This window comes from Caulobacter sp. FG7 (assembly GCF_057808875.1).
The window spans coordinates 1-53,156 of the sequence record NZ_JBMDIW010000036.1 but is presented as its reverse complement, the minus strand read 5'-3'; the positions used below and the strand labels follow the sequence as shown (position 1 = coordinate 53,156).

General features: G+C 69.4%; 28 protein-coding genes and 3 tRNA genes. 11 read left to right on the top strand and 20 right to left on the bottom strand.

The features are described from left to right. Positions 1-293: amidohydrolase family protein (locus tag ACODR1_RS22305; protein ID WP_488882394.1), on the top strand; the 293-nt coding region annotated here is incomplete at its 5' end. On the opposite strand, the gene ACODR1_RS22300 is transcribed toward ACODR1_RS22305, so the two are convergent. From ACODR1_RS22300 to ACODR1_RS22280, 5 genes are read right to left on the bottom strand one after another with little or no spacing between them, the layout of a single operon-like run. Next, on the bottom strand, positions 290-1,906 hold the full coding sequence (locus ACODR1_RS22300) for a M20/M25/M40 family metallo-hydrolase (RefSeq protein ID WP_488882393.1): 1,617 nt from the start codon (positions 1,904-1,906) through the stop codon (positions 290-292). The genes ACODR1_RS22305 and ACODR1_RS22300 overlap by 4 nt on opposite strands. A 1-nt stretch (position 1,907) precedes the next feature. Further along, positions 1,908-3,233: a CapA family protein gene (locus ACODR1_RS22295; RefSeq protein WP_488882392.1), complete on the bottom strand. Its 1,326-nt coding sequence runs from the start codon at positions 3,231-3,233 to the stop codon at positions 1,908-1,910. Then, complete coding sequence (locus ACODR1_RS22290) at positions 3,221-4,930, bottom strand: M61 metallopeptidase family protein (protein WP_488882391.1); 1,710 nt, start codon at positions 4,928-4,930, stop codon at positions 3,221-3,223. The genes ACODR1_RS22295 and ACODR1_RS22290 overlap by 13 nt, the downstream gene beginning before the upstream one ends. Next, a complete protein-coding gene (locus ACODR1_RS22285; protein WP_488882390.1) occupies positions 4,927-5,871 on the bottom strand; it encodes an ornithine cyclodeaminase family protein in 945 nt (314 codons plus the stop codon). The genes ACODR1_RS22290 and ACODR1_RS22285 overlap by 4 nt, the downstream gene beginning before the upstream one ends. A 2-nt stretch (positions 5,872-5,873) precedes the next feature. After that, positions 5,874-8,147: a TonB-dependent receptor gene (locus ACODR1_RS22280; protein WP_488882389.1), complete on the bottom strand. Its 2,274-nt coding sequence runs from the start codon at positions 8,145-8,147 to the stop codon at positions 5,874-5,876. A 49-nt stretch (positions 8,148-8,196) separates the two neighbouring features. Between ACODR1_RS22280 and ACODR1_RS22275 the strand changes: the two genes are divergently transcribed. Both ACODR1_RS22275 and ACODR1_RS22270 read left to right on the top strand, forming a co-directional pair. Next, positions 8,197-8,400 (top strand): hypothetical protein, encoded by a 204-nt coding sequence (locus tag ACODR1_RS22275; protein ID WP_488882388.1) that lies wholly within the window; start codon positions 8,197-8,199, stop codon positions 8,398-8,400. Between the two features lie 30 nt (positions 8,401-8,430). After that, a complete protein-coding gene (locus ACODR1_RS22270) occupies positions 8,431-9,126 on the top strand; it encodes a helix-turn-helix transcriptional regulator (protein ID WP_488882387.1) in 696 nt (231 codons plus the stop codon). A gap of 68 nt (positions 9,127-9,194) precedes the next feature. Here the strand turns inward: ACODR1_RS22270 and ACODR1_RS22265 are convergent, their stop codons facing one another. After that, entirely contained in the window at positions 9,195-10,352 is a 1,158-nt protein-coding gene (locus ACODR1_RS22265) for an alkaline phosphatase (RefSeq protein WP_488882386.1), read from the bottom strand. A 289-nt stretch (positions 10,353-10,641) separates the two neighbouring features. On the opposite strand from ACODR1_RS22265, the gene ACODR1_RS22260 reads away from it, so the two are divergent. Further along, positions 10,642-12,360 carry a ShlB/FhaC/HecB family hemolysin secretion/activation protein gene (locus ACODR1_RS22260; protein WP_488882385.1) on the top strand — a complete coding sequence of 573 codons (1,719 nt, stop codon included), beginning with the start codon at positions 10,642-10,644 and terminating at the stop codon, positions 12,358-12,360. A gap of 27 nt (positions 12,361-12,387) precedes the next feature. Continuing rightward, positions 12,388-19,551, top strand: coding sequence for a YDG domain-containing protein (locus ACODR1_RS22255; RefSeq protein ID WP_488882384.1), 7,164 nt, complete (start codon positions 12,388-12,390; stop codon positions 19,549-19,551). Between the two features lie 66 nt (positions 19,552-19,617). Here the strand turns inward: ACODR1_RS22255 and ACODR1_RS22250 are convergent, their stop codons facing one another. The 8 genes from ACODR1_RS22250 to ACODR1_RS22215 all read right to left on the bottom strand — a co-directional run bounded on the left by ACODR1_RS22250 (position 19,618) and on the right by ACODR1_RS22215 (position 43,237). Continuing rightward, positions 19,618-20,967, bottom strand: a complete 1,350-nt coding sequence (locus ACODR1_RS22250) for a purple acid phosphatase family protein (RefSeq protein ID WP_488882383.1) — start codon at positions 20,965-20,967, stop codon at positions 19,618-19,620. A gap of 11 nt (positions 20,968-20,978) precedes the next feature. Then, positions 20,979-24,128 carry a TonB-dependent receptor gene (locus ACODR1_RS22245; RefSeq protein WP_488882382.1) on the bottom strand — a complete coding sequence of 1,050 codons (3,150 nt, stop codon included), beginning with the start codon at positions 24,126-24,128 and terminating at the stop codon, positions 20,979-20,981. 95 nt (positions 24,129-24,223) lie between these two features. Then, a complete protein-coding gene (locus ACODR1_RS22240) occupies positions 24,224-25,183 on the bottom strand; it encodes a FecR family protein (protein WP_488882381.1) in 960 nt (319 codons plus the stop codon). After that, positions 25,173-25,682, bottom strand: a complete 510-nt coding sequence (locus ACODR1_RS22235; protein ID WP_488882380.1) for an RNA polymerase sigma factor — start codon at positions 25,680-25,682, stop codon at positions 25,173-25,175. Before ACODR1_RS22235 ends, ACODR1_RS22240 begins: the two co-directional genes overlap by 11 nt. 219 nt (positions 25,683-25,901) lie before the next feature. Next, positions 25,902-33,086 (bottom strand): autotransporter-associated beta strand repeat-containing protein, encoded by a 7,185-nt coding sequence (locus tag ACODR1_RS22230; RefSeq protein WP_488882379.1) that lies wholly within the window; start codon positions 33,084-33,086, stop codon positions 25,902-25,904. Between the two features lie 224 nt (positions 33,087-33,310). Further along, positions 33,311-34,231: an AraC family transcriptional regulator gene (locus ACODR1_RS22225; RefSeq protein ID WP_488882378.1), complete on the bottom strand. Its 921-nt coding sequence runs from the start codon at positions 34,229-34,231 to the stop codon at positions 33,311-33,313. Between the two features lie 325 nt (positions 34,232-34,556). Then, the gene (locus ACODR1_RS22220; protein ID WP_488882377.1) at positions 34,557-41,567 is read right to left on the bottom strand and encodes an MBG domain-containing protein; all 7,011 of its coding nucleotides are present in this window, start codon (positions 41,565-41,567) and stop codon (positions 34,557-34,559) included. Positions 41,568-41,581: 14 nt separating this feature from the next. Beyond that, positions 41,582-43,237 carry a ShlB/FhaC/HecB family hemolysin secretion/activation protein gene (locus ACODR1_RS22215; protein WP_488882376.1) on the bottom strand — a complete coding sequence of 552 codons (1,656 nt, stop codon included), beginning with the start codon at positions 43,235-43,237 and terminating at the stop codon, positions 41,582-41,584. A gap of 431 nt (positions 43,238-43,668) precedes the next feature. Between ACODR1_RS22215 and ACODR1_RS22210 the strand changes: the two genes are divergently transcribed. The 6 genes from ACODR1_RS22210 (at position 43,669) to ACODR1_RS22185 (ending at position 50,745) form a co-directional block, all read left to right on the top strand. Continuing rightward, on the top strand, positions 43,669-44,373 hold the full coding sequence (locus tag ACODR1_RS22210; protein WP_488882375.1) for a biliverdin-producing heme oxygenase: 705 nt from the start codon (positions 43,669-43,671) through the stop codon (positions 44,371-44,373). Then, positions 44,357-44,782: a YbaN family protein gene (locus tag ACODR1_RS22205; RefSeq protein ID WP_488882374.1), complete on the top strand. Its 426-nt coding sequence runs from the start codon at positions 44,357-44,359 to the stop codon at positions 44,780-44,782. The genes ACODR1_RS22210 and ACODR1_RS22205 overlap by 17 nt, the downstream gene beginning before the upstream one ends. Before the next feature lie 113 nt (positions 44,783-44,895). Beyond that, positions 44,896-45,540 carry an energy transducer TonB family protein gene (locus ACODR1_RS22200; RefSeq protein WP_488882373.1) on the top strand — a complete coding sequence of 215 codons (645 nt, stop codon included), beginning with the start codon at positions 44,896-44,898 and terminating at the stop codon, positions 45,538-45,540. Between the two features lie 108 nt (positions 45,541-45,648). Next, positions 45,649-46,152, top strand: a complete 504-nt coding sequence (locus ACODR1_RS22195) for an RNA polymerase sigma factor (RefSeq protein WP_488882372.1) — start codon at positions 45,649-45,651, stop codon at positions 46,150-46,152. A gap of 80 nt (positions 46,153-46,232) precedes the next feature. Continuing rightward, entirely contained in the window at positions 46,233-47,171 is a 939-nt protein-coding gene (locus ACODR1_RS22190) for a FecR family protein (RefSeq protein WP_488882371.1), read from the top strand. Positions 47,172-47,274: 103 nt separating this feature from the next. Continuing rightward, positions 47,275-50,745, top strand: coding sequence for a TonB-dependent receptor domain-containing protein (locus ACODR1_RS22185; RefSeq protein WP_488882370.1), 3,471 nt, complete (start codon positions 47,275-47,277; stop codon positions 50,743-50,745). Between the two features lie 317 nt (positions 50,746-51,062). Here ACODR1_RS22185 and ACODR1_RS22180 read toward each other — a convergent pair. From ACODR1_RS22180 to ACODR1_RS22155, 6 genes are all read right to left on the bottom strand, one after another. After that, positions 51,063-51,139, bottom strand: a tRNA-Arg gene (locus ACODR1_RS22180). 26 nt (positions 51,140-51,165) lie between these two features. Beyond that, the gene (locus ACODR1_RS22175) at positions 51,166-51,471 is read right to left on the bottom strand and encodes an ETC complex I subunit (RefSeq protein ID WP_058346925.1); all 306 of its coding nucleotides are present in this window, start codon (positions 51,469-51,471) and stop codon (positions 51,166-51,168) included. 25 nt (positions 51,472-51,496) lie between these two features. Further along, positions 51,497-51,573 (bottom strand) — tRNA-Pro (locus ACODR1_RS22170). Positions 51,574-51,650: 77 nt separating this feature from the next. After that, entirely contained in the window at positions 51,651-52,133 is a 483-nt protein-coding gene (locus tag ACODR1_RS22165) for a DUF192 domain-containing protein (RefSeq protein ID WP_488882369.1), read from the bottom strand. 73 nt (positions 52,134-52,206) lie between these two features. Continuing rightward, a complete protein-coding gene (cspD, locus tag ACODR1_RS22160) occupies positions 52,207-52,797 on the bottom strand; it encodes a stationary phase survival cold shock domain protein CspD (protein ID WP_488882368.1) in 591 nt (196 codons plus the stop codon). Between the two features lie 172 nt (positions 52,798-52,969). Further along, positions 52,970-53,044, bottom strand: a tRNA-Glu gene (locus tag ACODR1_RS22155). Positions 53,045-53,156: the final 112 nt, after the last annotated feature.

Here is a 53,156-nt window from a genome sequence, read left to right as displayed (position 1 = left end):
ACAAGCGCTTCGTCCTGCAGGGCCAGGCCATCACCGTCCAGGACGGCGTCTGCGTCGGCCCCGGCGGCACCCTGGCCGGCTCGGATCTCGACATGATCGGCGCCGTCCGCAACGCCGTCGACATGCTGGGCCTGTCGCTGGACGACGCCGTCATGATGGCCTCGAGCGCCCCCGCCGCATTCCTGGGCCTCGCAAACCAGCGCGGAACCATCGCCCCCGGCATGGCCGCAGACCTCGTCCTCCTCGACGACCAGCGCAACGTCGTCAGGACCTGGATCGACGGGCAGGGTTAGAATGGCGCGGGACGCGGCGCCCGCGTGTCGCTGTTGGCGCTGTTGATCAGGAAGATCGCCAGCACGGTCGCGGCCTGGGCCAGATCGGCCGGCGACAGCCGCTCCAGCGTATCGAGGCTCGCGTGGTGCGCCCGGCTGTCATAGTCGAGCGGATCCTGCAGGAACGAGATCCCGGGTAGGCCGATCTCGGTGAAGGTCGACTGGTCGGCGGGCCAGTGCGGCCCGTCATAGACGGCCAGCACGCCCAGGTCCTTCAGCGGCGCGATCCAGGCGCGGTAGAGCTCGGCCAGGGCCGGATTGCCGCCGGTGAACACCCCCCGGATACGACCCGAGCCGCCGTCGAGATTGAAGGCGACGCTGAAGTCTTCGTACTCGTTCCCCTTGCGCAGCGGTCCGACCTTGGCCCGTCGCCCCTGGACCGCCAGGGCCACCTGTTCGGGCGTGGTGGAGCGCGGGATCCAGCCCAGACGCTGCTTCGCATGGGCTTCGGAGCCGTAGAGCCCCTGCTCCTCGCCGCCGTAGAGGACGACGCGAATGGTGCGGCGAGGCTTGGCCCCGACCGCACGCAGGATGCGGATCGCCTCCAGGGTCGCGGCCACGCCCGCGCCATTGTCGGCGGCGCCCGCGCCCGCCGCCCAACTATCGAGATGCGCGCCCGCCAGCACCACCTGGGCCCTCAGGGCCGGATCCTGTCCCGGGCGCTCGGCCACGACGTTGTAGCCGGGCTCGGCGGGATCGCCCTCCTCGGTGGCGATCTCCAACTCCAGGCGCGGCGCCGCGCCGGCCTGCGCAAGACGCCAGCAGCGCGCATAGGCCGCGCCGTCGACATAGAGCGCGGGAAAGGACGGCCGCTCGGCGATCAGCCATGGACGACCGCCGAGTTCGGAGCCGTCGACGACCATGGCGCCAGGCTCGGCGCCGCCGCCGTCGATCAGCACGGCCCGCACGCCCTGCGCCGCCAGGAAGGCGTTGCGGCGAGCCTTGAACAGCCCTTCCCGCCCCTGGCGCACGCGGCGCTCGGCGACGGTGCGGTAGTAGGCGCTGACGGCCTGCGCGGCGTCGCCCTTCAGGACCTGCTCGTCGCTGTAGCGGACGATGGCAGGCGCTTCGGCGGTGTCGGACTTGGGCGGCGTCAGCAGCACGATCCGGCCGGCGAGCCTTCCCTTCGCGCGTTCGAGGTCTTCGTCGCTGTCCAGGCGCACGGCGATCGCCTGGCCGGCGACCGCGCCCTTGGTCGCCACCGACCAGGGGCTGGCCACGGCGGCGAACTGGACGGCGTCGGGCGCGGTCATCCGCGCCCAAGCCAGGGTCTGTCGCCAGGAAAGGCCGAACGGGCCGATCGGTTCGAGCCGTGGATCGCTGAGCCCTAGTCCCCGCATCCGCGCCAGGGCCCAATCATAGGCGCGCCGCATGTTGGGCGATCCCATCAGTCGGGCGCCGACCTCGTCGACCAGGCTCGTGGCGAAGGACATGGCCAGGCCGCGCCTGAGGCCCTCGTCGCGGATCGCCTGGTAGAGGGCGAGATCGGGACCGGGTGCCTCGCGGGCCTGGGCCTTCGGCGCCAGAGCCAGCGCGCCCAGACCGGCCAGGGCCTGCCGTCTCGCCAGCCTCACCTCAGCGCTCCGCCGGCAGGCGGATCACGCCGACGTCGCCCTCGATCTCGATACGGGTACCGAACTGCACGGAGGCGGCCTGGATGCGCTTGAGGATCCGCTGGGCGTCCTCGTGCGACGGCGACTTCGGCGTGCCCTGCAGGCGCTCGTCCTCCAGGTTCTGGATGAAGGGATGGATGCGGATCACGGCCACGCGGCCGTTGCGATACTCGCTGACCGCCACCGCGCCGTCGTACCACTCGGCCGGCAGGGTGAAGCCCCGGAACTGGCGGTTCCTGTCGCCGACCTGGAACATCAGGCTGCCCATGCCGTAGAATATCGGCCGCCCCTTGTAGAGCTCGACGCCCAGCAGGGCGTGCGGGCCGTGGCGCACCACCGCGTCGGCGCCGGCGTCGATCAGCTCGTGGAACAGCGGCTGCATGTAGTCGGCCGGCCGGATGTCCTCCGGATCGGACGAGGCCGTCTCGTGGGCGTGGATCGAGAACAGCACCAGATCCGCCTTGCCCCGTGCTTCCTTGACGCTGGCCAGGGCGGCGGCCCTATCGCCGACGTCGAGGTCGTAGCTGAGACCCAGGCGCCCGTCGACGCGGAAGGTGGTGCGGCCGATGGTCAGCTCGTCACCGCTCTTGGCGGCGGTGAACACCTCGGGATTCTTGGTCGCATCGGGCGTCGCCGAGCGGGCGGCGATCTCGCGCAGGGTCCGCATCTGTTCGGGCGTGACGCGCTGCAGCTCGCGTGAGCGCAGTGGGGCCAGGCCCGGACGGGCCCGGAAGCCGCGGGTCAGATTGGCGTCGGCGGCCAGGGAGATGTCGGTATAGCTGCCGGCGAATGACACCAGCGCCACCGTGCCGCGCGCGGTCTTGGCGTAGGCGGGCTTGCGGGCCACCGTCAGACTATCGCCCGTGCCGGCATGGACGACGCCGGCCGCGTCGAGCGCGTTCTGGGTCAGCACCATGCCCTCGACACCGAAATCGGTGGCGTGGTTGTTGGCCATCGACATGAGCTTGAAGCCCATGGCCTTCAGGTCGAAGGCCACAGCCGCATCGTTGACCGGCGTGCCGCCGCCGTTCTGGGCCGCCGGCCAGCCGGGGAACTTGTCGAAATCGAAGATCGCCCCTTCCTGGTTGCCGAAGGCCGCGTCGGCGCCGGAGAGCAAGCGCTGGATCCGCAGCGTGCCGGGATCGCCAAGGCCGGTGATCGGATGCTCGGGCCCGATCAGGTCGCCGGTCACCGCCAGCGAGAAGCCGTCCTTGACGGTGGCGGGCGCCTGAGCGGCGGCCGATCCGGCGACGGAAGCGGCCAGGAGCGCGGTGATCAGTAGACGCATTTCATCCCCTCGGTCCCAGGCTTGCGGGCCCATTGATAGACCTGGGCCTGCTCGCCGCGCGGCAGGTAGGTCAGCGGGAAGGTCTTGCCGTCGCGCGTGACCTTCAAGGTCAGGGTCGCGGCCGGATCGCCCTGCACGCCGTCCAGCGCCACGGCATAGGTGACGACGTCGCCGTCCCTGAGCCCGGCCTTGGCGGCTTCCGAACCGGGGATCAGCCCCCGGATGGTCTTGGTCGTGCCGACCAGCGACTTGGGCTCGAAGCCCAGCTCGAACCGGCGCACCTTGGCCGTCGTGCGGGTGAAGCAGGGCCCGAAGTCATCGGCCTGCGGCAGCATCAGCCCGCCAGCCAGCATGACCTCGTGCAGCTTGCGGCCGTCCTCGCCCAGCTCGCCGGTCACCAGCGCGATCCAGGCGGCGTCATCGGCCTTTTCGCCGGCGGCGAAGCGACGGTTCATTTCCAGCACCAGGTCGTCGACCGAGCGCTTGCCGCCGCTGGCGCGACGGATCTTGCCGTCCAGCACCGCAAAATAGAGCCCGCCGCGGTCATAGGGCAGCACGCGGACGCGGCTGTCCTCCCAGAAGCGCGGCATGATCTCGTGGTCGGGCGTGCCGTTCAGTGGATTGGCGTAGTAGCGCCGGGCGGTGTCGTTGAGGTCTTCCAGGAACTCGTCGGCCGACAGCAGCCCGGCCCGGAAGGGCAGCAGGCCCTGATAGTGGACGGCGATCCCCTCGCCGTACCACTGGCCGGCGTCGGAGTCGGTCCAGGTGTGGACCATCTCGTGCGACAGCGTGCCCTTGAGGCTGTCACCCCTGGTGTCGGCGCCGTAGGTGGTCAGGAACGAGCGGGTCAGGGCCGTGCCGCCGCCGGCGTTGATCGGATTGTATCGCAGGAAGACGCGATACGGCGGGACGGCCTTGTCGTGGAAGAAGCCGCTCATCCAGCCGTGCAGACGGTTGGTCCAGGCCATCAAGGGCGCCGGATCGAACGGCGGCGCTCCCATCCAGGCGGCCGAGAAACCCGTCTCGGACACCGCCGCCGGTTCGCGCTTCATCGGCCCGGCCATGAACACCGTCGAGGCCAGTTGGCCGGCGGGACCGTCCGGCAAGGCGACGTCGCCCTCGCCGAAGCTGGAGGTCGCCGTCGAGCCCTTGGGCAGGGCGCCAAGGTCCCAGCCGATGCGGATGCGGCGCGCGATCTGGTCTTCCGGCAGCAGGATGAAGGTGTTGCCGACGCCCGAGACGCCGCCGCCTTCGGTGCGCAGCGCATAGGGCGGACCCGAGCCGCGCGTGGGCGGGGTGTTGTCGACGGGGGCCAGATAGCGGACCACGACGGGACCGCGCGTGGCGCGTCCGGCCAGCCAGCGCCGCGACCAGACCATGCCCGTGGCGGGATCGTCCTTGATCGTCAGGGGGATGTCACCGTCGGCGTCGGTCACCGTGAGGCCGGTCAGGGTGTCGGCGACCGTAGCCGTATTGGCGATCACCAGCGGCAGGGTCAGCAGCGGCCCGCCCGCCTGGACCGAAAGATCGGAGAACCTCAACTCCACCGCCAGGCTGCCCGCGCCCCTGGCCTCGTCCATACGGCCGGGCGTCAGCCGCACGTCCAGGGACCGCGCGGGCTGGGCCAGGCTCGCGCCGACGGGCGCCAGGATGAAGACGGCGGCCAGCCCGGCCAGCAGACGGGTTCTCAGGGTCATTTCACCTGCTCGTAGAGATAGGCCGCCGCCGCCAGGTCCTGCACGGCGTGGCCGATCGACTTGTATACGGTAACGTCCGATGGCGACCGTCGCCCTGCCGCCGGATCGGCGAAGACCTCGCCGATCTCCGCCTGGATGCAGTCCTCGGAGACGAGGCCGGCGGCGATGGCGCGCAGGAACTCCCCTGCCCCGTTTCGCGCCGACTCTCGGCTCTCGACGAAATAGCGCCCGACCGACACTACGGCCGCTTCGGCCTCGGCGGCCGAGGCGACGCTGGCGCCGACCAGGTTCACATGGGTTCCCGGCGTCAGCCATTCGGCCATCAGCACCGGCTCGACCGCGCCGGTGACGGTGCAGACGATCTGGGCGTCGGCCACGGCCTCGCGGGCGTCCTCGACAGCGACCACGGACAGGCCAGTGCTCTCCGCCATCTGAGCGCAGAAGGCTTGGGCGCGCTCGAGCGATCGCCCCCAAACTCGCACTTCCCGAAGCGTCCGCACCCGCGCCAGGGCCTCGATATGGGCGCTGGCCTGGTGGCCGTGGCCCATCAGGGTCAGGCGCTCGGCGTCGGGAACCGCCAAGGCGTCGGTGGCCGCCGCCGTGCCCGCCGCGGTTCGGATCTGGGTGATGGCGCCGGCGTCGGCGACGCAGACGGCTTGGCCGCTCTGCGCGTCGAACAGCACCACCACGCCCTGGTGGGCGCTGCGGCCTGGACGGTCGGGCTCGGCGAACACGCTGATGAGCTTAGCGCCGAAATAGCCGCCGTTGAGCAGCGCGCCCGGCATCTGGCCGAACAGCCGCCCCGCGCCGATCGGGATGATCGAGCGGGGCAGTTGCCGGGTCTGGCCCGTCGACAGGGCCACCATCGCCTCGCGCACCGCCGTCCGGCAGCCATCGAGATCGAGGCGCTGCAGAACGGCGGCTTCGTCGAAGAACCGCATGCCTAGAAGCTGCGGCTCAGCGAGACGCCCGCGGTGCGCGGCTGCAGGAAGATGGCCTGCGGCGAGCTGGTTCCGCCACGGGTGGTCGCCTCCACGACGCCGCGCTCGTCACCCAGGTTCTTGATGTAGGCGGTGAAGCGCCAGTCGGCGTTGTAGATCCCCCCGCGCACGTCGAACGTGGTGTAGGACGGCAGTTGGATGCGCGAACCGTAGGCGGTGTTGCCCGTCGCCGTCGGCAGGATGTTGGCGAAGTCGCCGTAGCGCTCGCCGACATAGGCCACACTGGCGCCGACCGTGGCCGAGAAGCCGTGGCCGATCGACCAGTCGTAGTCGCTCGACAGGCTGGCCGAGACCTTGGCCGAGCCCGGCAGACGATCGCCCTTGTCGCCATAGATCGGCGAAGCGCCGGCCGGCGCCCTCAGGTCGTCCGACAGCTTGGCGTCCAGCAGGGTCAGGGCCCCGTCGAACGACAAGCCGCCGATCGGCGCCCAGCGGCCCGACAGTTCCAGGCCCTGGCTGCGGGCGGTGGAGCCGTTGGTGTAGTAGGTGAACTGCGTGGCCACGTCGGTGGTCAGGAGCTGGATGTCGTCCCAGTCGACCCGGAACAGCGCAGCCTCGTAGGTGAAGCGCGCCGCCCGGATCACGCCCTTCAGGCCGGCCTCGTAGCTGACCACGCTGTCGGACTGGAACGACAGCGGAACGCCCGTGACGCCCGCGCCGTTGGGACCGCCCGGGCGATAGCCGGTGGCGATGCGCAGATAGGCCATGGCGTCGGGCGAGATCTTGTAGCTCGGCGTCAGCAGCCAGGTGACCGCGTCGTCCGACGACTTGGCCCGGGGCTCCGACGAGCTCGGACCGAAGAAGCGGACGGCCTGCGGGGCGATGGTCGTGGTCGAGGCGCTGCTCTGGTCGTTCGACGAGTAGCGTACGCCGGCCTGCACGTCGAAGGCTGGCGTGAAGTGGTAGGTGACGTCGGCGAACGCCGCCTTTTCCTCGAACTTGGCCGGCCCCACCGAGGCGTAGGCGGTCGTGTCCGACCCCGTCGTCGGGCGCACGACCAGCGTCTGGTCGACCGAGATCTTCTCGCGGGTGTAGAAGCCGCCGACCAGCCATTCCAGCGGGCCGTCCGACTTCGAAGCCAGGCGGATCTCCTGGCTGAATTTCTTGGTCTGGTCGGCGTTGACCAGCGAGACGCTGGAGCCGGTCGGCGCCGAGAAGGCCGACAGCAGGAAGCCGAAGGTGTTGGTCTGGTCGAGGTCCGAAGCCGACTTGATGCGGTTATAGGCGCTGACCGAGGTCAGGTCGGCGAAGCCCAGGTCGAGGGTGGCGCGGCCTTGGTACAGGGTCACGTCGACGTCGCGCTTGGTCGGCGCGATGTTCAGCGTCATGTCGCCGTAATAGGGCGTGAAGTCGACACCGCCGGTGAAGGCGCCCGTGCCGCACGACGGGCAGATGCGGATCTGCGGGCTGCCGTTGAACTTGGCTTCCTGGCGCAGCACCGACAGGTCGATGCTCAGGGCCTCGGTCGGCTTGAACAGCAGCGCGGCGCGGCCTCCCTCGACGCGGTTGTCGTTGATGTCCTCGCCCGCGGCCTTGGCGTTGATGTTGTCGAGATACGGCGGATCATTGCGGGTGAAGCCGCTGACGCGCAGGGCCAGCTTCTCGCTAACGATCGGCAGGTTGACCGAGCCGCGCAGCGACCAGCCCTCGCCGCCGCCGGAGACGGTGTTGGCGCCGGCTTCGATGCGGCCGCTGAACCGCTCGGTGTCAGGGCTGACCGTCACGTACTTGACCAGGCCGCCCAGGCTGGAGGCGCCGTAGAGCGTGCCCTGCGGGCCGCGCAGGATCTCGACGCGCTGCAGGTCGGACGGATCGATGTCGATCAGCGGCGACTGGGCCGAGGCCGCGCCCGAGGTCAGCGGTACGTCGTCAAGGGCGAAGGCCACGGTGGCCGCCGTGCCGCCGCCGGTGGTGACGCCGCGGATAGCCACGCCGTTGGCGCGCTGCTCGGTCCCGCCGCCGCTCAGCGAGACGCCGGGCACGCGGTTGTAGAAGTCCCGCACCTGCACGAGGTTCTGCCGAGACAGGCTATCGCCCGTGACCGCCGCCACCGAGACCGGCACGTCCAGCAGGCGCTCGGACTTCTTCTGCGCCGTCACCACGATCTCGCCGATCGTCGTGTCGTCGGCCGCGTCCTGGGCGTGAGCCAGGGAACCGGCCAGGAGGCACGCGCCGCCCGAACCCGCCAGCAGGAAAGCCTTCAAACCGTTGCGCATCGCAGTCCCCAATTATCCGGGCGCGGCGTCCCCCGCCGACCCAAGACCCATGTTCGACAACAGCTTTGCAACAGAACGAAGACGCCTTCAACATTTTGTGGAAGGCATCGACTGCATGTTGATGCGTGCGGATTTTCGCATGCATTCCAGTCCATTGCTGATCAAACGGCAGGCGCCGGGCCGCGTTTCGAAGCCGAACGGCGATCGTGTTGCACAGGCGACAAGGCCGGAATATCAACGCTCTGTTGAATGACGTCGCTTCGTTCCCGGCTCACCGCCCCGCATGAAAGACCAGACCGCCGTGCAAGACGAAAAGGCCCTGCTGGGCGTGCTTCAGGGCGTGGCCAAGGCGCTGGAATGCGCCGTGAACCAGCACACCGAGGTGGTGGTCCATAACCTGCGCGAACCGGAATCCTCGATCATCGAGATCGTCAACGGCCACGTCAGCGGCCGCAGCGTGGGCTCTGCGATCATCTCCGGCCCTGCCGAGGACAAGGCCTTCGACACCCTGGTCGCCAGCAAGGCCGCCGCCCACCCCAACGAGGTGCGCGTGGTCTCCAACTACACCTCCCGGACCGGCGACGGACGCGCCCTGCGCTCGTCCTCGGTGGTGCTGTTCGACGAGGAGGGCGTTCCCGCCGCCGCCCTGTGCCTGAACGTCGACCTGGGCGCGATCGAGCGCATCCAGCGCGAGGTGCAGGCGGCCCTGATCCCCAGCGTCCTGCCGCCCCTGCCCGCCCCCCGGTCGGAAGGCAATATCGAGGGCCTGATCGAGGAGATCATCGTCTCGGCGCTCGAAGCCGCCGGCGCGCCTGTCGACCGCATGTCGAAAACCGAGAAGAAGGCCGCCGTCGCGATCATGCACGAGCGCGGTCTGTTCGTGATCCGCGGCTCGGTCGAACGCGTCGCCGCGCGCCTGGGGGTCACCAAGTTCACGATCTACAACTATCTCGACGAGATCGGCGCCAAGCGCTCCTGAACGGGGTCGCTGGGCCGCCTGCACGTCGACGACGTGTTCTAGGTCGACGGACGGGGCTGGAGGCTGTCCTAGTTGGCCGCGTCCGGTTTCCAGCCCCAGGCGTCCATCATGATCTGGAACAGGTGGGTGTTGGGGAAGTAGCCGCGCACGCGCTCGGCGCCAGCGCCGGTCGCCAGGGCCACGACCTCTTCGCCGGTGTGGCTGCGGTTGACCATGACGTTCTTGAGACGGACGATCTCCTCGTCCTTCCCGGCCGCCTTCCAGGCGTCGTAGCCTTCCAGCACCGGCTCGCCGCGACGGCCGCCATCCACCTGCAGGCCGAACGAGTGATCGGCCGTGAACAGCAGCAGGGTGTCCTTCAGGTCGACCCGCCCCTCGATCTCGGCGATCAGCTTGTCCAGGTCGACGATGTTCTGCAGACCCTTGCGGGGATCGTCGGTGTGGGCGTCCCACTCGATCACCAGCAGGTAGCCCTTGGGCGAGGCTTGAAGCAGGTCGAGCGCGCGCAGGGCGGCCGCGCGGACGTCGATCTGGTCGGCCACGACCACGGGCCGGGTGTTGGCCAAAGTTGCATCCTCGAGCTTGGCGTAGATAGGCCGATCATGCGCCTTGGCCAACTGGTCGAAGCCGGTTCCGCGCGCGGCCAGCTGTTCGCCGATCTTGCGGCGGCCGGCGCCGAACATCACGTCGACCCCGTCGCCAAAGCGCGGCGAGAAGGCCTGCGGGAAAATCTCGCCCCACTTCTCGCGGTCGTTCGAGTGCGCATAGGTCGCTGCCGGCGTGGCGTCGGTGATCGGCTCGGAGGTCACGACGCCCGTGCGCAGACCCCGCTCCTCGGCGTATTCCAGCAGGGTCTTGGTCGGCGCGCCATCGACCTTGCCGCGCACCGCGGCGGGCGACTGGCTGATCACGCCGTTGCGGGTCTTCACCCCGGTCATGATCGAGGACATGCCGTTGGCCGAGTCCGAAACGAACTGGTCGACCGGCGAGGTCTCGCTGAGGCCTAGGTTGGGCCACGTCTGGATATGCAGCTTCAGCGGTTCGCCGTAGGCCAGCAGGCTGGCGGCGTTGACCGACGGCACGCCGCCCGCGTCGGCGAGGAAGACGATGACGTTCCTGGCCTTCTGCGGTGCCGGAGCGGCGGGCGGGCGCGATCCCCCCTGCGCCAGAGCCGCGGACGACATCACCAACGACAGCGAAGCGGCGGCGAAAAGGTGTTTAAGCATCTGCATCCTCAAGCGAACTTCGCTCCGACGGATGCGCCTTCTAGCGGCTGCGCCGCGAGATTCGTGTGAAATGACTGTTACAGCGATCCGGGCGTCGCCCGCGCCGGACGCGAAGGCCGACGCCGCGCAAGGCGTCGCCCGAACCGTTCCGGTCCGGGACGTTCAGACCGCGACGTTACCCATACCAACGCCTCGCGTACGCTGACCGGTGTTATCTTGCGCGATTTTGCATCATAGTAATGTCCAGGTTGAGGGCGATGTCGCGCTCGCAGGCCGGAGGGTTGGGGGCTTGAAAGTTTTGTTCCGTATGCGGCGCGCCCTGGTCGGCGCGGTCGCAGCCATGTGCATTGGCGCGCCCCTGCTCACCGCAGTCCCCGCGTTCGCCCAGGTCGCCCTGCCCTCGCGCCAGGAGCTCGACCCAGCCAACGCCGCTCCCATCGCCGCGGCCCCGCGCGGCGACCTGTTCAAGGGCGTCGAGGCTGGTCCCTGCGCCTTCCGCGACAGCCCCATCAAGGTCACGCTGAAGGCCGTGGACTTCCAGGGCGGAACCTCCGGCGCCCTGGCCGTGCCGGAACAGGCCCTGGCCTCGACCTATGCCGAGTTCCTGGGCCGCGAAGCGCCGCTCAGCGCAGTCTGCGACATCCGCGATCGGGTCGCGGCGCTCTATCTGCGGCGCGGCGTGCTGGCCAATGTCGTCATTCCCGAGCAGCGCATCGCCGACGGCCGCCTGACCCTCACGGTGGTCGAGGCCCGGATCGGATCGGTGAACTATCACGGCGACGCGGGCCCGGCCCAGAAGCAGGTCGTGCGGTTCCTCAACCAGTTGCGCGGCATGGCGCCGTTCGACCTCGACGTCGCCCAGCGCTACCTGCTGCTGGCTTCAGACGTGCCGGGCGTGCGCATCCAGTCGGCGCTGAAGCCCTCGGCGTCCGGCGACGGCGCCCTGGACCTGGAGATCGCCATCGCCCGCGACGCCGTCGACGGTTCGGTGGTCGCCCAGAACTACGGCTCCAAGACCGTCGGCCGCGACCTGACCCTCGCACGCCTGGATCTCAACGGCTTCACGCCGCTGGGCGAGCGCACCTCGATCCTCGGCTACGGCACGCTGTCCAGCGACGAGCAGCGGGTCATCCAGGTGGCCGAGCGCTTCTATATCGGCGCCGACGGCCTCACCGCCGACCTGTCGGGCGCCTGGGGCTGGACCAAGCCGGGCGACGTTCTCAAGCCGCTGGACCTGGAAGGCGACTCCTTCGCCGGCAGCGTGCGCCTGACCTATCCGCTGACGCGCCATCGCAACCGCAACCTCAACATCGGCGTCGGCCTCGACTGGATCGACCAGAAGGTCGAGTTCGGCGGCGGCCTGGCCACCCTGACCGAGGATCACCTGCGGGTGTTCTTCCTGCGGCTGGACGGCCACTACGCGCCCGCCAGCCTGGCGGCCCATTCGGTGGCCATGACCGGCGTGTTCGAGGTGCGCCAGGGCAGCAACGGCCTGGGCGCCAGCCGCTATGGCGACCTCTCGGCCTCGCGCTTCCTGGGCAAGCCCAAGGCCACCGTGCTGCGGACCGAGGGCGAGATCGGCGGCCGCCTCGCCGGACCGGTGATCGGCAAGCTGAACGTCGTCTGGCAGCACACCGACGACCCGCTGCTGTCGTATGAGGAATACGGCGTCGGCAACCTGACGATCGGGCGCGGCTACGACCCGTCGTCGGCGTCGGGCGATCGCGCCCTGGCGGCCTCGCTGGAGTTCAGCACCGTTCCCCTGCCCTTCAACGGCGGTCGCGCGGCCTGGCGCCCCTACGCCTTCTACGACCTGGCCGAACTGACCAATCTGGGGGTCGGCGCCGGCAAGCTGGACCTGACCTCGGCCGGTGTCGGCGTGCGCGCCCAACTGACCTCGCGGGTGGCGCTCGACCTGACCTGGGCCAAGCCCTTCGACAGCCCGTTCGGCGTCGGCGACGCACCGTCCTCGCGCGTGCTCGTCTCGCTGTCCGCCGCCCTGTTCTAGTTTGCTGAAGTCTCCGGAGCGCTCTCCATGACCCAGTCCCCGATCCTTTCCCGCACCGCCTCGCGCTCGCAGCGCCGGACAAAACTGCTGGCGGCCTCGGCCCTGTGCGGCGTGGCCGCCATGCTCGTCCAGCCGGCTCTGGCGGGAACCCTTCCGGGGATCCCTGGAGCGGGCAACATCACCGTCTCGTCCGGCGGCTCGCAGCCGCTGATCACATATCCCGACGCCATCACCCTGCAGATTCAGCTGAACGCGTCCCGGACGGTGATCAACTGGTCCAGCCTGCACGTCAGCAGCGGCGACACGATGGACTTCCTGTTCAACGCCTCCAGCGACATCGTGCTGAACAAGACCACCAGCCAGATCGCCATCGACAACGGCGCGGTGATCACCGGCAAGGTCGGCGCGGCCACCGGCGGCAACATCTGGTTCTACTCGCCCCAAGGCGTGATCGTCTCGCCCGGCGCGACCATGACAGCGGGCGGGTTCGTATTCGCCGGCGGCACGGGCCTGATCGACGCCAACTTCGTCAACGCCGCCGATCCGACCGCCGTCCTGCGCGCCGCGTCGAACGCCATGATCCGGATGAGCACGCTGAGCTCGGCGACCAGCGCTTCGATCGACGCGGCCGGCAACGTCCTGCTCAGCGCCACCAGCGGCGCCCTCAACGTCCAGACGGCGTACGGCGCGACAGCCCAGATAAGCACGACGTCCGGCTCGATTACCGCCTCCGAGGTCACCGCCACCAGCGGCGCGGCCACGGTCACCGCAGGCGGCCCCGGCGCGACCGTGACCCAGATCACCGGCGCCACCGGCGTCACGGTCTCGTCGAGCAACAACAGTTCGGTCGGCGCGGCCACCACCACGGCCTCGGGCGACATCCTGATCACCAGCAACGGGTCGGCCTCGCTGACCCTCGGCAACTCGGCGCGCGATCTGACGCTGAGCGCGCCGCAGGTGTTCATGAGCACCGTCGACGCCGTGCGCAGCGTCTATGTCACCGGCACGACCCAGGCCTATGTGACCAACCGGATCTTCGCCGGCGACGACGTCGAGATCACCGCCGACGGCAATGTCACGGCAGGCGGCGCCTACATCAAGACGAGCGGCACGGGCGCCGACGACAGCCATATCCTGATCCGCTCGACCAACGGCTCGGCTTCGGGCGGCACGCTGCTCACGCAAGGCACGGGCTCCAAGGCCGGCGACATCACCGTCAGCGGCGCCACCTCGGCGACCCTGACCACCGGCGTTTCCAGCCGCGACCTGACGATGAGCGGCGAGAGCGTCAGCGTGAACAACGCGACCGCCGCGCGCGACATCACCCTGACGGCTTCCAACGGATCCGCGACGGTCACCACCTCGGCCACGGCCGGTGACGATGTGGAAGTCGTCGCCACCGGCGGCGACCTCCTGGCCGGCGGCGCAACCCTGAAGTCGACCGGCGCGGGCGCCACCGACGACGGCCATGTCACGGCTCGCTCCACGACCGGCGCGGTCAATGTCGGCTCGGCCATCACCCAGGGCAGCGGCGTAGCGGCAGGCGACGTCTGGATCTCCGGGAGCACCGGCTCGACCCTGGGGTCGGCTTCCTCGACCAAGCACCTGATCTGGACCGGCGGCGACAGCCTGGCCCTGACCGGAAACTACAGCGCCGCCGGGCAAGCCACCCTGGTGTCGAGCGGCGGCGCCCTGAGCCAGACGGCCGGCGTGGTCACAGCCAACTCCCTCTCGGCGTCGGGCGCCACGGGCGTCGACCTGAGCGGCGACAATCAGATCGACCGCGCGATCAGCGTCCAGGCCACGGCCAACGACGTGGTCCTGAACAACGCCAAGGCGTTGGTCATCGCCGGCAATGTCGGCGGGCGGGACGTCACCGTCACCACCACGGCAGGCGACCTGACGGCCAATTCGGCGACCCAGGTCGTGGCGACACGCAACCTGACCCTGACCGGCGCGACGGGCGTCACCACCAACACGGGGGCCGGCGGCCTGTTTTCGGGCGCCAACAGCGTCTCGGTGACCGCCACGACCGGCGACGCCTCAGTGGCCACGGCCTCGTCCAACGGCACGATCCTGGTGCGCGCCCTCGACGGCTCGGCCGCCCTGCGCAAGGCGACGATCACGGGCACGGGCTCCCTGTCGGTCGTCGCCACGGGCGCGGCCACCCTGGGCGCCGACAGCCTGGCCGGGATCGGGCCCGGCAACACCGTCAGCCGCACGGGCGGCGTCGGCGCCACCGACGTCACCTCCACCGGCGGCGACGCCCGTGTCTTCCTCAGCAGCCTGAACACCGGCCTGACCTCGGTCACCGCAAACAACACCAGCGGCACGGCCTCGATCGGCGTCGACGGCGGCTTCGACGTCGGTACGGTCAGCGGCTACAGCGTCTGGCTCGATGCGTCGAACGGCACGGCCAACGCCACCAACGTCACGGTGAACGGCGGCGACTACACCGCCAAGGCCCGGGACTGGGGCGGCGCGGCGCTTAACCCCGGCGGCGCGATCCGCAACCTGTCGATCACCGACACCGACGGCGGCTTTGTGCTGGCCAACGCCCTGACCGCGACGGGCGACCTGACGCTGGAATCCTTCGACGCGCTGACCAGCGCCTACGACCTGACCGCCGACGGTGACGTCAAGGTCACGGCGGCGGGCGACATCGACCTGCTGTCGGCGACGGCCGGCGACGACATCACCGTCAACTCCACCGGCGGCCAGGCCATCCTGCGCAAGGCCGATCTGACCGGCGCCGGCGCGGGCCGCGACCTCAGTGTATCGGCCGCCAACAACGCCGTGCTGGGCGACCCCGACTATATCGCAATCACCGCCAGCAACATGTTTGCCCGTTCTGGTGGAAGCACGGGCACGGCCGAGGTCAAGTCGGCCGGCGGCTCGGCCATGGTCCACCTCGACGGCAGCGCAGCGCTCGACACCGTCAGGGGCGCTGAGGTGGACATCACGATCGCCAGCGGTCCGGGAACCTTCGGAACGCTGACGGCCACGGCCGGCGACGTCTATGCCGAGGTGCTGGACGGTGCGATGACCGTCGGAACCGTCACTGCCAACAATGGCGACGTCAGCCTCTACAACGCCGGCGGGGACCTGACGATCACCGGCTCCGTTCACGGCGCAGGCCTGGTCCATGTCGAGACCGACGGCCTGCTGGACGGCAGCCTGGCCAGCCTGATCTCCAGCGACGGCGACCTGGAACTCATCGGCGGCGGCGTTGACCTTGGTCATGTCACGGCCGACGGGATGATCGAGGTGTCGGCCATCGACACCGACGCCACGGTGCAACTGGCGCAGGCCGGCCAGACCGTGGTGGTGGCTTCGCTCTACGGGAATGCGACCCTGCGCGGCGCCGCCGCACCGGATGGCGTGGTCGTGCTCGCCGCCAACACCGCCACCTTCGGCGCCGACGACAAGGCCTCGATCACGGCCGCCAACTACGTCGACACCAACGCCGCCAGCGGCGGCCTGGGCGGGCTGCAGGTGATGTCCTTCAACGGCGACGCCGTAGTGAACATCAATTCGGCCACCAATGGCGTCGCGCTGGTCGGCGCGTCGATCGGCGGCAGCGCCACCGTCGTGCAGAAGACCGGCGACCTGAAGATCGACGAGATCGCCGCCTACAACATCAGTATCGAAGCCATGGGCGGCTCGCTGGAGACCGGTTCCACGATCACCAGCGGCGGCGACTACACGATCACCGCCCAGGATTTCCGCGGCGACGCCCTGACCCCTACCCTGTTCAACGGCGTCATCCGCGACGTCACGATCACCGACACGCTCGGCGACCTCGACCTGGGCGCCGCGGCCATCCATGCCGATCGCAAACTGGCCATCACCGCCCGGGACGGCGCGGTGCTCGGCCTGGCCCAGCTCAGCGCCGGCGCGGGCCTGGGCGACGGCGACATCAGCGTGACCGGTCAGGCCATCGCCCTCGACACGGTCGCCGGCGACGGCTCGGTGACCCTGGACGGCGGAACCGGACTGGTGAACCTGGCCACCAGCGTCACGGTCGGCGGCGACTATGTCCTTGCCGGCGGCGCCTTCTCGGCGGCGGCCCTCTCGCCGCTGGGCGCCAAGACCGGCGCCTGGACCATCGACGACAAGGTCGGCGCCTTCGACTTCACCGGCACGCCCCTCGCCTATGGCGGCGACATCACCGTCACGGCCGTGGGCGGCGTCACCGGCGGCGACATCACCAGCGCCAGCGGCGACATTCGCATTACCGCCACAAGCGGCCAATTGGGCGCGCTGAGCGCCGCCTCCGGCCAGGTCAGGGCCAGCGCCAGCGCCGGCGGCATGACCCTCGCCTCGGCCGAAGCCGCCGATCTGATCGAGGTCACGGCCACGACCGGCGCGGCGAGGCTCGGGTCGGCGGTCCTGACCGGAACCGGGGTCAACAGCCTGCTGGTGCGCTCCACGAGCGGCGACGTGACCCTCGGCGCGGCGACGCCCGGCGCCGTCACGGCGGCCAATGTCGTCACCTCGGCGGGCGCAAGCACCATCGTCGAGGCGTCGAGCGCGACCGGCGACGTCGACGTCAATCTGGACCGCGCCAACACGGCCCTCACGATCCTCTCCGCGCAGGACAATGTCAGGGTGGCCGTGGCCAACGGCGCGCTGACGATCGGCCAGCTGACGGCGGGCGCGACATCGCTCGTCACCGGCGGCGGCGATACACGGCTGGTTTCGGCCGATGTCGACGGCGACCTCCTGGTCAGCTCGACCGCGGGGGCCTTGCGCTTCGGCGACGCCACGCCCGGGCGGGTGATCGCGGTCAGCGGCGCGCTGTCCCTGAACGCCGCCGCCGACGTCACCCAGCAAGCCGTGCTGCGAAGCAATTCGCTGGACGTCGTCTCGGGAACCGGCGTCGTGCTGCTCGGCGCCAACGAAGTGGCCCATCTGGACACCATCAGCGTCACCGCCGGCGGCTTCGCCTTCAACGGCGCGACCGCGTTCGACCTGCGTGGTCCCATCACCGCCGCCGGCCAGACGGTGGAACTCCGCTCCGCCGGGGCGATCACCCAGACCGTCGCCGGCGTCATCACCGCTCAAAGGCTGACAGGGTCGTCGGTCGGGGGGGGCGATTTCGGCGCGGCCAACCAGGTGGTCCAGCTCGGCGACTTCAGCAACACCGGCGGCCTGTTCAGGCTGATCGACAACCGGTCCCTGACCATCGACGGTACGGTCCACAGCACCGGCGGCGTTTCGCTCGCCTCACACGGCGGCATGGCGTTCTCGGCCAATGGCAAGGTCGTGGCCGACGGCGCGGGCGACGCGGTGACCCTGGCCTCCGACGGGGTGTTCACCAACGGACGCGGCGCCGACGCGGTGACCGCGACCAACGCCGCCGGACGCTGGCTGATCTACACCCAGGCATTCGGCGACCCGACGGGCTCCACGGCCGGCAACAGCTTCAACGGCCTGGCCGGCAAGTCCTTCTACGGCTCGACCTACGACTTCGGGGCTGGGACCTTCGCCCTGGCGCCCAACGCCGGCAATCGTTTCGTCTACGCCTACCAGCCGATCCTGGCGGTGACGCCCGTCAGCCAGGTCGTGACCTATAACGGGGCCATCCCCTCGGTTTCGGCCACGGTCACCGGCCTGGTGAACGGCGATGCGGCCGCCGACGCCTGGTCGGGGACGCCCGTGGTCTCGGGCGCGACCAGCAAGAACGCCGGGACCTATGTCCTGACCGCCAGCGGCAGCCTGACCTCAGACCTGAACTACGGATTCAGCTACGGCGTAGGCTCCCTGCGGATCGATCCCAAGACCATCGGCGGCCTGCTGACCGCCGACGACAAGACCTATGATCGCAGCACCACCGCCACGGGCGCCATCACCCTGAGCGGCTTGGTGACCGGCGACGACGTCTCCGCCGCCGGCGCCTACGCTTTCGCCGACTGGAACGCCGGCGCGGGCAAGACCGTCACGGCTTCGGGCGTCGTCCTGTCGGGCGCCGACGCCGGCAACTACGTGCTGTCGCCGCTCGCCTCGGCCCAGGCCGACATCTTCAGGAAGGTCCTGACCGGAGCCCTGGTCGCCAACGACAAGACCTATGACGGCACGACGATCGCCACGGGTTCCGTCGACCTGACCGGCGTGATCGCTGGCGACACCGTCTCGGCCGGCGGGACCTACGCCTTCGCCGACAAGAACGCCGCCAACGGCAAGACGGTGACGGCTTCGGGCGTGATCCTGGGCGGCGCCGATGCGGGCAACTACAGCCTCGCCGGGGTGTCCTCCGACGTCGCCGACATCCTGAAAAAGACCCTGACCGGCGCTCTGGTCGCCAACGACAAGACCTATGACGGCACAAGCGTCGCCACGGGTTCGGTCGGTCTGACCGGCGTGGTCTCGGGCGACGCAGTTTCGGCCAGCGGAACCTATGCCTTCGCCGACAAGAACGCCGCCACCGGCAAGACGGTGACGGCCTCGGGCGTGACCCTGGCCGGCGCCGATGCGGGCAACTACAGCCTCGCCGGGGTGTCCTCCGACGTCGCCGATATCCTGAAGAAGGCCCTGACCGGGGCTCTGATCGCCAACGACAAGACCTATGACGGTACGACGGTCGCCACGGGCTCGATCGTCCTGACCGGCGTGCTCGCCGGCGAAACGGTTTCGGCCTCGGGGACCTATGCCTTCGGCGACAGGAACGCCGGCGTCGGCAAGACCGTTACGGCGTCGGGCGCGACCCTGACCGGCGCCGACGCCGCCAACTACGAACTCGGCGTCGTCAGCAGCGACCTGGCCGACATCCTGCGCCGACAGGTGACCGTGTCGGCCGACAACCTGTCCAAGCCCTTCGGCCAGGGCGACCCCGCCCTCACCTATCGCATCACCTTGGGCTCGCTGGTCGCCGGCGACGCCTTCAGCGGCCTGCTCCTGAGGGGGGCCGGCGAGACGCCAGGCGACTACGTCGTGTCGCGTGGAAGCCTCAGCCTGTCGTCGAACTACGACCTGACCTTCACGGGCGCGATCTTCACGATCGCGCGGTTCCCCGGCATCGAGCAGGAGGGCTCCATCGTGCTCAAGCATGTGACCCAGTCCCCCGACTTCACCCTCGACTGGGATCCGGAACTCAACCTCCAGACCGAAGGGCCCGCCTGCCAGGGCGAAGGCTGCCCGCGTCAGACGACCACGGTCGACGGCGGCAACATCGTCGCGGCCCTGCCGTAAGAACGCGACAAGGCGGGCGCCGCAGTACGGCGCCCGCCTTGCCTCGAACCATCCAGCCGCTGCGACCTATCGGGCGGCCGTATCGAGCGTATTCACCCGCGTAACGCCCTTGGCGTCCTTGGTCAGGCGGAAGGCGTCCAGTTGGCGGCCCGTCGCGGTGAAGGCGCGATAGGTCACCGCCTCGGGCGATACCTCCAGGGTCTGGAAGGTCTGGGTGCGCGAGGCCGAGCTAGTCGCCCAACTGAGCGGAGCGACCGGATACATCTTGGGCCCGGCCACCGAGACGACATAGGTCGAGCCCTTGTCGGACGGGTGGCCCGGCCCGGCGTTGGTCATCACCCCAGCGCCGATGGCGCCGCGCGCATAGCCGTGGTCGTGGGCCTGAAGAACCAGGTCGACGCCGTACTTGTCGATCAGCGGCTTGAGCGCGTCGCGCACCCGCTGGTTGTCGCGATCGGGATCGATCGAGAACAGCGGGAAGTGCAGGAACAGCGCCGTCCAGCGGTTGGGATTGTTCGCCAGCAGACCGTCCAGCCAGCGCACCATCTCGGCGCGCATGGCCTCGTCGCCGTGGAACAGCGGCGCATCGACCGAGATCAGCCGCAGGCCCTGATAGTCGACGGTCCAGGCCGTCTCCTTGAGCTTCTCGACGCCCGCCGGGCCGGTTTCAGGCAGGGTATACTGGCGACGCCACTGCGGGTTCAGCACCGGGCCGCGTCCGTACTCATGGTTCCCAGGCGTCGGCATCTGCGGTGTCTGGGCGTAGAGGAAACCGCCGGCCGCGAACCATTCGCCCCACTCGTTGTCGCTGTCGTGGCGATTGATCAGGTCGCCGGCATGGATGACGAAGGCAGCGTCGCCGGCCTTGCTGAACGCCATCCTCATCGTGCGCGAGGCCTCGCTGAGGATGTTGTTCTGCATGTCCCCCATGTAGAGGAACGTGAACGGCTTGGCGGTCGTGGCGGCGGTGCGGAACTGCAGCCATTCGGACCACTGCTCGCCGTCGCCGACGCGATAGGCGTAGACCGTCTCGGGCTTCAGCCCCTTGAGCACCACCGAATGATAGGCCGCCTTGAAGGTCGGATCCTCGCGCACGGCGATGGTGGCGTCGTCGGTGAGGGCCGCGACGCGCGCGGCCTTCTGGATGAAGTCCGGACCGTCCTCGGCCTCCGCGTACTCGACATGGCCCGCCCGCCCCGGCGCGGTGCGCCAGGTCACCGCCATCTCGTGCGCGGGGTCGGCCGTGAGATTCAGGATGATCCGCTCGGGTTGAACTGACGGTGGAACCGCCGGCCGATCGGACGCCTGGACCGGCGCGGGCTCGGGACGCAGCGGGCGCTCGGCCGTCTGCGCGAAGGCAGGTCCGCCCAGGGCCGCGAGCGCGGTCCCGAGCATCAGGGTTTGGATGGTTTTCATGCTCGCCCCGCTCAGAAGACGTAGTTCAGGCCGAACGAGATCGAGCGCCCGTTCTTGATGTAGGCGCGGCTCGAGCTGGTGCTGTCGCCGGCGGTGTACCAGTAGGTGTGGTTGTCGAAGAGGTTCTGGACCTGCATCGAGGCCGTCGCGCCCTTCCACAGCTTGCGCCGGACGTTCAGGTCCACGAACTCGTAGTCCTGTTCGTAGGGGTTGTTGCCGAAGTCCTGGATGCCCTCGAGGAACTCCGACTGGTAGCTGTAGGCGGCATAGGCTTCCCAGCCCTTGTATTCCCAGAACAGCTGAACGTTGGCGACGCGCTCGGGCGTCTCCATCAGCGGCAGGGTATAGCCGGCCGGGTGCCAGGAGATGCCGGTCTCGGCCTCCGACTTCTGCAGGGTCAGGTTCACGCTGGCGCCGAGCTTCGACAGCGGGCCGGGTAGCCAGTGGAACACCTGCTGGGCGCTCAGCTCCATGCCGTAGACCTTGGCCCACTTGCCGTTGTTGGGCATCGAAACGGTCACGCCGTCGGGACCGATATTGGTCCCGGCCGTCCCGTCGCGGATGTTCGAGGACGAAGAGCGGTACAGGAAGTTCTTGATGTCCTTGTAGAACAGACCCAGCGAATAGGCGCCGGTGTCGCCGTTGTAGCGCTCGATCGACAGATCGTAGTTGACCGCCTTCATCGGCTTCAGGTCCGGATTGCCCTGCTCGATCGCCACCAGCACCCAGTCGCTGGTCGGATTGACCTTGCCGTCGCCGTCCGGATCGCTGTCATACCCATACTCGCGGGCCGACGACATCCGGGCGATGTCGGGACGCGCGAAGCTGGTCCAGATCGCCCCGCGCAGCTTGGTGCGGTCGTCCAGGCTGTAGTTCAGGTGGATAGACGGCAGGACGTTGGTGAAGTCGCTCTTGTCGGTCGAGTAGTGGCCGCCCTGGACCTCGTCGAGGATGTAGGCGTCGATGGTGTTGTTGGTGCTCTCGACGCGGACCCCGCCGATGACCTGGGCCTTGCCGACCCGCGCGGTCGCCATCAGGTAGCCGGCGAAGATGTCTTCCTTGAAGGTGAAGCTGTCCTCGCCGCTGAGCTCGGCGTTGCCCGGATCGGTGGCGAAGCCTTCGAAGAAGGTGCTGTTCCCCGCCATGGCGCGCTGCAACTCGGCCAGCATGGCCTTGTTGTCGATGACCGTGCCCAGGCGGTAGAGGCCGGAGTATTCGCCGTCGAACAGGCTGGTCACTTCCTTGCCGTAGAAGCGCGAGAAGTCCGCCAGCGTGCCGTCGGCGTCCAGGTCCATGAACTCGCCGCTGTAGGTGGACCGCTTGGAGCTGTAGACCTTGCCGCCGGTCTTGACCGCTTCCAGCCAGTCCGAGGCCGGTCGCCATTCGAGATTGACCTGGCCCTGCCACAGCCGCTCCTGCGCGCCGCCGATCTCGCCCGACAGGCCGGCGAAGTCGCACTGGCTGTTATCGTGGATCGCCGCCATGCCGGCGTCGTTCAGCACCCACTTGGGAAAGCGGCTGTCGCCGAAATTGGTGACCTTGACGCCCTTGTTGCCCAGCCAGCCGTACTTGTCGCTGCGGAACTCCATCTCATAGCTGTCGTCGATATTGTCTTCCGACTTGGCGTAGGACAGGTCGTAGTCGGCCTTGAAGTCGCCCCAGCGGCTGACGCCGCCGAAGTTCAGCGACATCAGCGAACCGGTCTCGCGCGAGCCTTCCCAGAAGCGGCGGAGGCGGAAGCCCTGCGGATCCCAGGTCCCGGACGCGCCGTCCAGCGTGTAGTACGACTTGGTGGAGCGGTCCGCGTCGGTGATCCGGCCATCGCCGTCGCGGTCGACGATCTGGGCGGTCGTGTAGCTGTAGATCCGGCCCTTCTTGGCGTCCGTGCCGATGATCGACGCCTCGGGCGCGGCCAGGCCCGTCATGGTCTTGTCGACCTGGGTCAGGCGGGTCGAGTTCTTGCCGGTGTCATTGCGGAAGTTCAGCCGGTTGCTGAACTCGTCCTTGGTGTATTCGTTGAACTGGCCGCGCAGGTGGAAGTCGTGCTTGTCGCCGCGATAGTCGAGGCTGGTGTTCACCCCTCGCCGCTCGACCTCGGTCTCGCCCAGCGCCAGGTCCATGCCGCGCATGACGAAGGTCTCGGGATCCCAGCCGAGGGTCTCGCTGTCGGCGTACCAGACCGAAGGCTGGTTATCGCCATCCACGCCGTTCTGCTCGAACTGCGACTTGCGGCGCGACCAGCTGCCGGTGACGAACACGCCCCAGTTGTCGTTGAACTGGCGCCCGAACGAGCCGGCGACCTCGCCCGACTTCTTGTTGTCGAACTTGTCGAGCATCCCCGCCGAAGCCGAAAGCACGCCATAGGTCTTGCCATGGTCGAACGCCGTCGGCGTGCGGATGTCGATCGAGCCGCCCAGGGCGTCGCCGTCGCGGTCGGGCGTCAGGCTCTTGATGACGGTGATGGAGTCGATGCCTTCCGGCGGCAGAAAGCTTAGGCGGACGCCGCGATAGAAGTTGTCGTCGCGCGAACCCGTGCCGCCCATGCGCACGCCGTTCATGGTGTAGTTGTTCAGCTCGGTCGACAGGCCGCGGATGGTGATACGATCGCCCTCGCCCGTGGTGTGGTTGCGCACCGCGTTCACGCCCGGCAGGCGCGACAGGGACTCGGCCACGTTGTTGGCAGGCAGGTCGCCCATGTCGTCGGCGCTGATGACGTCCGAGATGAAGTCGGCCTTGCGCTTGGCGTCCAGCGACCGGCGCAGGCCCGCCGCGTAGCCGACGACGACGCCGTCGACCTCGATGGCTTCGGGAGCCTCGACCTCGGCCTGCGCCGTCTGGCGCTCCAGGGTCAGCACGCCGCGCACCTCGCGGGCCTCGATACCCGAGCCGGCGATCATCTTGCGCAGCGCCTCGCGCGGGGTCATCGCGCCCGAAACCGCGTTGGACGTCCGCCCACGGGTCAGGCCCGGGTCGAAGACGATCGACAGGCCCGTGTCGCGCGACAGCGTCCGCAGCGCCTGGCCCAGGTCCTGGGCCGGAATGGCGATGGTGACCCGCGCCTCGGCATTGCGGGTCGCCTGCCAGGCGTGGGCAGGCGCGGCGACGGACGCCAGCACGGCGACGGCCGCCGCCGTCAGCAGCCCGTTTTTATGGATACGCATTCGAACAATCCCCTCCGATCGAACTGATCGTCACGGGGTTAGACGGCGACCGCCGAGGTCCTGACAGCTGTCATAAAAACTTGTTCCAAGCGGGGCTAACCGACTGAAATCACGTATTGATCCGCCTTCTGACGAGTAAGCTTGAAACCGTGGAGCCGGGCGATCGCAGCCAGGGCGTTCTCGGGATCGTCATAGGCGAAGCGGCCGCTGACCAGCACCCGCCCGACCGATGGATCGGCCAGCCTGACCTCCACGCCGGTCGTGCGTTCCAGGTCCTGGACCACGCTGGCCAGGGTCGCCTCGTTGAACTCCAGCCAGCCCTTGGCCCAGGGCGGCACGTCGGTTTCCAGTTCGGGCCGGGCGATCGCCGAGCGCTGGACGACGCCGTCCAAGACGCGGGCCTGCTCGCCCGCGTGAACGTGCACCGCGGCCCCCTTCCCCGCGACCTTCACGATCCCTTCGAAGACCTCGACCTCGACCACCGCACCGGCGGCCGTCTGGCGCTGATCGACATTGAAGCGGGTGCCCACGGCGGTGACCCGCACGCCGTCGACCTCGACCGAGAACGGCCGGCTCTTGTCGGGGGCCACCTCGAAGAAGCCCTCCCCCTTCAGGCGCAGTCGTCGCTCGTGCTCGCCCAGATCGACCCGCACCTTGCTCTGGCCGTTCAGCCGGACCTGCGAGCCGTCGGCCAGCGCGATCGGCCTCGGCACGCCCCGGCTTCCCTCGATCAGCTCCCCACGGGGGGCGAGGCCGCCTCCGAACATCACCACCACCCCGGCGACGGCGGCGAAGCCCACCCCGACGATAGGGGCCAACATCGGCCGCCCCCTTCGCGCGGGCTTGCCGCGAGCCATCCGCTGCGTGGCCCAGATCACGGCGGCGTCGTCGAGCAGGACCTCGTGGCGGCGCAGCAGGTCGTGGCGATCGGGACGCCCTTCCAGCCACTGTTCCAGCGCGGTCTGCTGCTGATCCGACCAGTTTGCGTCGCGCCGGGCGTCGGCCCACAGCGCGGCCTCACGATCGTCCCTGGGGTTCACGGTCCTAGTCGACATGGCGGCCCTCCGCCGTCCGACGCAGCGTCTGGGCCGCGCGGCTGTAGTGCTTCTGCACCGCCTCGATCGACAGCTTGAGGTCCCGGGCGATCGCTTCGTAGGATTCCTCGCCCGCGCGGCGACGGACGAAGACCTCGCGCCGCAAGGGCGGCATCGCCTCCAGCGCTCGCTGGCACAGCCTCGACCGTTCGCTCATGTCCAGCGCCTCCAGCGGCGTGGCTTCGCCATGGATGGAAAGTTCCGCCGCTTCCAGGTCGTCGATCTGGACGCTGGCCGCCCGCCGGGCGCGATCGACCAGGATGTTGCGCGCCGCGCGCATGGCGTAGAACAGGGGATCGGCGATAAGCGTGTCGCGCGCCCGCGCCAGGACGCGCAGGATCGCCTCCTGGGTCACGTCCTCGGCGTCGACCGCCGTAGCCAGGCGGCGGCGAACATAGGCCAGCAGGATCCGGTTCTGCGTCGCCAGCGCCCGCCCCACCTCCTGCTCGTTACCGATCACCCGCCACGCCTCCTCGACGGAGCGTGGCTATAGGAGCGCCTTGTGACGGATCCGATGAGTTTCGATGTCGGTTTGATGGCAAGGACAACGGCCAGCCATGTCCAGGCTTGAACAAGGCCGAGCGTCCTCCGCAGCCGGCGGCCCGCGCTTCGCCTCACGCGGCGTAGGCCGCGCCCGACCGGAGAGCGCGCGGCGCTCCGGCCGGGCTGGCCACACCGATCAGAACCTCCAGCTGACCTGGGCGCGAGCGCCGTGGTCGGTCAAGCGATCGCCGTAGCTTCCCGAGTAGGTCACGCCCAGCACCGCGGCTTTGCCGAGGTCGGCCTCCAGGCCAAGATTGACGGCGAGGCTGTCCTTGTCGATCGGAGCGCCGACAATCCCGAACGACGGGGCGCCCGTGAAAGCCAGGTCGATGGTCGGCATACGATCGCCGAACGCATGCCGCAGCGCGGCCGAACCGGTGAGGCGCAGGTTAAGCTCTCCCGCGCTCAGGTCGCTCTTCAGGCGCACGCCGACCGAACCATAGGCCAGGTGTTCATCGCCGCCGCCATGCAATGCGGCGCTGCCGCCTTGCTCTCTGACATCGGCGTCGGTGAGCGCGACATAGGCCAGGCCGGCGTACGGCTGCAGCGTCACGCCAGCCGCCTGACGCTTCACGGCGACTTCGCCGAACGCCTGATAGGTGCGGGCCGAATAGTCGCCGGACAAGGCTTCGGCGAAACTCCCGAACGCAACCCGGCGCGAGGCCTTCATGTCGTGCCACGCATAGGCGCCGCCGAGCTGGAACGACACCCCGCCGCGCTCGGCCAGGACGTAGCCGCCGAGGTGATAGGTCTCGACGTCGTGCTTGGCGCGGGCGGTCTTCAAGTCGCCGGCGCTGTAGCCCACGGCGACGCCGGCGCGGATGTCCCCGCCAAGCGAGCCGTCGTAGCCGGTCAAGAACCCCTGGATATCGCGGTCGTAGCTCTGCGCATTGCCGTCGCCCTTCATCGAGCCCCAGCCGCCGAAGGTCTCGCCCCAGGCCGACGGTCCCTCGACACCGGCCAGGTCGCCCCGCGCCAGGATCGCGTCGCGCACGAAGCGGCTGTCCTGGATCAGCGAGCCGCGCAGGCTGGCGTAGTCCGAACCGGCCAACTGGTCGAAGGCGTCACGGGCCTGCTCGGTCGAGAGATTGACCACGCCGTCGAAGACCGGGTTGTCCCAGCCCAGGTGCTCGGCCCCTGCCCCCGCCGCGACCTGGTTGGGGGTCACGCCGATGTCCGCGAAGCTGATGTCGTTGCGCCGCAGCCGCAGATAGACGTTGGAACCGTCGTAGCTGAGCGAGGGATCGAGGAAGGCCAGGTTCGAGGTCACGCCGTCAAACCTACCGCCGGCCGCGAGGCCCCCGCCGGCGTGCAGGATCAGGTAGCTGGTCTGCGGCCTGTAGGTCCCAGCGCCCGCCAGGACCCTGACGGTTCCCCCCTGGATCGTGGCCACGCCGGACGCGACGATCTTGTCCGACTGTCCTGCGACGTCCGCCTCGACCTCGAAGACCGAGCCGGGCTTGAAGGTGACGTCGCCGGCGACGTTCAGCGTGCCGATCGAGTTGCCAGGCGCGATCGTGCCCAACACGACGGTGGTCCCCACCGTGCCAACGCCCTGCAGGCGCGCGCCCGACCAGACGTCAAGCGTGCCGCCGAGCACGCCGTTCACCGCCAGCGTACCCCGCTCGAGCGTGGTCGCGCCGGTAAAGCCGCTGGAAACGCCGGTCAGCTCCGTCTTGCCGGCGCCGATCTGGCGAATGGCGCCTGCGCCGCTGATCGCTCCGGCGAAGGTCACGCTGTCGGAACGGTCGAACGCCAGCACGCCATTGGCGACGATGTCGCCGCCGATCGAGCCGCTGGTTCCGCCGGCGCCGAGGTTCAGCCGAGCGCCCGCGGCGATGGTCGTGCCGCCGTCATAGGTGTTGTTGGCGGTGAAGGTCACGCCGCCGCCCAGGATGCGCACCGCGCCCGAACCGGAGACCAGGCCGCCGAAGGTGATGGCGTCCGAACGGTCGAAGGCCAGGACGCCGTTGTTGGCGACGTCGCCGACGATCGAGCCCGAGGTCCCGCCATCGCCGATCTGCAGCACGCCCGCGCGGATGGAGGCGCCGCCGCCATAGGTGTTGGCGCCGGTAAGGATCAGCGTGCCGGCTTCGGTCTTGACGATCCCGCCCGCGCCGGTAATCGCCACGCCGATCTTGGCCGCGTCGGCCAGGACGCGGATCTCGCTGCCGCCGGCGGCCGTGACCAGCTGGCCGCTCCCGCTGAGCTCATAGCCTTCGTCGACGAACTGCAGGCCAAGGAAGCTCTGTGCGCCCTCCACCGTGATGTCGCCGCCGGTGAAGGCGCCGGCGTCCTTGAAGATGGCGTACTTGCCCGCCCAACTGGCCGGAGTGTTGCCGCCCTGGTTCAACCACTGACTGCTGGCGGCGCTCCAGACGCCGTCGCCGCCCTGCCAGTGCTGCAAGGTGTCGTCACCAGGAATGAGCGTGGTGCTGATGAAGAGATCGACCCGGCCGCTGCCCGCCTGCAGCGCATAGTCCACGTTGCTCAGCGACGGCGTGGCGCCGATCGTCGCCGTATTGGCGGTCAGGGCGCCGCCATAGGTGATCAGACGATAGTAGCCGAGCCCCGGGACGCCATCGGCCAGGGCGGCGCTCCGCGAGAGATTGACCACGCCGTTCAGCGCCAGGTCGCCGCTGACGATCAAGCGGTCGCTGACGCCCGGCGAGGCCGACGACGCCCCCGGCGCGCCCAGCTCGATGTCGAGATTGGCGCCCGAAGCCAGGGTCAGGTCGCCCGCGATCGACAGCGAACCGACGGAATTGCCCGGCGCCAGATGGCCGCCGCTCTGGACGATTGTGTCGCCGACCGTGCCCGTGCCGCCCAGCGTCCCGCCGGAAGCGACGGTGACCGTCGACCTGGCCAGGGAACCGTTGACCGCCAGGGTTCCCGCGTCGACGGAGGTCGCACCCGTGAAGCCTGAGGAATCACCGGTCAGGATCAGCTTGCCCGAGCCGGCCTGGCGCAGAAGGCCGGAACCGTCGATGACGCCGGCGAAGGTCAGGCTGTCGGAGCGATTGAACGCCAGCGCGCCGTCAACGAGGACGTCGCCGGCGACCGACCCCGTCGTCCCGCCGGCGCCGAGCGTCAGCTGGGCGCCCGAGGCGATGAAGGCGCCGTCGGCATTGGTGTTGTTGGCCGTGAAGGTCACACCGCCGCTCAGGATGCCTACCGCGCCCGAGCCGGAGATCCGGCCGTCGAAGGTGATGGCGTCCGAACGCCGGAAGACCAGCACGCCGTCGTTGACCACGTCGCCGACGATCGAGCCCGAAGTCCCGCCGTCGCCGATCTGCAGCACGCCCCCCTGGATGGTCGTGCCACCGGCATAGGTGTTGGCGCCCGTCAGGACCAGCGTGCCGGCCTCGGTCTTGACGACGCCGCCTGCGCCCGTGATCGCCGCGCCGATCTTGGCTTCGTTGGCCAGCACGCGGATCTCGCTGCCGCCCGCGGCCGTGACCAGCTGGCCACTTCCGTTGAGCTCATAGCCCTCGTCGACGAACTGCAGGCCACGGAAGCTCTGCGCCCCCACCACCGTGATCTCGCCGCCGGTGAAGGCGCCCGCGTTCCTGAAGATGGCGTACTTGCCGGCCCAGCTGGCCGGGGTGTTGCCGCCCTGGTTCAGCCATTGGCTGCTGGCGGCGCTCCAGACGCCGTCGCCGCCCTGCCAGTGCTGCAGGGTGTCGTCGCCAGGAATGAGCGTGCTGGCGATGAACAGGTCAACCCGGCCGCTGCCTGCCTGCAGCGTATAGTTCGCGTTGCTGAGCGACGGCGTGGCGCCGATCGTCGCCGTGTTGGAGGTCAGGGCGCCGCCGTAGGTGACGAGGCGATAGTATCCAAGGCCCGCCGCCATGGCAGGGCTCTGCGAGAGATTGACCACGCCGTTCAGCGCCAGATCGCCACTGACGACCACGCGGTCGCTGACGCCCGGCGAGGCCGACGACGCGCCCGGCGCGACCAGCTCGATGTCCAGGTTCGAGCCGGCCGCCAGGGTCAGGTCACCCGCGATCGATAGGGTCGCCACAGATCCGATGGATCCCCCGGAGCCGGGAGCCAGATGGCCGCCGCTCTGGATGGTGGCAGCGCCCACCGTGCCCGCGCCGCCCAGCGTCGCGCCGGAGGCGACGGTGAGCGTAGAGCCGGCCAGGGAACCGTTGACCGTGAGCCTGCCCGCATCGACAGCCGTCGTGCCCGTGAACCCCGAGGAATTGCTGGTCAGGATCAGATTGCCCGAACCGGCCTGGCGGAAGGCGCCCGCGCCGCTGACGACGCCCAAGAAGCTCACGCTGTCAGAGCGATCGAACGTCAGGCCGCCGTTGACGACGGCGTCGCCGATCAAGCCGCTCGTCCCGCCGGCGCCCAGGTTCAGCTGCGCGCCCGAAGCGATGGTCGTGCCGCCGGCATAGATGTTGTCGGCGGTGAAGGTCACGCCGCCGTCCAGGATGCGCACCGCGCCCGAGCCGGAGATCCGACCGGCGAAGGTGATGTCGTCCGACCGGTTGAAGACCAGCACGCCGCGGTTGCCGACATTGCCGACGATGGAGCCCGAAGTCCCGCCGTCGCCGATCTGCAGCGTGCCCGCATCGATCAACGTCCCGCCGGCATAGGTGCTGGCGCCCGTCAGAATAAGCGTGCCGGCCTGGGTCTTGGTGATCGCGCCCGCGCCGGTGATCCCCACGCCGATCTTGGCGACATCGGCCAGAACACGGATCTCGCTTGTGCCCGAGACGGTGGCCAGTTGGCCGGTTCCGGCCAGCTCATAGCCATCATCGACGAACTGCAGGCCGATGAAGCTTTGCGTCCCATCCACCGTGACCGTACCGCCCGTGAAGGCGCCGGCGTCCTTGAAGATGGCGTACTTGCTCGCCCACGCAGCCGGCGCGTTGCCCCCGTCGTTGAGCCATTGCGTGCTGGCGGCGCTCCAGACGCCGCTTCCGCCCTGCCAGTGCTGCAGGGTGTCGTCGCCGACGACCGCAGCGTTGCTGATGAACAGATCGACGCGGCCGCTGCCGGCCTGCAGCGCGTAGTTCACGTTGCTCAGCGACGGCTTGGTTCCGATCGTCGCCGTGTTGGCGGTCAATGCGCCGCCATAGGTGATGAGGCGATAGTACCCGATGCCGGCGACGCCGTCGGCCGAAGACGCACTCTGCGAAAGATTGACCACGCCGTTCAGCGCCAAGTCGCCGCTGACGACCAGGCGGTCGCTGACGCCGGGCGAAGCCGACGAAGCGCCTGCGGCGCCCAGCTCGATGTCGAGGTTGGCGCCCGAGGCCAAGGTCAGATCGCCGTTGATCGACAGCGAACCGACCGAATTGCCCGGGGCCAGATGGCCGCCGCTCTGGATGGTGGTGTCGCCCACCGCGCCCGTGCCGCCCAGCGTCGCGCCGGAAGCGACGGTGATCGTCGATCCGGCCAGCGAGCCGTTGACCGACAGGGTTCCGGCGTTGACGGCCGTCGCGCCGGTGAAGGCCGAGGAGTCTTCGGTCAGGACCAGCTTGCCCGAGCCGGCCTTGCGGAACTCGCCCGCGCCCGAAAGCACGAACCCATAGGTTCCGTTGCTGCTCTGCTCGAGCGTCAGGAACGCGCCAGCGCCGATCGTGGCGTCGTTGCCGAACAGGCCAGCCGAAGCGATCACACCGCCGCCCGAGATCGTCCAGTTCGAGGCGGACTCGCCCGTCAGCGTGAGGGTTCCCGCGCCCGTCTTGGTGACCGCGCCGCCGCTGGACATCTGGCCGCGATAGACCCCGTCGAACGCCTGGTCGAAAACGACGCCCCGGCTGCCGGCGCCGCTGCCGAAGACCACGCTGCCGGCCAGGCTGTTGCTGTCGCCCTTCAGCACGCCTTCCCGCACCGACCAGGTCTGAGCCCCCGTGCCCGTTAGGGTCCAGGTGCTGGCGCCCAGCTTCTCGAAGGTGTCGAAGCCCATGTAGCCGTAGCCGTCCACGGATCCGTCCGACCCGATGTGCATGGCGTTGAACGTGTCGTCGTCCGCGCCGCCAAGGGCCAGCACGTTGTTGGAGCCGCCGCCGGTCACCGCCACAACGTCACGGATCCACGAGCCGGCGTGAAGCTCCAGGCGGTTGTCGCTGCCGAACAGCTCGATCGCGTAGGCGCGCTGGAAGCTTACGCTGACGCCGCCGATGATCGTGCCCGAATTGATGATGGTGGTGGAGCCGGTGCTGGCGCCGACCACGCCCCGGCCGCCGGCGCCCCGCCGGATCGCATTGGAGGCCGGGCCGCCCGCCCCGCCCTGGATCGTTCCGGCGTTGACCAGCAGCCCCGGCTGGCCGCCCGTGAAGACGATCCCCGCACCGCCCGCGCCGGAATAGTTGCCGCCGAAGTTGCCGTTGCCACCCCCGCCGACGCCGCCGGCGATGACGCCGGTCGCGCTGTTCTCGATGCTGCCGCCCCAGGCGATCACGCCGATGCCGGCCGCCCCGCCGTTCGAATAGCCGTAGCCGCCCTCGCCGCCGGTGATCGTGCCCGCGTTGGTGATGGTTCCCAGGTTGCTGAGCACGCCGGCGGCGCCGGCCCCGCCCCAGCTGGTGAAGGTGCCCCCTGCCCCGCCCGTGATCATGCCGCTTACGACGTTCAACGCGCCGCCGCTGTAGAGGAACAGGCCCGCGCCGCCGTTGCCGAACGAACTGCCCGTGCCGCCCGTGATGGCGCTGGCCGAACCGCCCGCGCCGCCTTCCACGGTCACCGAGCCGCCGTTCAGCAGCACCAGCCCAGCGCCGCCGCCGCCGCCACCGCCCCCGCCGCTGGTGCGGCCCGCGCCGCCGTCGCCGCCCGCGACGTCATAGCCTGCTGTCGACAGCTGGACGTTCGCGCCCGTAAGCACCAGCCCGCCGCCGCCGCCGCCGCCGGCCGCGGTGCTGCCGCCATCGGCGCCGTCCGTCGCGATGTAGTCGACGACCAACGACGCGGTTCCAGTCGTGGCAAGCTGCCAGCCCAGGCCGCCGTCGCCGCCAGCCCCGCCGCCGGCCCCGCCGCCGCCGCCGGCCGAGAGGTCGTTCAGCGCCCCGGGCTGCCCTCCGGCGCCGCCGGCGCCGGCTTCCGCCGAGCCGGTCGGCGTGGTGGCCGCCGCCCCGCCGTAACTTCCAGCGGCGGAGGCGCCCCCGCCCCCGCCCGCGATACCGCCCTGAGGCGTATAGGGGCTGTAACCGGCGCCAGCGCCGCCGCCCTGGGTGATCTGCCGGGCTTGCGCCATCGAGGCGCTGAGGCCGACCGCCAGCGCCAGCACCGTGAGCGAGACCGAGTTGCGGATCGCCCGCGAGCTGTTGATCGACTGCCGCACTTTGACACCTGCCAGGCCCGTCATGGCGGGCCGCTCCTGAACCGCAGGGGCGTCAGATCGCGTCACGCGACGCGCTGGCTAGGGCCGGGCCCGATCCCCTCAAAGGCACGCGCAGACAGGCATCGACGACACACGCCCTTCAGGCGAGCAGCATCGATGATCCGTGAAACGCATGTTTTCCGTCCCTGCCAGCGAGGCGGGCGCCGAACTATGCAATCCCGGCATGAACAGCAGAGTTTGGAACGGGATCAGTGCGCGCTGCGGCGCAGGGTGTCCGAAGGTCGCTCGCCGAAGCGAAGGCGATAGGCCTGGGCGAAGCGGCCCAGTTCCCAGAAGCCGTGGTCCATGGCGACATTGGTCACCATGGTCGCGGCCGGACTGGAACCGCGCAGCCGCGCATGAACCAGATCCAGCCTGCGATTGCGGGCGTAGCGCACCGCGCTTTCTCCCAGGAATTCCTGGCAGGCCAGGTTGAGCGTTCGCTCGGCTGCGCCCACGACCCGGCAGATGTCGCCCAACGACAGCATCTCTTCCGGGCGCTCTTCCAAGGCGCGCTCGAAGCGAGCGACGATCTGACGATGGCGCCCCAGGGCGGCCCTGTCCGGCTTGACCAGCCCCTGCGAGAGGCAGGCCATCAGCTTGTCGACGACCGCGCCCGCCAGGGCCTTGGCCGGCTGCGGCTCGCCGAGGACCTGGGGCGTGTTCTGGATCACGCCCGAAATGTCGCCCATCAGCCCGATGAGTTCGTCCATCGCCGCCGACGGCGCGACGAACATCCGATCATCATCCAGCGCCCCGTGTCCGGCGCCCATCAGGTTGGGAGCGTGCGTCGTCAACAGCTCGAATGGCATGGTGACGATGCCGAAGGCCCACGGCATGTCGGGCGGCGAACCTGTGACGGTCCGCTCGTTGGGCCGGAAGTGAAAGATATGCCGGCCGAAAAGCTTGCGCCCGGAGACGCGCCGCATGATCCCCGGCTCGGTGGCGAACATGAAGGTGTGAACGCCGGGGATGTCCGCGGTCTGGGCGATGCCCTGGGCGAAGCGGCCCATGCCCAGGTTCAATCCGGCGAAACTCGCCCGCGCCAGCATGCCGTCGAAGCGCCGGCTCGTTCGTTCCAGAGGTAGTGGCTTCGCGCCCGAGTTGATGTCGCCGATCGCCAACGCCATCGTCTCGGCGTCCGTGAACCTGGCGAAGGCGCTAGAGGCCGAAGATTTGCTGGACGGGGCGGGCGTCATCTTGCTGCGGAGCGATCGCGAACTGTGTCGACTTGGCGACAATCGCTAACCGGTATGCCAAGACTCTTCAAAGGACAACCGCAGCCTGCCGCCAGCCCAGGCCATTGGCACAGGTCGACTGGCGGCCGGCGGAGTATATCCCCGCGGGCGGGACAGCCCCCAAACGGGTTCGGACTGCCCGTGACGATAAACGGCCGCACCTGGCGGGAAGACTGCCAGGTGCGGCCGTCGAAGGCTCAGGGACTGCGCCCTTGCGTCAGGAGCCGGACCGAGCGGCGCAGTTGACCGCGACCCTGCCGCCCTCCCCCTGGCAGCCGCCACCGCCACCGCCGGCCTCGCCAGAGGCGGCGCTGTCGCCGACGACGTCACCCGCCTGGGAGAACAATACGTCGACGACCGGCGTCATCAGATCCCGCCCGGCCGACACCACGCCGGACACCGAAGCGTCCGCTTCGCTGTTGTCGACGACGCGCGACGGCGGGTTCGAGGACGGCGCCGGCGTGACCGAGAGCACCGCGTCGACGAAGGTCACCGCGTAGTTCGGGCCCGCGGCGAGGCCGCCCCGGGTGATCGCATAGTCGCCGACCTGCGAGCCGGCGCCGGCCGCGGTGGCCAGCGCGCCCGAAAGCGTGTCGCCATTGACCAGGCCGCGCCCGCCGACCGTCCAGGTCAGCGCCGGATTGGCCGCGCCATAGACGCGGCTGAGAGCGTCCGCGGTGACGATGATGGTCCGCGGCGTGATGGTCAGCGCCGAGGCGTTGCCCGCCGCCTGCACGCTGGTCAGCACGTAGTTGCTGCTGGCGCTCAGGCCCGAACCGGTGACGGCGTAGGTCCCGACGCCCGAGGTCGCGGTCGCCGCCGTCGTCCAGGCGGCATTGCCCCACAGGGTGTCGGCGCCAAGCAGGCCGTCGACCACGTAGCCGCCGGAAAGGCCGCTGGGCGTATCGCCATAGACGCTGCCGACGCCGTTTGCCGTGTAGGTCACGGTCACCGCCCGCGGCGTGACGGTCAGGCCCCCATTGGCGTAGGTGATCACGTAGTTCGACAGGCCGCTGCCTGTCGCGTTCGACAGGGCGTCAGCGTAGGTCCCGGCGAAGACGCCGCCCGCCAGGCCGGAGACCGAGGTCACGGTGTCGCCGTTGACCAGGCCGCTGGTGGTGAAGCCGTTGACCTGCGCCGCGCCGTTGTAGACCACCGAACCGGTGTTACCGGTCACGGTCAGGGCGCGCGGGGTGACGCTCAGGGCCGTGGCGTTGCCGCCCGCTTGCAGCGAGGTCAGCACATAGTTGCCGCTGGCGCTCAGGCCCGAGCCGTTGACGGCGTAGATCCCGACGCCCGAGGTCGCGGTCGCCGTGGTCGTCCAGCCGGCGACGCCCGAGAGCGCATCGCCGCCGACCAGGCCGTCGACCACATAGCCGCCCGACAGGCCGCTGGGGACCTCACCGTAGACGCTGCCGGCGGCGTTGGCCGCGTAGGTCACCGTCAGCGCCTTGGGCGTGATGGCCAGGCCGCCGTTGACGTAGGTGATGGCGTAGTTCGACAGGCCGACGCCGACCGCGCCCGACAGGAGGTCGGCATAGGTCCCGACATTGGTCCCGCCAGCCAGGCCCGCGACCGACGTCACGGCGTCGGAGCCGACCAGGCCGTTGGCCGTGAAGCCGTTGGTCTGCAGGCCGCCATTGTAGATCACAGAGCCGTTGCCGCCCGTGATGACCAGCGCCTTGGGCGTGATCGTCAGGCCGCCGTTGACATAGGTGATGGCGTAGTTCGACAGGCCGGCGCCGACGGCGCCCGACAGGCTGTCGGCATAGGTCCCGGCATTGGTTCCGCCCGCCAGGCCCGCGACCGAGGTCACGGCGTCCGAACCGACCAGGCCGTTGGTGGTGAAGCCGTTGACCTGAAGGCCGCCGTTGTAGACGCCCGAGGCCGTACCGCCCGTGATGACCAGCGCCTTGGGCGTGATCGCCAGACCGCCGTTGACGTAGGTGATGGCGTAGTTCGACAGGCCGCTGCCGACGGCGCCCGACAGGATGTCGGCATAGGTCCCGACGCTGGTCCCTCCACCCAGCCCCGCGACCGAGGTCACGGTGTCCGAACCGACCAGGCCGCTTGTGGTGAAGCCGTTGGTCTGCAGGCCGCCGGTGTAGACGTTCGAAGCCGTCCCGCCAGTGATGACCAGGGTCTTCGGCGTGATGGCCAGCCCGCCGTTGACGTAGGAGATGGCGTAGTTCGCAAGGCCGCTGCCGGTCGCGCCCGACAGGTTGTCGACGTAGCCGCCGACATTGGTCCCGCCGCCCAGCCCCGCGACCGAGGTCACGGTGTCGCCGTTGATCAGGCCGCTGGTGGTGAAGCCGTTGACCTGGGCCGCGCCGCTGTAGACCAGCGATCCGACGTTGCCGGTCACCGTCAGCGCACGGGGCGTGATGGTCAGGGGGGTGGCGTTGCCGGCCGCCTGGCTGGCGATCAGCGTATAGTTGGAGCCGACGCCGAGCCCCGAGCCGTTGATGGCGTAGGTCCCCACGCCGGACGTGTTGGTCGCCGTGGTCGTCCAGCTGGCCGCGCCCGATAGCGTGTCGCCGCCGATCAGGCCGCTGGCGAGGTAGCTGCCGCCCAGACCAGTCGGCGTCGCGCCATAGATGCTGCTGGCGCCATTGGCCGTATAGGTCACCGTCACCGCCTTGGGCGTGATGAGCAGGCCGCCGTTGACATAGGTGATGGCGTAGTTCGACAAACCGGTACCGACAGCGCCCGACAGGACGTCGGTGTAGCTGCCGACATTGGTCCCGCTGGCCAGGCCGGTGACCGAGGTCACCGCGTCCGAGCCCACCAGGCCGCTGGTGGTGAAGCCGTTGGTCTGGGCCGAACCGTTGTAGATCGACGAGCCGACGCCGCCGCTGATGGTCAGGGCCTTGGGCGTGATGGCCAGGCTGCCATTGACGTAGGTGATCGTGTAGTTCGACAGGCCGTTGCCGGTCGCGCCCGACAGGCTGTCGGCGTAGCTGCCGACGCTGGTCCCGCTTCCGAGGCCCGCGACCGAGGCCACCATGTCCGAACCGACCAGACCGTTGGCGGTGAAGCCGTTGGTCTGGGCCGCGCCGTTATAGGTCGCCGATCCGGTGTCGCCGGTGATGGTCAGAGCCTTGGGCAGGATGACCAACGCGCCGCCTTGGTAGGTAATGGCGTAGTTCGACAGGCCGGTTCCGACAGCCCCCGACAGGCTGTCATAATAGGTCCCGACATTGGTCCCGCTGGCCTGGCCACTGACGCTGGTCACGGTGTCGCCGCCCACCAGGCCGTCGGTGGTAAAGCCGTTGGTCTGGGTCTCGCCGCTATAGCCCCGGTAGCTGGCATAGCCGGTGATGGTCAGGGCCTTGGGCGTGATGGCCAGGCTGCCGTTGACGTAGGTGATGTTGTAGTTCGACAGGCCGCTGCCGGTCGCGCCCGACAGGTTGTCGGTATAGGTCCCGACGTTGGTCGCCGTGGCCACGCCGGAGACCGAGGTCACCGTGTCGCGACCGACCAGGCCGTTGACGACCACGGCGTGGCTCTTTTCCAAGCCGCTGTAGACGCTGCTCACATTGCTGCCGGTAATCGTCAGCGCCCTGGGGTTGATGGTCAGGCTGCCGTTCACATAGGTGATGTTGTAGTTCGACAGGCCGCTGCCGGTCGCGCCCGACAGGTTGTCGTAATAGGTTCCGACGTTCGTGCCGATGGCGCCGCCGACGATGCTTGTGATGTAGTCGCCACCGACCAGGCCCGTGGGGACATAGCCGTTGCCGAAGGCCGAACCGGAATAGGTCAGCGTGCTGGTCCCGCCGCTGATGGTCAGCGCCTTGGGCGTGATCGCCAGCGTGCCCGTCGCGGTGACGATCAGGTCATAGCCCTGCTGGGTCGAATAGGCGCTGGTGACGTACGAGCCCACATCGCGGCCGCGGCCGCCGCCCAGGATCAGGCTGGTGTCGACCCCGTTCGGCGCCGTGACCGTCGCGCCGACCAGCTGCCGGACACCGTTGTAGATGGCGGTGGCGTCGCCAACGCTGACCGTCACGGTTCCCGGCTTCAGGAAGGCCTTCAGCATCGGGGTTGTGAAGCCCTCGTACATCCGCCAGGTCAGGGCCTGACCACCGGTCAGGTCGATGTCGCTGGTCGCGCCCGTGGCCAGCATCGACCAGGCCGAGGCGTTGTAGATGTAGTCGGCCGCGGTCCATTGCGCCGCGTCGGAGGTGACAGAGACCAGGCTGGTCACGGTCGCGCCGGTGTTGGAACCCACGCCCAAGGCCTGACCGCTGGCGTAACGATCCCAGTAGGACGCCTCGATCGTTCCGGCCGAGGCCTCGGCGATCAGGCCGCCGCCCGTGCCGGCGGCGCCGGTCGAGCCGTACGCCGTGACCATCGTCGCGCCGCTCAACATCGTGTAGCTGCCGCCGCCGCCGCCGCCGGCGGACACCCGCCCCGTTGCGTAGCTTTGCGCAATGTCGGCGCTGGCCAGGCCGGCCAGGCCCCCGGCCCTGCCGCCCGCGCCGCCGTTGCCGCCGCGGCCGCCTACCATGCCGAAACCGTTGCTGCCGCCGCCGCCGCCGTTGGCTGACGCCGCGCCCGTCGCATAGCTTTGGGTGATCGCGCCGCTGGCGTCGCCGACGAGCCCGCCCGCCACGCCGCCGCTGCCGCCGTTGCCGCCATTGGTCGAGGTTGCGCCCGCGCCGCCGCCGCCGCCGTTGGCGGACGCCGCGCCGGTGGCGTAGCTCAGGCTGATCGTGCTGCGGCTCCGACCGACAAGCCCGCCCGCGGTCCCGCCGGAGCCGCCGGCGCCGCCGGCTGATACACCCGCCCCGCTACCGCCGCCGCCGTTGGCCGAGACCGCCCCCGTGGAATAGCTCCTCGTGATCGCGCCGTCGCTCTCGGCGACCAGGCCGCCGGCCGTCCCGCCCGTGGCCCCGCTGTTGCTGCCGCCGCTGCCGCCACCGCCGTTGGCCGAGACCACGCCCGTGGCGTAGCTCGCCGTGATCGTGCTGCTGGAGAGCCCGACGAGACCCCCCGCCTTGCCGCCGCCCCCGGAGGTGCGGGCGCTGCCGCCGTTGGCCGAGACTACGCCCGTCGCATGGCTCCCCGTGATCGCGCCGCTGCTTTCGGCGACCAGGCCGCCGGCCACGCCGCCCGCGCCGGCAGTACCGGTTGTAACGTCGGTGCCGGCGCCGCCGTTGGCCGCGACAGCGCCCGTGGCGTAGCTCTCCGAGATCGCGCCGTAGGACTGGCCGACGAGGCCGCCCACCTTGCCGCCCGCGCCCCCCTGGGTCATGCCGTCGCGACCGCCGGCCGAGACCGTGGCGGAGGAATGGCTTCCCGTGATCGTACCGTAGGACTTGCCGACCAGGCCGCCGGCCACGCCGCCCGCGCCCCCCGTGGAGGGGCCGAAGGTGGGTCCGCCGTTGGCGGACACCGAGCCCGTGGAATAGCTCTGGGTGATCGCGCCGTACGAAACGCCGACCAGGGCGCCCGCCGTGCCGCCGACGCCGACGCCGATGAAGGTGTTCGCGTCGCCATTGACCGCGACGCTGGCGTTGACGAGGCCGACATTGCCGATCGAGGCGCTAGCGGAAGCAAGACCGAACAGGCCGCCATAGGCGGACGAGGTGCGCTTGACGGTCAGATTGCTGACCGTGTGGCCAAGGCCCAGGAAGCGTCCGGTGAAGCCATTGCCGCCGCCTTCCGCATTGGTCGCGCCGAGGGGATCGAAGCCCTGGCCGCTGTTCCAGCTGCTGGTGGCGCTGGCGTCGATATTGGCCCCCAGGGCGTAGTAGCCGCCGAGGCCGCCGTTGATCCCCTGCAGGTCCAGGCCCGTGGTCGAGCCGGCCGCGCCCAGGGCGGTGATGATCCTGTAGGCTTGGCCGTTGACGGCGAAGCTGTTGCCGCCGCCCGTGAAGTCGATCCGGCCGGTAAAGCCGCCGCTGGCCAGGCCGAAGTCGAGGCCGGCGCCGGCGAGCGGCGTGGCGGCGATCGAGCCTTTGGTGTCGCCGTAGTTCAAGGCCAGGCCCGCGCTACCCGAGGCGGTCAGCACGGCGTTGACCTTGATGCTGTTGGCCGCGTTCAGCGTCAGGGTGTTGGCGCCCCAGCTGATCGCCGAATTGACGATGATGTCGCCCGCGCCTTCGCTGGCCACGCCCGGTCCAGAGGGCGCGCCGCTGAGATAGGTCTCGAGCGTGACGTTGGTGGTGGCGAGGTTCGACTGGATGGTCGAGGCCGCGGCGGCGTCGATCGTCAGGTCGGTGGGGTCGACCAGCCAGGTGCCGGTGGCGCCGTGCGCCGCGCGGGTGTCGACGCGCAGGCCGGTGAAGTCGACGTAATTGCCCGACGTCTCGATGAAGCCGCCATTGCCGGTGGCGCCCGTCGCCCGGGCCGACAGTTCGCCGTTGGCGCGGGTGTTGGCGCCCATCACCATGATCGAGCCCGCGTCGCCGGCGTCGGAATCGACGCTGATCTTGCCGCCCAGCACGATGTCGCCGTTGCGGCCGGTCACGCTGCCGCTGCTCAGGCCGTCCAGATTGACGGTGTTGCGCGTCGCCTCGTAGCCCGACTGGGCCGAGACCAGGGCGCTGGAGCCATCAGCCGCCAGGGCCGACTGTTCCGGCAGGGCCACCTGCAGGAAGCCGCCGCCGTTGAGGTCGAGCGTGGCGTGGGTGACTGCCCCGATCACCACCTTGCCCGCCGGCGCCATGATCAGGCCGCTGCTGGAGACGCTGCCGCCCAGCAGGCCCACGACGCCGCCGGCGCCGACGGTGATCGACCCCCGGTGGTCGATGGTCCCGCCCGCACCGGTGAAGCGGCCGGCGCCCGCCATGAACTCGTCATTGGAGATGTCCAGCGTCGACGCCACGAAGCCGCGTCCGGCGTTGATCACGCCGCTCTGGGTGATCTGGATGCCGTTGGGATTGATCAAATAGACGCTGCCGTTGGCGGTGATCTGGCCGGCGATGGTCGAGCCGGTCGTGCCGGTCACGCGGTTCAGGGTCGCGCCGTCGGCGTTGGGCGTCACGAAGGTCAGGCTGGCGCCCTGGCCGACGTTGAAGCTGGCCCAGTCGATCACCGCCTTCTGGCTGGTCTGGGTGATGGTCTGGGCGCCGCCCGACTGGCCGCCGATGGTGGCCGATCCGGCGACCACCGAGCCGCCGGTGGGCAGGGCGTCCCGCGCCGCCGCCTGGCCGGCCATCGCGGCCAGGGTCAGGGTCAGGCTGGTCGTGGCGATCAGGCGAAGCTTGTTGGCGATAAGCATGGTCAGGCTCCCCCTCAGAACGCGACGTTGACGCTGGCCGTGAGGCGCGTCTGGTTTTTGGCGAACAGGTTGCTGTTGGCGTGCGCCAGCTCGGCGCTCAGATTGACGCGCTGCGCCAGTGCGGCGCGGGCGCCGCCGCCCACCGACCAGCCGTCGGGCCGCGGCTTCTCGACGACGGTCGGTTTTTCCAGCCAGCCCCGGCCAGCCGCGGCGAACAGGTAGGGACGAACCGTGACCTTGCCGCCAATGGGCGCGAGGGCGGCCAGTTCGGCGCGAGCGGTCAGGCCGCTATCGACATTGATCGAGCCGGCGTCGAAGCCGGAGACGCCTTCGCCCCCGTCCAGCGAGAACTGCATGGCGCTGGGCAGGGCGCCGCCGAAGCCGGTCTGGCCGCGCAGCACCAGCCGCGCGGAGAACGGACCGCCCAGGGTCCGGTCGATGCTGGCGGTGGCCGAAAGCTTGGTGAAGTCGGGCTTGGAGCCCTGGCGCGACAGCGGCGTGCCTGAGACCCTCGCGTCAGCGGGCGTGCGCGCGCCCAGGCCCGAAATGCCCTGGTTGAAGTCGATGCGCGACGAGACCGTGGTGGCCGCGCCGATCGCCTTGCCGCCTTCGAGACCCAGGGTAAAGCTGCGCAGGGCGTCCTTGCTGAGATCGACGCCGAAGCCGCGGGCGGCCTGGCTTTCGTTGGTCCACTCGAACCCGCCCGACACCGACAGCATCTCGCGCCGGCTCAGGATCAGCGGATAGGACAGCTTGGCCACGACGCGGTCGAACTGGCCCTCCACCGGCAGCACGCCGCGCGGCGCGATCGGATTGGTGTCGGCGTGCAGGTACTCGAGCTGGGCCGTCACCCCGTCGAAGCCCAGCGGCGCGATCAGGCCGAGGCCCACGATGCGGCGATAGGGATGTCCGCCCGACAGGACCAGGTCGGTGGCCGAGGCGCCGAAGGCATAGAACTGCTCGCCCGCCCCGAACACCGAGTTGGCCGTCAGCCGCGCCTCGAGGTTCCAGTCGTCATAGGCGCTCGACAGGCTGTTGTCGGCGCCCAGGCCGGCGGCGACGGCGTCGTGCTCGACCTGCAGCACCAGCCGCGCCCCGCCGACAAGCTCGCCGGGGACCAGGGTCGTCCGCAGGCTCACGCCGGGAACGCGCGCGGCCAGCAGCACCTGGCGCTCGATCTGCGGCAGGCTCAGGCCCGGCCTGTTGATCAGCTTGACCAGCCGGTCGCGGATCGGCCCGCGCACCTTGGCCGGCACGCGGCTGTCGTCGATGCTCTCGATGAAGCCCTCGACCACGACGATGCGCAGGGTCGCGCCGTCCTTGAGCGACTGCGGCGGCAGGGTGGCGCGGGTCAGGATGCGCCCGTCCTTGGCGTAGAGCGCCTCGATCTTGGCGGCGACTTCGTAGAGGGCGGCGACGGTGACGGTGCGGCCTTCGACCGGCCGGGTCAGCGCGGCGACGGCTTCGGCGCGATCCGGCGCGACGCCTTCGACCACCACGCGCTCGACCCGCACCGACAGCGCCTCGGCGCCCGCCGGGGCGGCCGTCAGGCGCGTGGCCGGCAAGGCGATCTCGCCCTGGGTCTCCTGGACGGTGGGAGCGATGGTTTGAGGAAGGGTCCGGCTGGGCGCGGTCTGCGCGAAGCTTGCCGAGGACCAGATCAGAGCCACAACCGAGCTCGACGCGACGACCAGAGCGCGCGTCGCACCCCGTGATACTGCAAAACTCATACTATACGCCCCACCTAGTACACGGGCGCCGTCTTAGGTAACCCCACATTTAAGATGGGTTAATTGATTTCAGATTTGCACCAAAACCCCACCAATGTTCACTTCGTGCAAATGATCGCTTACAGATTTCAAGCCGATTACAAGCCGACAACAAGCACTCATAACAATGATTTTTCACTCGCAGACGTTTCCCAAATTGGGAAGACGTAGCCTCTACATCGCCCAAGGCTGAAACCTCGCCAAGGCGGCGCCCCAACGGGGGTTAAAGCGACCTCTCCACTCGACATCAACATCTGCGGATCGCGGGGCCAACTTGCTCCGGGCGCTGGCGGCAAGCCGGCGGGGCGATTGCAGGCAAGAAGACGACCTCATTGACGATTTCCGGTTGGGAGAAGGCGTTCCGGATTCGTCTTGCCCATGCGTGCGGATGCGAAGCGATCGCGAAGTCCTCGCGCACTGTTGTCGCTTCGGAGCCCCCAATGAACGCCCATGTCACGATCTCCGAACCGTCTCGCGCCAAGCGGCTCAAGGCCTTGACCAACACTGCCCACGAGCAGTTGGACAGCCGGATCATGTCGCTGGAGCCGTTCGCCGACCGCGAGCGTTTCGGCCGCTTCCTGCGCGCCCAATACGGGTTCCATCGCGAGATCGACGCGCTCTACACCCGCCCGGAGCTGATCGCCCTAGCTCCAGACCTGCCTGAGCGCCGCCGGCTGGACCTCATCGCTCAGGACATCCGCGACCTCGGCCAGGTCGTTCCAGTCGCGGACGCTGCGCCGGCGTTCCAGGACAGCGAAACCGATCTGGCTGCCGCCTTCGGCTGGCTCTACGTGGCGGAAGGCTCCAACCTCGGGGCGGCCTTTCTGCTGAAAGCAGCGGCCGCTCTAGGCCTGGACGAGACCTTCGGCGCTCGCCATCTGGCCGCCGCTCCCGAAGGGCGAGGCCGTCACTGGCGCACCTTCGTCGCCGTCCTCGACGGCCTGCCCTTCGGCGACGCCGAGGACGAGCGCGCCGTGCAAGGCGCCGCGGCCGCTTTTCGCCGGGTGCGTGGGCTGGTCGATGACGCTTTCGCCTGAGCCCGTGACCACGGCGCCCTCCCCTGCGCGTCCCCCCATCGCGCGCCGGGCCTGGCGGTTGCTGGGCTTGGCCTGCGTGGCCCTGGGCTTCATCGGAGCAGTCGTCCCGCTGATGCCGACCACCGTGTTCCTGATCATGGCGGCTGGGTGCTTCGCCCGCTCATCGCCGAGACTGGAGGCCTGGCTGCTGGACCATCCGCGCTTTGGCCCGACGCTGCGCGCCTGGCGGCGGGATCGCGCGATCCCGCCGTCGGCCAAGCTGATGGCCTGTTCCGGCATGGCCGCCGGCCTGGCGATCTTCTGGTGGGGCGCCCACCCCAAGTGGCCCCTGCTGCTGGTCGTGGCTGGGGCCATCGGCCTCTGCGCCGCCTATGTCGTCTCGCGTCCATCGCGGGGCGCCCAAGAGTGAAGCCGAACGATCTGGCCTGGCGGGACGCACCGCCGCCCTGGACGCCGACAGTCCGTGCTCCGGCCGCTCCTGACCCGCGCCCCCGTCGACGCGGTTCGCGCGCGGTTGTCGGCATGACAGTCTCGATCGGCCTGCATGCGCTCCTGCTCGGCGCCCTGCTCTTTCGAGGCTTCCAGACGGCCTTCGTGGTCCCGCCGCCGGTCGCGCCGATGGTGGTCGAGCTGGAGACGGCTTCGCCGCCGGTTCCGGCGCGAGAGGTTCCGCCCGGCCCGGAACAGGTCGAGCGCCAGGCCGCCCGCCCCACGCCACCGGAACCTCCGCCGGTGAAGTCCTCACCCAACGCGCCCGAACCTGTATTCTTCACGCCGCCACGACCGACCGCGCCGACCGATCCAGGGCCTGCCGCGCCCGAAACCACCGCACCTCCCGTGCAGCCGGCGCCCGCTGCTCCGCGCCCCCCCAGCAACGCCGTCGCCACCGGGGAGGGCCAGGTACTGGCCGCGCTGGAACGCAAGCGACGCTATCCGCCGGCCGCCCAATTACTCCGGCAGCAGGGCGTCGCCTATGTCCGCTTCCGCATGGACCGAGGCGGCAACGTGCTCTGGACCCGGCTGGAACGGTCGTCCGGCTTCGCCGAGCTCGACCGCGCCGCCGTCGAGACGCCCAAGCGCGCCCAGCCCCTGCCGGCCATCCCCGCCGATCGCCCCGACCAAATGGAGCTGGTGGTTCCGGTGGAATTCTTCATCGGCGCGCCTTGAAGGACGCGACGACGGCGCCTCGCCGCGCAGGACCGAAACCAACGACCGTATTGAGAATGATTCTCAATCACTCTAACAAGACACTCCACAGCGATTCACCCTCGGGTCATGCCTTCCCTCCCCCAATCCCTCACGGCCCTGCTCGTCTCGGAGCACGCGGTCCTGCTGCGGCGCACGACACGCATCGTCGGGAGCCTGCCGGCGGCCGAAGACGTGCTGCAGCGGCTCTGGCTGAAGGTGCAGGAGATCGAGGATGTCGCCGTCCGCAATCCCAGAGCCTATCTGTTCCGGCTGGCCTCCAACCTCGCCATCGACCACCGTCGGGCCGAAGCGACCCGGCAGCGCGTCCAGGCCAAGGCCGAGACCTATCTGTGGGGACCGGTCGGACCGGTTTCGGCCGAAACCGGCATGATCGACCGCCAGGCCCTGTCGCGCGTGCTCGACGCTCTGGACGCCCTGCCTGACCCCGGCAGGACGATGTTTCGGCTCAACCGCTTCGAGGACAAGCGCATCATCGATATCGCCGCGATCTACGGCGTCTCGACCACGACCGTGGAAAACCATCTTCGCCGCGCCCTGGCCGCCTTGCGGATCGCGCGCGAGGACGGATGACGAACATCGCTGCCCGCCTTGGGTCCACGCCCACCGCAAACGTCTAAGATGAGAGTCCACCTCTGCAACGAGAAGCTTCCATGGCCGGCGGCAACACGCCTCCCTCCAGCGCGGTCGAGCGGTCCGAATACTGGATCGTGCGCCTGGCCTCCGGGTCGATGACCGCCGAGGAAATGACGCGCTTCGAGGACTGGCTGGCCGCGAGCGACGAAAACCGCTCGGCGTTCGAGAGCACCCGCGCCCTATGGCGCAGCCTGGAGAACCGCAAAGACCGCGTGGTGGCGTTGCGTCGCAAGCGCCCCATCGCCGCCCCGGCCGCCTGGGGCTCGGCCGTCGCCGCCTGCCTCGCCCTGGCTTTCCTCGCTCCGTTGGCGGCGCCACGATTGCTCGCCACCGACGCCACATCGGTCGGCGAGGTGCGCGGCCTGGACCTGCCGGACGGCACCCGCGCGGTCCTGGACAGCGGCAGCGCCATCGCCGTGCGCTATGACAGGGACGAAAGGCGCATCGATCTGCTGCGCGGGCGGATCTGGATCGAGGTGCGCCACGGCGACGCCCGCCCCCTCCGGGTCGCGACGGCCGGCGGCGTCGTGGAAGACATAGGCACGGCCTTCGAGGTCGCTCGCGATGGCGGAACCGCCGAGGTCGCGGTCACCGAAGGCGTGGTCAGGGTGCAGGCGAAGGGCGGCGAACGCGAGCTGATGCTGCACCGCCGACAGCGGGCGCACTATGGGTCGGACGGCGGCCTGCGGCGCCTACGCGACCAGGACGAGGAGGCCATCGCCGCCTGGCGGCGGGGCTACATCGTCGTCGAGGAGGAAGCCTTGGCGGACGCGGTGAAAACCTTGGCGCGCTATCGCTCGGCTCCAGTCTGGGTGCAGCCCGGCGCGGCCGGCCGCACGCCCGTCAACGGTATCTTCCTGACCGAGGCGCCGGACGACGCCTTGAAGGTGCTGGCCGACATGGCCGGGCTGCGCTTGATCCGTCTTCCCGGCGGCGCGGTGGTCCTGGCGAAATAATTCGCATCCTGCCGTTGGGTAAGGCGCGACGGCGAACGTCAAAGCGACTGAATGCGAATGCGGTGCAATCGCATAAAAATCGCCTCTACCGTCCGGAGCTTCCATGTTTTCTCGTTTGTCGCCCCGCCCTCTGCGGGCCTGCCTGCTCGCCACGGCCTCCATCCTGCTGGCCGCCCCGGCCGGCGCGGCCCTGGCCCAGGCCCCCACGGCGCAGCGCCAGGGCGCGCTCGAGTTCGACATCCCCGCCCAGCCCCTGCGCCGGAGCCTGCAGCGCTTCGCCGAGCAATCGCGCATCCAGGTCGGCTACGCCAAGGGCGTGCGCCCCGATGCTCGCGGCGCGGCGGTCAAGGGCGCCCATACGCCCGCCCAGGCCCTGAGCCAGCTGCTGGCCGGCACCGGCCTCGACTATCGCTTCACCTCCCCCACGACGGTGATCATAGACAGGGCCCCCGACGCGGCTGGAGCGGTGCAACTCGGCGCACTGAGGGTCGAGGGCGCGAACGGATCGGCCGGCGACGGCGCGAACGGCGGCGTCCAGGGGATCAACGCAGGCGATGAAGGCGCCGGCGGCGACGCCGTGCAGGAAGCCGCCGTCTACCGCGGCGCAGGCACCTCGGCCTACATCTCGCAGGAGAAGATCGAGCGATTTCGCGGCTCGTCCACCGGCGACTTCCTGAGCGGCGTTCCTGGCGTGCTCAACGCCGAGAACCGCAACTCCGGCGCTCTCGACGTCAATATCCGCGGCATGCAGGGCCAGGGCCGCGTGCCGGTGGTCATCGACGGCGCCATGCAGGAATCCACCGTCTATCGCGGCTATGCCGGCATGGCGGGCCGCACCTATCTCGACCCCGCCCTGATCGGCGGCGTGACGATCGAAAAAGGACCGACCGCTGCGGCCGACGGCGCCGGCGCCACGGGCGGCCTGCTGCGCGCCCGCACGCTCGGCGCCGGCGACATCGTCGCGCCGGGCGGATCCTGGGGCCTGGTCGTGCGCGGCGGCCTCAGCGGCAACAACGGCAAGCCCCCGACCAAGGTCACCGTCGGCGGCTCCGAGCCCGCCGTCCGCAAGTTCGACCGCCCCGACGCCTTCGACCTCGACGGCCGCAACGCCTCGATCGCCGGGGCCTATCGCACCGAGCGCTATGACCTGGTGGCCGCCTACGCCACCCGCAAGAACGGCAACTACTATTCGGGCTCGCAGGGCATTTCGCCCGACGCCTGGAAAGGCGGCGCCAACCGGTTCAGCTACGAGGAACAGGTGATCAACTCGTCGCAGGACAACACCTCGTACCTGCTCCGCGGCGTATTCCGGCCCACTAGCGCCCACACCATCGACCTCTCGTACATGCGCTACGAGACCAAGTTCGGCGAGATGAAACCCTCGCAGCTGATGTACGGCGACACGCCTTACCAGACGAACTCCGACGTCAAGGTCGACACCTACACCGCCCGTTACCGCTACAAGCCCGAAGGCAATCTGGTCGATTTCCGCGCCGACCTCTGGGCCTCGCGCGTCGACAGCTTCGTGATCGACCCCGTGCGCTTCGATTTCGGCGGCGGCGAGATCTACAATTCCGACAAGTTCGCCGACACGCTGTCCAACCGCCGCGGCCTGACCGTGTCGAACACCTCGCGGTTCTCGGGAACCGCTGGCGCCCTCGCGCTGGCCTATGGCGGCGCCTACGACTTCGAGAAATTCGGCAAGTCCAAGGATTGGGACGAGCTGAACGAGCGCTATCCGGGGGCCGCCTGGGATACGACGCTCGACGGCTGGCGCCGGCAATACAGCGCCTTCGTCAGCGCCGAATACAAGCCCGCTCCCTGGGCGACCTTCACGGCGGCGACTCGCTACGTCGAGACCGTCGTCCAGGACCACAAGACCGGCGTCAGCTGGGTGCAGGGCGGCCTGCAGAACCGCGACAAGGCCTCGGGCTGGGCGCCGATCATCTCGGTCGTCGTCGAGCCGATCGCCGGCCTTCAGACCTACGCCCGCTATGCCGAGGCGTTCCGCGCGCCCAGCCCATTCGAGGGAACCGAGGGCTTCTCCGGTTCGACCAACCCCTACAGCAGCTTGCGCCCCGAGCACGCCCACAACACCGAAGTCGGCGTGAACTACCAGCGCCTGGGCCTGTTCACGGGCGACGACCTGCTGCAGGTCAAGGCCGGCTGGTTCCGCAACGACGTCACCGACTACATCACGCTGGGCAGCGAGACGCTGACCGCGCCGAACGGCAACTACACCGACATCCTGGTGCGCACGAACATCCCGCGCGTCACCACCCAGGGCGTGGAACTGTCGGCGCGCTACGACATGGGCCTGGCCTATGTGGAGCTGGCCGGCACGGAATATACCGAGGTCACCAGCTGCTATCGCCAGGTGCCGACCCAGGCCGTGCGCTGCTACGACGGCATGCCCCAGACCAGCCAGTCCTGGTTCGTCAACCACGTGCCGCCCAAGCGCACCATGTCGGCGACTGTCGGCACGCGCCTGATGGACGAGAACCTGCAGCTGGGCGCCCGCTATGTGAAGGTCGAGCGTCAGCCAGCCTATGAGACCGTCGATCTGTTCGGCAGCTACCACTTCAGCGACAAGGCGACCTTCACGCTCACCGTCGACAACGTCTTCGACCGTTACTACGTCGACGCCCTGACCCTGGGCGAAGGCGCAGGCATCCTGCCCGCGCCGGGCCGCACGGTGCGCATCGGCCTCGTCAGCCGCTTCGGCGACGGCGAGCGCCCCGCCCCATCCTCGGCCCTCGACCGCGTGCGGGGCTACGCCTCCGGCGCCCTGGCCCAATCACCCCTGCAGGACTTCGACGGCGACTGGAGCGGCTTCTACGCCGGCGCCGACTGGGGCTGGAAGTTCATGCGCGCCAAGGGGAACACCCGCACCGGCGACGGTTCGGCCAGCGCCGTGGCGTCGACCGAGCGCACCGACCGCCAGGTCGAAACCCCGCTCGCAGGGCTTCACTTCGGCTACAACCGCCAGCTTTCGTCCGGCCTGGTGGTCGGCGTCGAGGTCGAAGGCGAACTCACGCGCGGCCGGGGCAAGAAGGGCTTCGTCTCCACCGAGCTGGACACCGGCCGCTATGTCGCCGCCGAAGTGCTGCAGGCCGAATACGCCTACCGCTACGACGGCGGCGGTTCGGCGCGGCTGCGCGTCGGCCAGGCCGTGGGCCGGGCGCTGTATTACGGCACGGGCGGTCTTGGCCTGATCCGCGAGGAGCAGACCCGCACCCAGTTCCGCTCGACCTCGGCCAGCGCGGCCTATCCGTTCGGCTTCAGCACCCGCCCTTACTTCACCGAGAAAGATGACAAGACCCGCGCGGGCCTCGTCCTCGGCGGCGGCGCCGAACTGGCGTTCAGCAACCGTGTCTCGCTGCGCGGCGAATACCTGTACGGCTACTATCCGAGCACGAGCTTCCGCTTCGACCGCGCCAGCCAGAACGTCAACCGCAGCTACACCAGCGGCGGCGTAACCACGCCGGGCGGCGTCGACGTCGCGGTCGGCCGAGACGCCAAGAACAGGCTGGAGACCCACAGCCTGCGCCTCGGCCTGAACTACAGCTTCTGACCTAGACCTGACGATGCGGGGTCGAGCCAACGCTCGACCCAGTTGGGTCCCAGCGCACGAGGACGATCAAGCTCGACTGAGCGTTTCGGACACGTCCTCAAGCAACGGACAACCGCCGAGGCTCCACGACGTGGCGCGGAATACTCGTTGGCTGGCGATCGGCGCAGCCGCCTGCGTCCATGACAGACGGAGGGAAACGATATTATGAAAAATCAGACACTTACGCGCCAGCCCGCTGCGAAGCCTCTGAAGGCTTCATGGCGCGAGAAAGCATTGAGCCATCGATTTCGCGAATAAAGATCCGCCAAAGAGACCGCTGGCGCGCCCTGCAGGATTCGAACCTGCGACCGTTCGCTTAGAAGGCGAATGCTCTATCCAACTGAGCTAAGGGCGCGCTCGCCGGCCCAGCTTTCCGGACCCTTAGTGGGTCCAGGGCTGCTTGCGGTTGGTGGCGAAGTTGTCGGCGTAGGCCTTGATGATCCGCTTGGGAACCTTCGGCTCGAACAGCTGGAACGAAATCTCGTGGCGCTGGGCGTAGGCGATGGCTTCGTCGCGGGTTTCGAAGGTCAGGCGGACCTGGCCGTTCATGTCGCTGGACTGGGTCCAGCCCATCAGCGGATCGGGCTTGCGGGCCGAGGCCGGTTCGAACTCCAGCACCCAGTCCTTGGTCTTGGCCTTGCCCGACTGCATGGCGTTCTTGGCGGGACGATAGATGCGGGCGAGCATAGGCCTCTCCAAACGGCTTTGCAGGTGGTCGGAGCGGCAGGATTTGAACCTGCGACCCTCTGCTCCCAAAACAGATGCGCTACCAGGCTGCGCTACGCTCCGGACACCAGCAAGGGCTTGCTCCTACTCGGCTTTGGGGGCGAAACGCAAGCCTGTGCGGGCGGGTTTTTCGACGCGGCTCACCCCTTGGGGAAGATCCGGTGGCGCACGCGGTCGCCGGGCAGCACGCCCAACTGCCCCGCCCGGCCGCCGGCGATCTCCAGCACGCCGAGCACGGGGCCGCCCGACGGCAGCGGCGTCTCGTCGAGCGGGCGCGCGTTGCGGACCATCGACAGGACCTTTCCGTCCGGGCCGATATAGAGGATGTCGAGCGAGATCAGGGTGTTCTTCATCCAGAAGGCCGCGCGCTGCGGCTTCTTGTAGACGAACAGCATGCCGCGATCCGGCGCCAGAACCTTACGGAACATCAGTCCCTTGCGCTGCTCGGCCTCGGTGGCGGCGATCTCGACCTGGAACCGGGCGACGCCGCGCCCGGTGACGACCTCCAGCGGCTCCAGGCGCGGAGCCGCGGCCACCGCCCGGCCCGCGACGCCGAGGGCCAGTGGAGCGCCCGCCAGGAGCCGTAGGGCGTCACGCCGCCGCAGATCGTCGAAAAGGGCCAAGAACGCCTCGCCAGGACCGTGGAACCGGCAAGAACCCTACCCGCCCCTCGCCAGCCGGAAAAGCCGCCCGCTATCAGGCGGCCGTGATCTCGGCGACCACGAGGCCCTTTGGCCCCTGGGCGAAGCGAACCATCACGTCGTCGCCCGGCTGGAGATCCTCGAGCCCGCCGCGACGCAGGGTCTCGATATGTACGAAGATGTCGCCGGGGGCCTCGTCGCGGACGACGAAGCCGTAGCCCTTGGTGCGGTTGAACCACTTGACCTTGGCCCGCTCGGGCGGACCGGCCGGCGTCAGCGACTGGCGCGCCGCGCTGCCGAAGGCGCGCGGGCCGTCACGCCGGGGCGCGGCCTCGTCAAAGGTCCGGCGGGGGCGCTCCAGCGGCGACGGCGCAGAAGTCTCGTCGAGGTCGACGACCTCGCTGACCTGCCAGCCCTTGGGCCGCTTGACCACGTCGCAGACGATGACCGAGCCCTCGAGCGCCGACTCGCGACCACAATTACGCAGGGAGGTGACGTGGAGCAGGACGTCCTTCAGGCCCGTCTGGCCGGGATCGTCCGGAACGATGAAGCCGTAGCCCTTGCCGACGTCGAACCATTTCACGCGGCCGCTGATACGCACGAGGTCTTCGTGCGCGCCCGATGCATCCAAGTCGTAACCAGACATTCCGCCCCTCTGGCTCGCCCAAACAGCCCAAAGGAGCGAGCACCACAAGAATAACAGTGTTCTCGGGGAGGGATGGCCGTCAATGGCCAAATGATGCGGAGAGCGCGCAATACGAAAGGCGCGACGTTTAGTCGCGCCTTCTGTGTCGTATGGGAAACTCTGAACTCTGCGGTGGCAGTCCCTAGGGGAGTCGAACCCCTCTCTCCAGATTGAAAATCTGGCGTCCTAACCGATAGACGAAGGGACCACTAAGCTTCACAGAAGCAAGGTAATCCGCAGTAGTTCAAAGTAGACGCCTCGCGACTGGCAGTCCCTAGGGGAGTCGAACCCCTCTCTCCAGATTGAAAATCTGGCGTCCT

Coding starts and splice junctions, on each gene's coding strand:
- ACODR1_RS22230 (WP_488882379.1), bottom strand. CDS start 33,086: ATGACGGGCCTGGCAGGTGTCAAAGTGCGGCAGTCGATCAACAGCTCG.
- cspD (WP_488882368.1), bottom strand. CDS start 52,797: ATGTCTGGTTACGACTTGGATGCATCGGGCGCGCACGAAGACCTCGTG.
- ACODR1_RS22270 (WP_488882387.1), top strand. CDS start 8,431: ATGAAAGACCAGACCGCCGTGCAAGACGAAAAGGCCCTGCTGGGCGTG.
- ACODR1_RS22295 (WP_488882392.1), bottom strand. CDS start 3,233: ATGCGTCTACTGATCACCGCGCTCCTGGCCGCTTCCGTCGCCGGATCG.
- ACODR1_RS22185 (WP_488882370.1), top strand. CDS start 47,275: ATGTTTTCTCGTTTGTCGCCCCGCCCTCTGCGGGCCTGCCTGCTCGCC.
- ACODR1_RS22280 (WP_488882389.1), bottom strand. CDS start 8,147: ATGCGCAACGGTTTGAAGGCTTTCCTGCTGGCGGGTTCGGGCGGCGCG.
- ACODR1_RS22290 (WP_488882391.1), bottom strand. CDS start 4,930: ATGACCCTGAGAACCCGTCTGCTGGCCGGGCTGGCCGCCGTCTTCATC.
- ACODR1_RS22205 (WP_488882374.1), top strand. CDS start 44,357: ATGACGCTTTCGCCTGAGCCCGTGACCACGGCGCCCTCCCCTGCGCGT.
- ACODR1_RS22285 (WP_488882390.1), bottom strand. CDS start 5,871: ATGCGGTTCTTCGACGAAGCCGCCGTTCTGCAGCGCCTCGATCTCGAT.
- ACODR1_RS22195 (WP_488882372.1), top strand. CDS start 45,649: ATGCCTTCCCTCCCCCAATCCCTCACGGCCCTGCTCGTCTCGGAGCAC.
- ACODR1_RS22225 (WP_488882378.1), bottom strand. CDS start 34,231: ATGGCGTTGGCGATCGGCGACATCAACTCGGGCGCGAAGCCACTACCT.
- ACODR1_RS22250 (WP_488882383.1), bottom strand. CDS start 20,967: ATGAAAACCATCCAAACCCTGATGCTCGGGACCGCGCTCGCGGCCCTG.
- ACODR1_RS22200 (WP_488882373.1), top strand. CDS start 44,896: ATGACAGTCTCGATCGGCCTGCATGCGCTCCTGCTCGGCGCCCTGCTC.
- ACODR1_RS22245 (WP_488882382.1), bottom strand. CDS start 24,128: ATGCGTATCCATAAAAACGGGCTGCTGACGGCGGCGGCCGTCGCCGTG.
- ACODR1_RS22275 (WP_488882388.1), top strand. CDS start 8,197: ATGTTCGACAACAGCTTTGCAACAGAACGAAGACGCCTTCAACATTTT.
- ACODR1_RS22220 (WP_488882377.1), bottom strand. CDS start 41,567: ATGCTTATCGCCAACAAGCTTCGCCTGATCGCCACGACCAGCCTGACC.
- ACODR1_RS22190 (WP_488882371.1), top strand. CDS start 46,233: ATGGCCGGCGGCAACACGCCTCCCTCCAGCGCGGTCGAGCGGTCCGAA.
- ACODR1_RS22265 (WP_488882386.1), bottom strand. CDS start 10,352: ATGCTTAAACACCTTTTCGCCGCCGCTTCGCTGTCGTTGGTGATGTCG.
- ACODR1_RS22255 (WP_488882384.1), top strand. CDS start 12,388: ATGACCCAGTCCCCGATCCTTTCCCGCACCGCCTCGCGCTCGCAGCGC.
- ACODR1_RS22240 (WP_488882381.1), bottom strand. CDS start 25,183: ATGTCGACTAGGACCGTGAACCCCAGGGACGATCGTGAGGCCGCGCTG.
- ACODR1_RS22175 (WP_058346925.1), bottom strand. CDS start 51,471: ATGCTCGCCCGCATCTATCGTCCCGCCAAGAACGCCATGCAGTCGGGC.